Here is a 57,671-nt window from a genome sequence, read left to right as displayed (position 1 = left end):
GCACACTCACACTACAACTAAAGTGAGCAGGGTCGGCAGTTAGGGCCAATGCGGTTAAATCCACATAATCGGCTTTTTTGTCATTATTGGTCTCACAGGCACTACTGACGCCACTAATGACAGTTACACATTTAATGTCACCAATCAGGCCAAAGTACTTTTCAGTCGTGGCTTTACCATTAACTTCTACATTAACCGTGTCATCCAACCGTCCAAGGTAAACTTCGAAAGGAGAAATAGGATTGGTACCCGTAATGCCCGAGCTAAAGGGATAGGCTTTTACCGATACATTGGTCGTGCCATCAGCCAGCGCTTCAAGGCGCCCCCTGCTATAAGTGCCGTATAAATCATTGTCAGGGTCAACAATTGTCTCAATCGGTTCTTCAGTAATGGTTGCGACAACCGCATCCCCCGTATCCCAGCCTGACAAAAGGGTTAAATTGACATCATAAAATGGTGTGATCGCTTTCCAGGTCGCATCACCTGCATTGATTTTCTCGATTATCGCAGCGCGATGCTCATCTGTGATGCGATCCACATATATACCCCGGGCAATCATTTGGTAAGCGCCGGGCGGCACCTGGAAATCTCGATTGGCAGGACGAGTCGGCGCAGTGGAACCCGCAATCCGGCTCTCAACTAATCCTTCGGTGTATGCCCGATAGGCAGTAAAGTTGGCCTCATTAAACAAATAATCCTGTTTAAATGTAATCACATCGACCAAATACCAATCCGCATACAGTTCAAACAATCCATCCACTCGTTTAAATCTGCACGCTTCAATATATTTGTCACCAATTAATGTCGCAGCGGTGTAGGTTATGCCGTCATAATTATAATGGCGATGTGGATTACCCCATTCCTTACGGTAATAATTTTCATCACTTACCATCGCCGCCGTATCGTGATGGTCCCGACAACAGGCAGTGCAGAGTTCAGGCTGGCCATTGCCATCGGGTACACCAGTCGTTTTCGTTACTAATTGACCTCGCTGTACCACCAACTGTCCGTCTACCAATGTCGTTTGAGATGGCGTATAGCCCTGATTCTGTCCCGCCAATGCGCATTTACAATTTACAGTAAGAAAGTCTTCCTGCTCCAACTTCGTCACGTCATCAGGCAACTCGATGTATTTGACTGTTTCAAACTGGACCTGAATGTTATCACCGGTTTTATTCACCTCAGGCACTGGCTTAGAAGTCTCAACCTTTTTACCATCGCCCAGATCATAAGAAATAACATCCGGAGCGACCCCAGGTGTATAATCAACCGTTGGGCCTTTTCTGCTATTGTCTGACTCCTGCAGCGCCTGATGGCTGGCAGTCAGCACAACCGGCGCAATAGTGCCGTCAATCTGCACTTGTTTGGCATCGCCCTGGTAGTCCTGCCAGCTGATTTGTACTGTAACGACTTTCTTGCTCGGCCAAGATGGCAGGTTCGCTGGTAATCCGGGATCTCCTTCATTTAACCAGGTATCCGCCAATCCATCTGCATTGGTATCCACATAGTACTGGTTGGTCACGGTCCAGTTACGGATGAACGTGTGATTCATATCGGCATCGGCATTAACCGCGACATCAATATTGCCTGAGACCAGCGCACCACCGGCATTATTCTGCACATCGTTGTAATCAAACACCCCAGCCGTGGTCTGCAATTGCGTAAAGGTGCGCAAATCATCCATTTTTTCCTGCGCCAGCTTTAATGCCACCGCGCGTAGATTAAGCTGCGCATCCGAGCGCATAAAATTCGATTGCAGTGTTACATACCCCGTCACCCCAATCAGGATAACCAGTGCTGCAATTAGCATTTCGATTAAGGTAAAACCAGCTTGCTTCTTCATGTGGCCTCCTAAAAGTCCCGCCACGAGCCAGGAACTCTGGCTACGCGTAAAAAGGCATCATGCTGTTCAATAGCCGTCAGTACGCTGGCATCATAGACAGCGTTATACGTACCATTTGCATGACCAACAGGGTGATTGGACGCCACCACACCCAAAACATGTGCACCACCCGCCATATCGATTTCAAAATCCGCCACCACACCGGGTTTGCGGAATGAGAACAAGATCCCATGTAACAACGCACCACCATTCATCTTGATGTCACCGTCGGTGACAATCAAAATCACTGGCGACGTTGGTGTCCCAATGACTGTACCGGCATTGATCGTACAATCGCCATCAACCCAGATAAGGCCAACCGATGCCGCGCTGAGGGTCGTACAATCGGCCAGAATCTCTGTGGCATCGGCACGTAAATCTGCCCAGTTGTCATCCGGCACATTAAACAGATATTCCATCAGGTCATCGGGAAACCCCGGGTCATTATCAACAATGTCCAGGCCTTTAAACCCAGCTTCTGAATAGGGTTCGCTCGAGCAATTGCCCTGATTGTATTCATACAATCCACAGGTAGTGCCTGAACCATTGTTTAGGTCAACGGCCTGATCAGTCCAGATGGACAGCGGCACACCCGTCCCACCACCATTGGGGTTCGCTGTCACTTCGAAATTACCACCGACGGCTAACCCGCCCGCGACAATCAAAGGTGCATCCGGTGCGTTAGCCAATAACGAATACTGAATGGCCTGCTCGCTCATATTTACCGTCGCCAGACCATCTGGAGATGTGCCGGTAGATGTCAGGGTTAGCAACGTCAGTTCGCCGGAATCACGCACCACCAACTGACGCACACCCTGTACGGTAAATCCGGCGTTGTTACCCAGCACCTGTGCATCCGGGCCACCGAGCCAATCCGGATCAGCATCCAACATGCCAAAACCGTGCATCAGGCCCGCTTCGGACGCTGCAAACGCCAAACGATAATTCTGTTCGTTGAGTAACACTTTGTGTTCAAGGGATTTGATTTTGCCGGTGTACAGGCTGACCAGTAACACCAGCACCAGCAACAGCACCACAGAAATCAAGATGGCAGCACCGCGCTGTTTGGCTAATTGAGCATTAATCATAAGCGCGCACCAGGAAAGTCTCTGCGTATGTACGGGAGACATTAGGTAGATCGGCCAATGTACCCTGCAATGTTACCGTGACTTCGTAACTATTGACGTTATTGGCCACCGTCTGCACCACGTTAAATGTCAGGCCGGTTACACTCACCACATCATCATCGGTAAGGTCCTGCCACCCTGCCTCAGTGCAGGTCAAACCGCCCTGACGCATTTCCAGACTGTTTTCCCGAAGACGAAAACCGTAGGCTTCGCTCGGTGCAGCATCAATCACGCCATTGCCATTTCCGTCATAGCTATACAGCAAGCAGCTATTGGCCGCTTCACCGGCGAATTCACTCACTACAATGGAGTTGGCAAACGGGTTAGGATTATTGGTGGGATCGGCCACCATCAGATTCGTGTTGGCGAAGTAGCCTGCACGGCGCACATCACGCACAATCAGCGCCATTATCGAGGAGAGTTCTTCTTTGAGTCGGGTTTGCGCCAGCATGCGGCCATTTGATCCGACACCCATGCCGATAACCGAGGACAACACTGACAATGCAGTGATGCCCAGCAACATCGCAATCATCATTTCAATCAATGTGGCCCCGCGTTGCTTATTCATTCAGCAATCCTCATAACTGGTCACTGTGCCAGCGGCCACACATATGCGCGGTCGGCCCAGATTGCTCAACACCAGGCGCAATGTATTGGTGCCGTCGGTAAATTCCAGTTGACCGGCGTTGCCGATGGCCAGTCCTCTGCGGCTATCAATGACACTACGCTGATCCACGAAGGTGACATTCTGCATAGTGACATTACGATAATCGGCAGCTAATACCCGTTGCTCAACTCCATCTACCGTGCAGCTGGCAGCAACGGAACAATCACATACGCCGGCATCACTTATCCCGACACACCAATTTGCCCCATCCTGGAAATCAATGTTGGCATCCACCCCTTTCGAAATCGCCACGCTGCGCGCGTATTGCAACGCGTAATAACTGCCATCTGCGGCGCCTTTCACGGTATTTGACTTTAATGCATCCAGAATCGCAGGTGCGCCCATAGTGACCAGGATCGCCATCACCGCGACAGTCACCAGTAGCTCAATCAGGGTGAAACCTTGTTGTATGTACCTGGTTGCCATTAGCTATACCTAAAAACGTTCGCTTTTATTTTTACCTAAGCACTAGTATATAAACAATTCCTTCAGCATATAGGTATCGGCACAGAATGAAACGTATTAGCGGGTTTACTTTGATTGAAATAATGGTGGCGTTAGCCATCCTCGGCATTATTGTGGTGATTGCGGTACCAACCTTTAACGAGCGCGTAATTGTCGCCAGGCGCGATGATGCCAAACAACAACTACTACGTCTGCAGCTAGCTCAGGAACAATTCAGACTGGAAAATAATGCCTATGCCACCACTGCTGAGCTGGGCGTGCCTGTCAGTGATTTTTATACCTATGCGGTAGCTGCACAATCTGCCACCACCTATAGCCTGACCGCGACGGCAAGAGGTTCACAGACCAGTGATGAAGCAGCCTGCCAGGTATTGTCACTGGATCAATCTATGACAAAATCCCCGGCAGCATGTTGGTAATGAGATTAACTGACTTGCCTAACCTGTAGCTCTTTCGGTACGGCAAATTCGATATTTTCCTCACGGCCCTGAACTTCGGTAACCATGGTGGCGCCTAGTTCACGTAAACGCGCAATGACGCCCTGCACCAGGACCTCCGGTGCAGACGCGCCGGCGGTGACGCCCACATTGGTCACGCCATCAAACCAGGCCGATTCGATACAATCGGCATCATTAATCAGATGCGCACGGGTGCCCATTTTTTCGGCCAGTTCACGTAAGCGATTGGAATTAGAGCTATTTTGCGCACCAACCACCAAGAGTAAATCAACCCTGTCTGCCAGTTCCCGCACCGCATCCTGACGGTTCTGCGTGGCATAACAGATATCATCTTTACGCGGCCCTTCAATCGCAGTGAAACGCGCCTGTAGTGCATCAATCACATCCGCCGTGTCATCTACAGACAAGGTTGTCTGACTACAGAAATACAGCTTTTGCGGATTTTTAACCGTTAAATTTGCTACATCGTCCACTGACTCAACCAGATAAATCCCGCCTTGCGGATTACTGTATTGGCCCATGGTGCCTTCTACTTCCGGGTGACCAGCATGGCCGATCAGAATGCACTCCACACCTTTTTTGCTGGCGCGGGTCACTTCCATATGCACTTTAGTTACCAGCGGACAGGTGGCATCAAACACTTTCAGGCCGCGTCGCTCTGCTTCCTGTCTGACCGCCTGTGATACGCCGTGGGCAGAGAAAATTACGATATTGTCATCCGGCACTTCATGCAGTTCATCAACAAACACTGCGCCACGGGCACGGAGCCCTTCAACCACGAATTTGTTGTGTACCACTTCATGGCGCACATAAATGGGTGGATTAAACATTTCCAGCGCCCGCTCGACGATGGTGATCGCTCGGTCAACACCGGCACAAAATCCACGGGGGTTGGCTAAATGAATCTGCATATCAGGCCACCTCTAAAATTTCGACCGCAAAGATAACGGTTTGCCCGGCTAACGGGTGATTGAAATCCACCGTGACAGAATGCCCGGTCACATCGCGGATAATACCCGGAATTTCAGCGCCATCCGGTTGGGTAAAGGCGATAATCATGCCGACTTCGGCCGGTGCATCCCCGCCAAAACGGCTGCGATCCATATGATGAATATTGTCTGGATTCGGTTGACCAAACGCCTGCTCCGGCGTCAGGGTAAATTCCTTTTTATCACCTTGTTTGAGGCCCAATAGACAGCGTTCAAAGCCCTCAGTCAGGTTACCGTCACCCATGGTTAACTTGGCTGGCTTGTTATGGACGCGGGTACTGTCGGCCGCGGAGCCGTCGGTGAGTTTTAAATCAAAATGCAGCACAACCTGGCTGCCAGGACCGATAACGATATCAGCCATGTGTTACCTCTTGTGGTTTAGTGCGAAACGCATCAAAAATCAGCAACGCACCGCCGATACAGATGGCGGAGTCTGCGATATTAAAGGTCGGGTAATACCAATCCTGATAAAACACCTGAATCATATCCACCACGTAGCCATACATCAGGCGGTCGTACAGGTTGCCCAGCGCCCCACCGATAACTAATGCATATGCGGCGGGTAATAAGCGCTCAGACGCAGGTGATTTACGCATCCATACCAGTAATAGCGCGCTGATGGCCACTGCGATAATCACAAAAAACCAACGCTGCCAGCCTTCGGCATCATGCAAAAAACTGAACGCCGCGCCGTAATTGTGGGCGTGATACAAATTGAAAAACGGCAGTACTGAAATCGTTTCGTACAACGCCATATTGTCCAGCACCCACAGCTTACTGGCCTGATCGACAATCACTACGATCAGGCTCAGCCATAGCCAGCGCAAGCCCGAATCTTTCAGGGCACTAAGCATAGTGACGCACTTCCCCATCACCGTCGACGTTGTCTACGCAACGTAAACACAATTCTGGATGCGCGGTGTCAGCACCCACATCTTCGCGGTGATGCCAGCAACGTACACACTTTTCCCCTGCTGATTTAGCAATGCTAATCCACAGGCCGTCAACTTCAGTAGAACGGGCGTCTGCCGGACGCTCACTGGCCGCAGCCACCGAGGCTTTAGAGGTAATCAGCACGAAACGTAATTCATCCTGTAATTTGTTCAGTGCTTGCATCAGTTCCGTGCCTGCATACAAGGTCACTTCAGCCTGCAGTGAGCCACCAATCAGGTTGTCACGGCGAGCAGCTTCCAGTGCCGCGTTCACTTCGTCTTTGACGGTCAGAATCTCCGCCCAGAAGCTATCGCCTAATTCATCGGTGATATTGAGATTGTTCAAGCCATCATACCAAGTTTCCGTGAACACAAACTCACTGCGCTCACCCGGCAGCGCCTGCCACACTTCCTGAGCGGTAAAGCTCATAATCGGTGCCATCCAGCGCACCAGCCCTTCGGCAATATGATACAGCGCGGTTTGACAGCTACGACGGGCATGGCTGTCCGCCTTGGCGGTGTACTGGCGATCTTTGATGATATCCAGATAGAAACTACCCAGTTCTACCGAACAGAACTGCATCAATTTCTGGCAGATTTGCAGGAAATCGTAATTCTCATAATCGCGCAGAATATCCTGTTGCAAACTGGCCGCACGGGCGACAACCCAACGATCCAGCGCGACCATGTCATCCAGCGCTACTGCATCAGAGGCCGGATTAAAGCCATTTAGGTTCGCCAGCAGGAAACGAGCGGTATTGCGAATACGACGATAGGCGTCGGCCGCACGCTTGAGAATTTCGTCAGATACCGTCATCTCGCCACGATAATCAGTCGAGGCAACCCACAAACGCAGAATATCCGCGCCCAGTTTATTTACCACGTCCTGCGGCGACACCACGTTGCCCAATGACTTAGACATTTTCTTGCCGTGCGCATCCACGGTAAAACCATGGGTCAGTACTTGCTTGTAAGGTGCATGACCGTGCATGGCAACCGAGGTCATCAATGAGGACATAAACCAGCCGCGGTGTTGGTCTGAGCCTTCCAGATACAAATCAGCTGCAGCAGGAATATCATCACGACGATCCACCACAAAATAATGGGTCACGCCTGAGTCAAACCAAACATCCAGCGTATCTGCCACTTTGACATATTGCTGCGCATCCGCGCCCAACAAGGCTTCACTATCCAGATCCCACCAGGCCTGAATACCTTTGCTTTCCACCTCATTAGCAACCGATTCCAGCAAGTTTGCGGTATTCGGATGCAGATCACCGGTGTCTTTGTCGACAAACAGGGCAATCGGTACACCCCAGGTGCGCTGGCGCGAGATACACCAGTCAGGACGGCCTTCCACCATGGCGGAGATACGGCCTTCACCCCATTCAGGGATCCACTGGGTCTTCTTAATTTCGTTCAATGAATCCTGACGCAAGCCGGCTTTGTCCATGCTGACAAACCATTGTGGCGTAGCACGGAAAATAATCGGCGTTTTGTGGCGCCAGCAGTGCGGATAACTGTGCTCAAATGCGTGGTGATGCATCAATGCACCTTTTTCTGCCAGCAGTTCGACGATAGGAGTATTGGCTTTGAATACATGCTGACCGGCAAAAAATGGCGTGTCTTCCAGATAAACACCATTGGCGCCAACCGGGTTTGCCACTTCCAGATTGTAATTGCGGCCCACATTGAAGTCGTCCACACCATGGCCTGGGGCAGTATGCACGGCACCGGTACCTGAGTCAGTGGTGACGTGCTCGCCCAGGATCATCGGCACGACGAAGTCCAGAAACGGGTGACGCATCTGCACATTTTCCAGCTTGCCACCTTTGGCAAAGCCCAGTGCGTGATAATGCTCTACCCCAAAGCGATCCATACAATCTTTGACCAGATCACTGGCGATGATCAAACGCTGCTTAACGCCGTCTTTTTCTACCTGCACCAGGGTGTAATCCACCGCAGGATGCAAACAGATTGCGCGGTTCGCTGGCAACGTCCACGGCGTGGTAGTCCAGATCACCGCTCGCACCGTACCCTCACCGGCATGGCCTTGTGGATGGTCAAATAACGCCGCCACCGCATCGCTGTCTACTGCGTCAAACGCCACATCGATGGCCGGCGAATGCTTGTCTTTATACTCTACTTCCGCTTCCGCTAGCGCAGAGCCGCAATCAGTACACCAGTGCACGGGCTTAAAGCCTTTTTGCAGGTGACCATTTTCAATAATCTTGCCGAGCACACGGATGATGTCCGCCTCAGAGCGAAAATCCATGGTTTTATACGGGTTGTCCCATTCACCCAACACGCCTAAGCGCACGAAGTCCGCTTTCTGGCCAGCGATTTGCGTTTCTGCGTAATCACGGCAATGTTGACGGAATTCGGCCGCTGAGACTTTCTTGCCTGGTTTGCCGACTTTCTTTTCAACCATCAACTCGATAGGCAGGCCGTGACAATCCCAACCGGGCACATAGGGTGCATCGAAATCGGACAGGGTCTTGGACTTAACAATAATGTCTTTAAGGATTTTATTAACCGCATGGCCAATGTGAATGTTGCCGTTGGCATACGGAGGGCCGTCATGCAGCACAAAAGGCTTTTTACCTTTTTTGGCATCACGGATTTTGTAATAGAGCTTCTTGTCGCTCCATTCGCTGAGCATTTGTGGCTCGCGCTGGGCGAGGTTACCGCGCATGGGAAACTCAGTTTCCGGCAAATTCAGGGTAGGTTTGTAATCGCTCATGAATCCTTAAATCCAGTCTTGTATGTACGCTTAAATACTAATCGCCAGATAGTATCATTTTCTGGCAAATGAAACTTAGTTGTGCCGATAAAAATCCCGTGCCTGCTGCACATCAATTTCTATTTGCTTTTTGAGGTGTTCAAACGAGTCAAATTTAAGCTCGTCACGTAACTTTTTGCCCAGCACCACCTCAATTTGCTGGCCATATAAATGTTGGTCGAAATCAAAAATATGCACTTCCAGCAGTGGTTTTACGCCATCTACTGTGGGGCGCGTACCAATGTTCGCCACCCCGAAAAACTGGCCAAAGGCACTGTTAACGGTAACCGCGAATACGCCGCTGACCGGCGAAACACAACGTTTCAATAAAACGTTGGCGGTAGGAAAGCCAATGGTGCGGCCTTTTTTCTGTCCGTGCACGACTTTACCGGCAATGCTATAGGGGCGACCCAGCATCATTTGTGCACTGGCCAGATCTCCCTGTTTGAGCGCGTCGCGCACCGCGGAAGAACTGATACGACAGTCCTCTAGACGGAAACTCTGGGTACTGACCACCTCAAAGCCATATTGTTTGCCGGCGGCGAGCAACATAGCAAAATCGCCCTGTCGGCCCTGACCAAAACGAAAATCGTCACCGACCACCAAAAACTTCACGCCGAGTCGCTCCACCAGCAACTCGCGGATAAACGCCTCTGCTGGCCAACTGGCGAAATGCTGATCAAAGCGCATACACAGCAGGCGGTCGATTCCGATACGGCGCAGTTCATTGTATTTGTCACGCAGGCGGGACAGACGTGCAGGTGCACGCTGGGGTGCAAAAAACTCTTCTGGCTGAGGTTCAAAAACCATCACTGTGGCGGGCAACTGACGTGCTTCCGCTTCTTGGCAAACATTCGCCAATACGGCCTGATGCCCTAAATGCACACCATCAAATTTCCCGATGGTAAGCACACAGCCATGATGTTTACTGCGCAGGTTGTGCAGACCGCGAACCAGCTCCACGAATTCCCCAATTTTGCCGACGTAAAGCGAGGGATTATAACCGACTAAAGGTGTAAAAAAAGGCACATTGGCGGCAAATTGTCCGCCAATGCTGAATTATTGGCTATTTCGCTGCATCAGGGTGCTGACTCGCCCACCCGCCAACAGCCACATCAACCCGAAGGTCACTGCACCACACACGATCAGTGCGACCAGTTGCATGATCCGCTCTGGTTCATTGCTCACACCCAGTACCGGCAACCAGCGCATCAACAATAACAGCACTGCCACCATCACCACACTGGCAATCATCACCTGCAGTATAAACACCAGCGTCTTGCGACTTATTCGGTAGACGCCCAGACGATGCAACTCGCGGTACAACAAGCCCGCATTTAACAGCGCTGAAGCGGCTGTGGCCATAGCCAGCCCCACGTAGCCATAGGGGATGGCAAAAATCACGTTAAACAGCATATTGGCCAGCATCGCTGTGATACCAAAACGTACCGGGGTTTTGGTGTCCTGGCGGGCAAAAAAGCCATTGGCCAGCACTTTAATCAACATAAAGAACAGCAATCCACTGGCGTAAGCCATCAAACTCATGGCGGCCATCTGGGTATCATTGGCACTGAACTCGGCGCGCTCAAACAGCACCGTCAGCATCGGCGCCGCCAACACAATTAACGCGGCTGCGGCGGGAATGCCAAGCAGGCAGACCATACGCACGCCCCAGTCCATGTTGGCCGAAAATTGCGTGTTATCGGTGGCCACATGATTGCGTGACAAAGTAGGTAAAATCACCGTGGCGATGGCGATACCAAACAACCCCAGCGGGAATTCCAGTAAACGATCGCTGTAATACAACCAACTGATGGCGCCATCCTGTAAAAAACTGGCAATAAAGGTATCAAACAGCAGATTAATTTGACTGACCGATACGCCAAATAACGCCGGAATCATCAGGCGGCGTACTTTGGTCACCTTTGGATCAGACCAGCCCCATTGTGGGCGCACCAATACCCCGGCATTGACCAGATAAGGGATCTGAAACACCAGTTGAATAATCCCACCGGCAAAGACGCCCCACGCCAGCCCAACGGCAGGCGTATCCATATAAGGGGCGCGATAAAGGGCCGCGACGATAATCGCCACATTCAGTAAAACCGGCGTAAATGCTGCGACGGCGAACCGATTAAGCGTGTTCAACACCGCGCCAGACAGTGCAGTGAGGGTGATAAAAAACAGATATGGAAAGGTGATTTTCAGCATCAGTGCCGAAAGCAGATACTTCTCGCCATCCGGATTACCGTCCAGATAATCCACAAACCAACCCGTACCAAACAACATAGCCAGAATCGGCGAGCCAATCACGCCCAGTACCGTTACCGCCAGTACCAGCGTGCCTAACGTGCCGGACACCCGCGCCAGAAACAGGCGTAACGCGGCTTTGTCTCCGCCGTGTTCTACTTCGGTCAGAACCGGGATAAACGCCTGGGCAAACGCCCCTTCTGCAAACAGACGGCGCAAAAAGTTAGGAATTTTATTGGCAAAAAAGAACACATCGGCCATGCCACCGGCACCGAGCAATCCGGCCACCACCACATCGCGCACCAGTCCCAACACGCGACTAATCAGCGTCATTACGCTGACAATAATCCCGGACTTTAACAACCTACCTGACACAGCTTTTTCCTTGTAATTTGCGCTGCCATTATGCGTGACACAGATGGCCTATTCCAGTCCCAGAAATCCACCGGTCTGATGGGCCCACAACTTGGCATAAATCCCCCCCTGGGCAAGCAATTCCTGATGCGACCCTTGCTCGACAATGCGTCCTTCGTCCAATACCAGCAATCGATCCATCGCGGCAATGGTTGACAGACGGTGGGCAATCGCCAACACCGTTTTGTTTTGCATGACCTGATTTAAACAGTCCTGAATCGCCACTTCTACCTCAGAGTCCAGTGCCGAGGTGGCTTCATCCAGAATAAGAATCGGTGCATCCTTGAGCATCACCCGGGCAATAGCAATGCGCTGACGCTGACCACCGGAAAGCTTCACGCCGCGCTCCCCTACATGCGCTTCCAGCCCCGTACGCCCATGGCTGTCGGATAATTGCTGAATGAACTGGTAGGCTTCGGCCTGACGCGCGGCCTTATCCACGTCCTCATCGCTGGCGTCCAGTCGCCCATACAGAATATTGTCGCGCACCGAGCGGTGCAGTAACGATGTATCCTGAGTAACCATGCTGATGTGTTCGCGCAAGGACTCCTGCTGAACATTACGAATATCCTGGCCATCGATTTCGATACTGCCGCCCTGCACATCAAAAAAGCGCAACAGCAGATTCACCAGGGTAGATTTACCCGCGCCGGAACGCCCTACCAGACCGACTTTTTCACCTGGCTTGATATGAATATCCAACGCATCAAACACCCGGTTACGCTCATCGTAATTAAACTGAATCTGGTTAAAGCGGATTTCACCCTGGCGGATTGCCAATGGTTTAGCATCTGGCGCATCTTTTACCGCGACCGGTAAGGCCAGCGTGTTCATACCGTCCTGCACTGTACCAATGTTCTCAAACAGGCCCGACACCTCCCACATGATCCACTGACTCATGCCATTGAGGCGCAGGGTTAAACTTACCGCCACGGCAATATCACCGGCACTGGCTTGCCCCTGTAACCATAAATAAATGGCCAGCGCCGAGGTTGAAAATATCAGCAACGCATTGCTGCCCCACACCAGAATGTTCAGCACTGTCACCAGCCGCATCTGCGGATAGACCGTGCCGAGAAAACGCTGCATGGAATTGAGCGCGTAATCTGATTCGCGGCTGCTGTGGGCAAATAATTTTACTGTGGTGATATTGGTATAACTGTCGACGATCCGACCCGTCATCTCTGAGCGGGCATCAGCCTGGCGCTCTGACACGCTTTTCAGGCGCGGCAACATAATGCGCAGAATCGTCACATAGAGCGCCAGCCAAATCAGCAGCGGAATCCCCAAAACCCAATCAATACTGAAAATCAGGGCCACGATGGAGAAAAAATACACCCCCACGTAGACCATCAAATCCAGCACTTTGCGCACGGTTTCACGCACCGCCAGCGCGGTCTGCATCACTTTGGTCGCTACCCGTCCGGCAAATTCATTCTGGAAAAAGCCCACGCTTTGCCCCAACAGATAGCGGTGGGCCTGCCAGCGAATACGCATAGGGTAATTACCCAGAATGGTCTGGTGATTGAGCAGTGAATGTATCAATACTGCCAGCGGCAGAAATACCAGTACCACCGCGCCCATCCACATCAGATTGCGCTGTTCTTGCGCCAGAAAGGTGGCCGGATCACGGCTGGCAAACCAGTCCACCAATTGCCCCATATAGGCGAACAAACTCACCTCCAGCAGGGCAATCAGTGCGGCAAATACCGACAATAAAATCAACGCGCGCTTCATACCAGCGGAATAATGCCAGCAGAATTTCAACAAGCTTTTCGGGGGTTGCTCCGGCGCGCTGGTCGGAAAAGGCTCGACCAGTTTTTCAAAAAATCCAAACATGGAAAACTCTTATGACTTGGTTTGATTCTCTTGTTGCGATTTGGCCTCAAACCACAACTGCATAAAATCCTGCGTAAGCTTCTGCTCGATATCCAGCGCCTGCTCAGTAGGGCAAAAAATAGTGACGGTGGTTACCGTCTGTCCCAGGTAGTTAGTGGTAATCCGCACAGTGGGCTGGGTGCCCGGCAACGACACTTCCAGGCGCTTTTCAATCAGGTTGTTATAGCGGCTGGCCACATCACTGAAGTGCTCACAATATTCGTTGGCCTTATCCAGTAGCGCCTGACGAAAGGCAAACACATCCACGCTGCCATCTCTGACCAAATCAAAATTGTGATTGGCATAACGCTTGAGAAAGTTCAGATTGCGCACAGGATGCAGCAATAACATATTGTTCGGCACAACCAGAGTGCGGCCGGTGAACTCATAACGGCGGATATCCACTTCCTGTAATATCACTTTGAGCCAGTCGGTTTCTGTAACCTCACCCACATCCTCGCCAATTTGCACCCAGTCACCTACACGGAAAATACGGTTAGAGCCCAGATAAATAAAGCCAGTAATGCACTGAATAAATTCACGGGTGGCCAGCACAATTGCCACCGCAAACGCCGCCAGCGACAGGGCAAAATCCTGCATTTCATGGGCCCACAGGATCATCATTAAAATCACTACAGTGAAATTAACGATATTTTTTACCAGATTGACCCGGTGGCGACGATCTTCCTTACTCGACTTATGCCGATGACGAATGAGTTTAATTATGCCCAGGCGCAACAACATAAACAGCACAATAATGCCCAGTGACAGGATTAACTTGTATTCCAGCAGCATAAGTTGAATGATGGCTCCGTGAGGTAGGCAAACTCAGCCACAGTGTAACAAAATTACAGATTTTTCTGCTATCTGATTACGCTGAAACCCCCGCGAATCTGGATGGGAGTCACTGGATGGATAAACGTCGCTATCATCGCGAACTCAAGAAGCTGCAAACTGAATTGTGCTATCTGCAGAGCTGGGTGGTGCAACAAGGTCTGAAAGTAGTGGTGTTGTTTGAAGGTCGCGACGCATCCGGTAAAGGGGGCGCCATCAAAGCCATCACCGCCCGACTCAATCCGCGTATCGTGTCGGTCGTGGCGTTACCCAAACCCTCCGACGTAGAAAAATCCCAGTGGTATTTTCAGCGATATGTGCCGCATTTGCCGTCCGCCGGCCAAATCGTGTTATTTGACCGCAGTTGGTACAACCGCGCCGGGGTCGAAAAAGTCATGGGATTCTGTACGGAACGGGAATATCAGGAATTTCTGCTCACCTGCCCGCAATTCGAACAAATGCTCAGCCGCGATGGCGTCATTCTGATTAAATACTGGTTTTCTGTGTCTGATGAAGAGCAGGAAAAGCGTTTCAACGCCCGTCTGACCAATCCGCTCAAGCGCTGGAAATTCTCCGAGATGGATTTAGCCTCACGCACGAAATGGGCAGATTACTCGCGCGCCAAAGATGCCATGTTCGCCCACACGGATACACGTGATAATCCCTGGTATGTGGTCGATGGAGACAACAAACTCAGCGCGCGGCTCAATTGTATCGCAGATTTGCTCGACAAAATTCCATACCAGCGCATCGACCCACCGCCGCTGACGCTACCGCCGATCAATCACGAGGATTATCAGCGTCCCGCGAAAAGCAGCCAAAATCACGTCAAACAACGTTACTGAGCCTGCCACAAATCAAAGGCTCCATTGGCAAAGGACAAGCGCATACCCTTACGATGGTAAGTGTCCTGCCAGCGTTTTGCCATCAAGACGTATGCACGCTCACCTTTGTACCGTTCAAAAGCCGCCTGCCAGCGTGCCACCAATGCCTTATCTGATTGTTTCGACATCACCACAAAAGACGGGATCACCCGGTAAATATATAACGGTGTAATATCTTGCAGACAGGTGGCGTAGCCTTTGGGGATAAGATCTTCACGGCACAGTAAATCCACCCCGGCGGCGGAAAAAAACACGCCATCGAGCCGCTTCAGCAGTAACGACTCCAGCGCCTGATCCCAACTGTTGAACGCATGCAGGTTGGTTAAGCCAGCATCCACTAATACTTGCTCGCGAAAATCACCCCGCAATACACCGATTTGCTGTAACCGGGCTAAGTCGGCCAGCGTATTAATTTCAAATTGGTTATCTTTATGGCTAAAAAGGGCGTACACGTTGCGACTGATAGGTGTGAGCCAGTGGTATTCCTCACCGCGGTTATCGGTTTTCACCACCGAAAACGCTAACACATTAGGTTCGGTATCCAGGATGTGCTTCGTTCTTGCCCACGGATAGACCTCAATGCTGACTGTTTCACCCAACTGCTGCTGCACTTGTTCGATTAACTCGACCGCATAACCACTGAGCTTGCCACTGTCATCCACAAACACAAACGGCCCATCCAGCGAGGTTACAATCCGCAGCGGCGGCTCGCTTGCCAGCACGTTGTTTGGCCAACCGCAGATCCACCCGAACAGTAATAAAATGATACCTTTGCGCAAACGACTCCCCATATTGATTATCTGCATATCTGCAATAGCCACCCTTTTGCCATTGCCAGTTGGCTCACATCCGGCATAATACTCTCAGATTGTTTAATTACACCAGTGACGCCTTATTGATGAGATGGTTCACCCTGATTCTGGTTTTGTTGTTATCTGCCCTGCAGTATCGCCTGTGGTTTGGCAAGCATAGCATCGTGGAATATCGCCAGATGAAACAAGAGGTGGAACAACAACGGATGCAAAATGCCAATCTCATTCAGCGTAATGCATTACTGAAGGCCGATATTCAGGATCTAAAAATCGGACTCGACGCCATCGAAGAGCGGGCGCGTAACGAGTTAGGCCTGATTAAACGCGGCGAAACCTTTTATCGAATTTTACCTCAGTAGCCATAAGGTTTTTTTGTGCATAAGTTTCCCGTCGTTGTGCCTGCTGCCGGAGTGGGTAAGCGTATGCAGGCAGATCGTCCGAAGCAGTATTTACACCTGCATGGCAAAACCCTGTTAGAGCATACGCTGCATGCGCTGCACGCCCATCCGCGCATCGGACAGATATACCTGGCGCTGCATCCACAAGATCCCTACTTCGGCCATCTGCCCATTGCTGATGCAGATTGGCTCACCCGCGTAGACGGAGGTTTGGAGCGCGCAGACTCAGTCCTCGCCGGACTCAATCAGATTATGGATGCCGACTGGGTATTGGTGCACGACGCTGCCCGTCCCTGTTTGCGCCATCAGGACATTGATGCCCTGCTGTCCCTGGCAGACGGACAACATGGTGGCATTCTGGCCTGCCCGGTGCGTGACAGCATGAAACGAGGAAATGGTGCAGGATTGGTTGCGACGTCTGTGTGCCGCGACGATTTATGGCATGCATTAACGCCGCAGTTTTTCCCGTTGCCAGCCCTGCGTGAAGCACTGCAGCACGCATTAACAGAGGGCCACACCATTACTGATGAGGCCTCGGCGATGGAGTTGGCCGGCCATCCGGTCGCGCTGGTTGAGGGTAGTCCCGATAATATTAAAATTACCCATCCACAAGATTTAGCGCTGGCGGAGCTTTATCTGACCGAGCGCAGCAAGGACTTTTTATGATGATTCGAATTGGTCACGGCTATGACGTGCATAAATTTGGTGGTGCGGGACCAATTACCCTCGGTGGGGTAAAAATAGATTATGAGCAGGGCCTTATCGCCCACTCAGATGGTGATGTCGCCCTGCACGCACTATGCGATGCACTGCTTGGCGCACTGGCGCTTGGCGATATCGGCAAACATTTTCCAGATACCGATAGCGCCTATGCCGGCGCTGACTCGCGCGGACTGCTGCGGCATGTGTATGCGTTGGTGCGGGAAAACGGTTACCAACTGGGCAATGCGGATATCACCATCATCGCGCAAGCGCCGAAAATGGCACCCCACATCGATAAGATGCGTGAGCGCATCGCCGAGGATTTGGCTACGGGCATAGGCCAAGTCAACGTCAAAGCGACCACCACCGAAAAACTCGGTTTCACCGGTCGCAAAGAAGGAATTGCATGTGAGGCAGTGGTTTTGCTGATTGCCGATGGAAAATAACCCGCTACCCAACTGGCACTATTGGCACGGTGAACCCAGCGTAAGCGCGCTGTTTAAAAGTATTCCGGAGGATTTTCAGGTTACCGAGATTCCGCTGACCGAGCCCAGCGGCGACGGTGAACACCATTTAATTTGGCTGGAAAAAGTCAATTTAAATACCGCGTTCGTGGCCGAACAACTAGCCAAATATCTGCAGGTGCCTTTACGTAACGTGAGTTATGCAGGACGCAAAGATAAGTATGCCCTGACCCGCCAGTATTTCAGCGTGCAAATGCCCAAGCGCACTGCGCCGGACTTCAGCCAGTGGAAATTGGCAGGCGCACAGATTCTTAGTTGTACCCGTCATAACCGCAAACTGCGCATCGGTGCATTACGTGGCAATCGTTTTGATATTTGCCTGCGCGAGCTCAGCCAAAGTGATGAATTGGATAACCGCCTCGCGCGTATCCGTGAACAGGGCGTCCCCAATTATTTTGGTCAGCAGCGTTTTGGTAACGGCGGCAGCAATTTATTATTGGGGCTGCGCATGGCCGATGGCGAACCTATCCGCAATCGTAACCGCCGTTCAATGGCCATTTCAGCGCTGAGGGCAAAACTGTTTAACGACTATATCAGCGAACGGCTGCAACAGGGTCGCTTCGAGCAGGCAATATCCGGTGACGTGATGCAATTGGCTGGCAGCCAGAGTTTCTTTGTAGCAGAAACAATCGACAGCGAAATTATCCGGCGCTTAAACGAGCGCGATATTTTTATCACGGGCCCACTGTGGGGTGAAGACAACTCACCTGCACAAAAAGAGTCGGCAGAGCTTGAAAACAGCGTATTTGTTCAGCAACAGTCGGTTTGCCAGGCGTTAAACGGGTTGAGTCTGCAACAAGAGCGACGGGCAATTAAATTACTGCCGCAAAATATGCAGTGGCACTGGCAGGACGACACCCTGCAATTAAGCTTTAGTCTGCCAAGTGGCTGTTTCGCCACCGCAGTGCTGCGCGAACTGGTCAATGTCAACGAAGGAGCTGCTGATGAAAATTCTGCTGAGTAATGACGATGGGGTACACGCCGATGGTCTGCAAGCGTTGTTTGCAGCCCTGCAGCTAGAGCACGACGTCACGGTTATCGCACCTGATCGCAATTGCAGCGGCGCCAGTAACGCCTTGTCCCTGACCAATCCTCTACGGATTGCGCCAATGAAAAACGGCTTTTACGCGGTCAATGGTACACCCTCAGACTGTGTTCATCTGGGCATCAACGGCTTTTTAGATGAAGAACCTGCCATGGTAGTGTCCGGTATCAATCACGGCGCCAATCTGGGTGATGATGTGATTTATTCCGGCACCGTGGCGGCGGCCACCGAAGGGCGTTACATGGGGTTGCCGGCCGTTGCCGTATCCTTATGCAATTATCAGGGAAAATACTTCACCACCGCGGCCAGCGTAGCAGCACAGATTATCCGTCATCTGCAGAAACATCCTCTGCCTGCGGATCAAATTTTAAACATTAATGTACCGGATTTGCCCCTTGAGCAGATAAAGGGTATTAAAGTCACTCGTCAGGGTCGTCGCCATCGGGCAGAATCCATGGCCAGGGCTACCGATCCATGGGGTCGGGAGATATACTGGTACGGCCCGGTAGGACAGGAACAGGATGCCGGTCCGGGCACTGATTTTCACGCCATCGCCACAGGTTATGTGTCAGTCACACCACTTTCGGTAGATATGACGGCCTACAGCAGTATGGATGACTTAACCCAATGGATTACCAAACTATAAAAATTACAACATTATGCAATACACACGCCGTACCACTGCTCGTCTCGGGGATTCACTTGCACTGCTGTTACAGCAGGAAGGAATAAAGCATGCTGATGTGCTGCGTGCTATCGCGGCCATTCCGCGCGATATCTTTTTGCCTGATGCCCTAAAGCACAAAGCTTATCAAAATACTGCTCTGCCGATTGGGCAAGGGCAAACCATTTCGCAGCCGTATATTGTGGCGCGGATGACCGAACTATTGCTGGCCGCGCCCTGCCAGCCGAAGAACGTGCTGGAAATCGGTACGGGCTCCGGCTATCAGACGGCGGTACTGGCACAGTTATTTGGCCATGTTTATTCAGTTGAACGGATCAAATCACTGCAATTTCAGGCCAAGCGCCGCATGAACCAGCTTGATCTGCACAATGTGTCGATGAAACATGGTGACGGTTGGCAAGGTTGGCAAAGCAAGGCACCGTTCGATGCGATCATCGTTACCGCTGCCGCCGCCAGCATGCCGCAGGCGCTGTTGGATCAGCTCAATGACGGTGGGCGTCTGATTATCCCGGTGGGTTCAGACACCCAGCAACTGTACTGTATCACCCGTAACGGCGACGAATTTGAGAGTCAGATTATCGAAGCCGTACGTTTTGTGCCTCTGGTGCCGGGAGCCCTGCTGTGAAGTTATTTCAACGAATGTACGACAGCACCCTGCGCTGGACTAAACATCGCCATGCACCACGCTATCTGGCCGCGATGAGTTTCGCCGAGTCGGTGTTTTTCCCGATTCCGGTCGATGTGATGCTGGCGCCCATGGCGCTGGGTACCCCTTCCAAAGCGTGGCGCTTTGCAATGATTGCTACCATCGCGTCGGTACTAGGTGGCATTGCAGGCTATTTCCTCGGTGAATATGCCTACAGTGGTTTTATTCACCCTCTGGTCGTTGAAGCAGGCTATGAAGCCAAGATGCAACATGCCATTGATTGGTTTAAAGAATACGGTGTGTGGGTAGTATTTCTGGCAGGCTTTTCACCCATCCCCTACAAAGTCTTTACTATCAGTGCCGGCTTTTTGCAGTTAGCCTTCCTGCCGTTTGTGATCGCATCGGTTGTCGGACGCGGCATGCGTTTTTATCTGGTCGCGGGGCTGATGCGCTGGGGAGGACCAAAAATGGAGAACGCCTTACGTCAGCACATAGAAACCATCGGTTGGGCGACGGTGGCACTGGCGGTACTGGCGTACCTGCTGCTCAGGTAAACACCGGCCATGTGCTGCAGGATAGCAACACTTATCATCATTGGCGGCTTAGCGGCCGGTTGTGCCGCTCCCCATGTACCCGCGCCAGTACGCGATCTCAGTTTGCCTGCACAAAACAACAATTTACTCGCGCCGCCTGATACTTATCTGGTTCGCAAAGGCGACACGCTGTTTTCCATTGCGTTTTTATACGATTTAAATTTTCAAACCGTAGCGGCACTCAATGATCTCGCCGCGCCTTATATTCTACAACCGGGGCAATCACTACGCCTGCAGGGCACGCCCAGCAAGGGCAAAAATAAGCAAAAACAACTGACCGCCGGTCAGTCAAATAACGATACCGAATTTACTGGTCAGACCTCAAAAATAAAGGTAAATCAACCTGTTGACCGCCAAAAATCACAGGCGTATGTTGATTCCAAGAGAGCGGCAAATGCCTCCAATGGCACCCCATCCGAAACCTATATAGTCTCTTCATGGGTGTGGCCTGCAGACGGTGAAATTGTCGAGCAGTTTTCTCTCAGGGAACAGGGGAATAAAGGATTAGACATCGCTAACCAGGCCGGCACAACGATTGTAGCCGCTGCAGAGGGTAAAGTGGTGTACACCGGCGATGCATTACGTGGATTCGGCAATCTGATCATTATTAAACATTCTGACGATTACCTAACCGCATATGCTCACACTCAACAAATTCTGGTCAAAGAACAGGATGTTGTGAAAGCCGGTCAAAAAATTGCGCTAATGGGAAAAAGTGGCACTGATCGGGTCAAGCTCCATTTCGAGATCCGCTACAGGGGCAGGTCGGTCGACCCACAACGCTTTCTTCCCAAGCGATGAGACGACCTTCAGACGTCTATGGGTAACGGCTGAACTCATCCACTGACTATAACAATAAATAATTATAACTACGGAGGCCTGTATAGGTTTGTACAATCGATAATTGGAGATTCAGCAATGGGTCAGAACAAATCCGTCGTTACTGAAACTGATATCGCAGATGATATCGATGATATTACCACCGAAGATATGCTAACCGATGAGGATGACAGCAGCGATCCCATCGAAGAAATCCTGGCTGCACAAGATGATTATCCGAAGAATCTCGATGCCACACAGCTCTACCTGGGTGAAATCGGTTATGCCCCTCTGCTGACAGCAGAAGAGGAAGTATTCTTCGCCCGCAAAGCCCTGCGCGGCTGTGAAGCCTCGCGCAAACGCATGATAGTAAGCAACCTGCGTCTGGTGGTTAAAATCGCCCGCCGCTACAACAACCGTGGTTTAGCCTTATTGGATCTTATCGAAGAGGGTAATTTGGGCTTGATCCGCGCTGTCGAGAAATTCGATCCCGAACGTGGTTTCCGTTTCTCCACCTATGCAACCTGGTGGATCCGCCAAACCATTGAACGGGCAATCATGAACCAAACCCGTACAATCCGCTTACCCATCCATGTGGTAAAAGAATTGAACGTGTACCTGCGTACCGCCCGCGAGTTAGCGCAGAAACTGGATCACGAACCGACCGCCGAAGAAATTGCCGAAGAACTGGATAAACCGGTTGAGGATGTCACCAAAATGCTGCGTCTCAATGAACGTATCAGTTCGGTCGATACGCCCATTGGCAGTGACAATGACAAAGCCTTGCTGGATATCATCGCCGACGAGCGGGATATGGGGCCGGAAGACAACCTGCAGGATGACGATATGCGTAACAATATCGTGACCTGGTTGAATGAACTGAACCCCAAACAGCGCGAAGTGCTGGCCCGCCGTTTTGGCCTGATGGGTTATGAACCGTCGACGTTGGAAGATGTTGGTGCAGAGATCGGTTTAACGCGTGAGCGCGTAAGACAAATACAGGTAGAAGCCTTGCGTCGCCTGCGTGATATCCTGTCCCACAACGGGCTAAGCATGGAATCCATTTTTGGTGACGTAACCGTTTAAGTTTAAGCGCTGACACTCTGCTTAAACTAAAGGGCGCCGATTGGCGCCCTTGTTGTTTCTATTCCGCGCGATTGGTGATCCAGACACTCTGATACGGCGCCATTTCGATACTCTGCTGCTCAGCATAAATCAGGTTACCACTGACCAGGTCAACCCAAGAATGGGTACCAATCATATTGATATCCGCCAGAAACAATTGCTGGGGCTCAGCACTGATGTTGCTGACACAAAAGATACTTTGCTGGCGGTCGCTGCTTTGTCGCCAAAAGCCAAACAACTGCTCGCCTAACTGCAGCACAAATTGTGTGGCATTGGGATGAAACGCACGCTGACGAATGCGGATCGCCAGTAATTCGGTTAGCCCCTGCAGCACCCTTTTGTGGCCGGACAACGGATCATGTAGTTGTTGCTGCAGATGCTGCCAACGCCAACGAAGACGATTAATCGCACGGTTATGCCCACTATTTTTAACCCGTTCGTTGTCGTTTTGCGTGCCTAGCAAACTATGGATATACACCCCGGGTATCCCCTCCAGTGCGAACATGATGGCATGGGCGCAGATAAAGCGGGCAATCCCCCATTTGTCCGGCCCAGCGTGAGTACCCTGCAAGGCATCGATCAAGGCAATATTCATTTCATAGGGTAATGGTTGCCCATGGGGGCCGGCACGCCATGAAATCAACCCGCCAAAACTTTGCATGGTTTGCACCAGTTGCGAGACATCTTCATCACTGAGCAACCCTTCGGCCGGGCGTAATCCGATGCCATCATGGGACGCAATAAAATTGAAATAGAAGGTCCCGTTTTGCGCCGGTGGCATCGACATCAACCAATTACGTAACACCCGGCAATTGCCGCTAACCAGGGTATTAACCAGTAGTGGCGGCAGGGAAAAGTTGTATATGCCGTGCGCCTCATTGGCGTTACCGAAGTAGGCCAGATTTTCCTGATTGGGCACGTTGGTTTCGGTGATTATCACCGCATCCGGGCAGGCATGCTCCACCAGCGTGCGGATGAGACGCACAATCTCGTGAGTCTGCGGTAAATTGATACTGGTGCTACCGGCCTGTTTCCAGACAAAGGCCACCGCATCGAGCCGGAAGATACGCACACCTTCATCCAGATAACGCCGGAAAATCCGCATAAACGCACTGAGCACCGCAGGGTTACGGAAGTCAAAATCCACCTGATCATGGCTAAAGGTGCACCACACCCACTGTTCGCCACGCGCGGTATCCACCGCTTTGAGCAGCGGCGATGTACGCGGCCGCACTACTTGTGAGATATCAGCATCCGCTGGCGCCACAAAGAAATAATCGCTGCCGGTGCCCTCACTGCGGATGAAATTTTCAAACCACAGGCTGCGCGCGGAACAGTGATTCAGCACCACATCGGCCATCAGGCGGTAATCTGTGGCGATGGCATTAATCGCTGGCCAGTCACCCAATGCTTCGTTGACCTGGGTGTAATCCATCACCGCAAAGCCATCATCGGAACTGTACGGAAAGAACGGTAAAATATGCACCGTATTTACCAGTCCAGCGCAGTACTCATCGAGAAAGCGTTTGAGCGTCACTAAAGGAAATTCGTCTGCCGACTCGATGGAGTCTCCATATGTGATCAAGGTGACATCCCGCTGTGACCAGCGGTTTTGATGGGGCGCTACATTGCAGCACACCTGTTGCAGCCGCATTTCCTGAATCAACTCATCGGCAACACTCTCAATCGCCATCGGCAAGGGTGTATCTGCATAAATAAAACGTAAATGATGAATAAGGCTCTCTTTCAGGCTGGTAACGACAGACATCCACTCTCCTCCATGGCAATGTCTGCGGCATCATCTTCCACCGCTTGCACCAGGCGTTCAAACACATCCGGCATAGCACTTTGCACCCGGTTCCAGCTGGGAATAAACGGACGCTCCATCGGGTAATTCAAAAAGCTCTGCCCCGCCTTCATAATGTTTTCGGCAAACAGTTCGACGGCTTTTTCTTCGTTATGTACATCCAGTCGCAAGCCATTCATGCGTGCATCGTTGTGATAAGTCTCCACAAAATCCAATGCGATGCGGAAGTAGGTTGCCTTGATAGAACGGAACACTTCGGAGCTAAAGGTATGCCCCTCGGTGGCCAGTTTGCGGAACAGCGCCTTGGTAATATCAATCGACATTCTGGATAAGCCGCCCTGATCATTGCCCACCGATAAATCCTGATGTTTATGATCGTAAATATTGGCAATATCCACCTGCGCCACGCGATTACTGGCATAGTTGCGGTACATTTCAGACAGCACGCCAATTTCCAGGCCCCAGTCACTGGGGATGCGAATATCGTTTAATACATCACGACGAAACGAGAATTCACCCGCCAGTGGGTAGCGGAAGCTATCCATAAATTCCAGATAGTCACAATGTCCCACCACCCGCTGCAATGCTTTTAACAGTGGCGTAACTAACAGGCGCGACACCCGGCCATTTAATTTGCCGTCCGCGACCCGCGCGTAAAACCCCTTACAAAACTCATAGTTAAACTGCGGGTTAGCGACCGGATAGATTAATCTGGCCAATAAATTCCTTTGATAGGTGACGATATCGCAATCATGTAATGCCACCGACTCGGCTTTGCCGGACGCAAGCACATACCCCATGCAATACCAGACATTGCGCCCCTTACCCATTTCTTTAGGCGCCAGGCCGAGCTCGGCCAGTTCAGCATCTAATGCTCGCAAGCGTGGCCCATCGTTCCACAAAATCCGGTGATGCTGCGGTAAGCGCGAGAAAAACTCACTGGCATGACGAAACTGCTCACGATCGGCGCGATCCAGCCCGATCACGATCTGATTGAGATAGGGTACTTCGCACAAATGACGGACGATATTATCCAGCGCCGGTCCCTGCAGTTCGGAATACAGGCTCGGTAAAATAAGCCCCAGCGGCCGTTGTGCGGCAAACTGACACAACTCCGCTTCCATTTGCTCAAGCGGACGGTTGTCCAGATTATGTAACGTAGTGACGATGCCATTTTGATAAAAATCGGCCATAACTTTACTCCTCTGTTGCCAGGATCTGTTGCATACACTCCGCCCAGCCCTGTGGGCCGGTAAAGGTACTGGTCAAAAGATTGGGATGTTCAATGTCGAACAACGGGTTGTGGGGGTTTTTAATCCGCACTGCGATATCAGCCTGTCGCAGCATGGAAATATCATTCTGTCCATCGCCCAGCGCGACGCTGGTAAATTGCTGGTGGGGAAAGGCCGCCTGTATTTGCTGCTGCAGCCACGCCATCGCCTGTCCTTTGCTGTGTTGCCCACCGATTGTCAAAAATCGTCCGCCAAACACGCCTTGAATGCCCTGCACTGCAAGGCAGGCAATAAACTCTTGTGCCTGTGCAGCGCTGCCCAACCACAATAACGGTTCGGTATACTCACGCTGGGCAGCACGTAGCGCCTGTACCGGCGATAAGCCGGTCAGTTTGGCGATTTCAGTCAGAGACATCTGAGAAAATTGCCGGTAAAGGCCATCAAATTCCGCAGCGACAACCTTTAGTTGCTGTAACCAATATTTGCGCGGCTGACAAAAACTGCGGCGCAACAAATGACCGTCCGGTTCAAACTCCGCTGTATTTGCTATTTGCGCGTCATCAAACAGGTAGATGGCGGCACCATTTTCACAGATAAAACCAGCGTGTATGCCGAGATCCGCCATTAATGGTTCGATCTCAAAGCGGGTTTTGCTGCTAGTGGGAATAACGATGGCATCCAGTTGCCTGAGACGATGCAACACCGCCGAGGCGGGCCTGAAATCATAGCTGTCGTGATCCAGCAAAGTGCCATCCAGGTCAGTAAAGATCACCAAACGCGACTTAGCCATTACCACCTCCCGGTAAACAGCGAGTCACCCGGCGCTGTTCGTCGAGCATTAACACCCAGTCACAGCGGGCTGGTAGTGCTGCCAGACTTCGTTCCGTTAAGCGCTGATAGTGTTGAATGAACCTTGCCAGTTGCACATCATTCATCAGGCCATCGCCTGCGCCAGAGGTCGCATCGCGCAGTTTGTGTTCTTGCTCCAGACGCCAGGCAAACACCTGCGCAAAAGACGGGGCGCGCAACATCAGCCACATATCCATAAAGGCATACAAAGGCAGATAATGGCTGGCCAGTTGCTGATTGACATAATGGCGCCAGCGTCCATCGCTATCTTCCTGCGCTTCCAGCGCATTGATTGGCTTGAGCAGCGACGCTTCATCCTGAGCAGGAACTCCCCAGCACCAGCCTTCAAATAACAGAATGTCAACCGGGCCATCGATGGGTTGTGATACGGCGGGATTATCCGTGGCCTTATTAAAGCGCGGCACACTGAACGATGACGCTTGCTGACGAACCTGTTCCAGCACCGCAGCCAGTTCAACGGTATCGTGCGTTCCGGGCACACCGCGTGTTTGCAGTAGTGGATGAATACTGGCAGCCAGATGCTGGCGCCTGGCGTGGCTGAAGTAAAAGTCATCTAAAGACAGGCACAGCACATTGACTGCATGGTTTTGACGTAAGTAGTCGGCGACAAACGCACAAAAGGTCGTTTTACCCGACCCCTGACAACCATTGATACCCACCATCACGGGGCGTTTTGCACGTTTAAAGTGCAGCAGAATACGTTCGGCTAATGGCACGTACCAGGTGGTCGCATCATGAATAAAGCCTTTACCGAGGCGGTGTTGCGATGCAAATTGCAGCAGCATAGTCCTCCCGTTGCATGCGTCGGCGCCCTTTCGCGCAGTGCAGATACAACGAGCAATTCAATCTGCGTGCCAACTGGCCTTAGTCGGCCAGTGTCAGGTCTTCCTCACCATTGATAAGTAACACCAGACCAAGTGCTTTGATTTGGTGCTGCTCTCGACGAAGGTCTGCGGTGATAATAGGTTTGTCCACCAGCCACCCGGACGGAAAACTAAGATTTATTCTTTGTTCGCTGGCGCTGGCCTCGATGTGGGGAACAAAGTCATCCTGACGCTTAATATTGAGCAACACGCCAAGTCGCAGCAGTGCTACCAAATAACGAATATCCTGCCAGCGATAGATATCCCACTCTATGGTCTCTAGCTGCCTGATTTTATTGCGATGCAAGCTCACCAAGGTGGCTAACAGGTGTTGTTGCTCCTGATTAAAGCCGGGCAATTCCACATGTTGCAGTATGTATCCGGAGTGGCGCTGCACCCCGCGACTGTTAATCTGCAAGCCCACCTCGTGCAGCAAGGCGGCCCAGCCGAGTAAATCGCCCAGATCGCCCTTTGATAATTGCCAGTTGGCCGCAACCTGATCAAACAACATGCGGCAGGTCGCCAGTACACGTCTGGCCTGCTCGGTGTCCACGTCATAGCGCGTCGCCAACGACTCGGCGCTGCGCGCCCGCACACTGGTGTGCTGGGTCAGCTCTTCTTCCATCTCGTACAGCACACCCTCTCGCAAGGCTGCCGAACTGTATTCCATCTGGTCAATATCGAGGCGGTTGAATACCGCGGTCAAAATGGCCAGTCCCGCCAGTAACACTTCGCGGCGATCCTGACTAATACCCTCGAGCTGAATATGCTCTACCCGCTCCCACACCAACACCATCGCTGCCAGCTGTTGCAGTGCCTGCGCCGTGATCACCCCGGCACGTGGACTCAGTTGCAGCGCTTTACACGCTTCGGCGATGGCTTTAATCGTACCTGAGGTTCCAAAACACTGACGCCAGCCCAGCTTGCGATAGCGTTTTTCAATATGTTCCAGTTCCTGCTCTGCCGCTGTAACTGCGCGTCGAAACGCTTTTTTACTGATATCACCATTGGCGAAAAAGCGTTGGGTAAAAGACACACAGCCCATGTCGAGACTGCGCAGGAGTAGTGGGTCAAACCCTTCGCCAATGGCAAATTCCGTCGACCCCCCACCGATATCCACCACCAGCGACTGCCCCTGGGCGTGATTGGTATGTGCCACGCCCATAAAAATCAGACGCGCCTCTTCCGTACCGGCAATCACCTCGATGGGGTATGGCAGTACTTCACGAGCCGCCACCAGAAAATCATGGGCATTGACCGCTTTACGCAGTGTATAGGTGGCAACAATACGCACCTTATCCGGTTCAAAACCTTTCAGGCTCTGCGCCACCAGCGCCAGCATATTCAGGCCACGCTGCATCGCCTCCGGGGACAATACATCCGCCTCGTCTAACCCATCGGCCAGACGCACTTTTTGTTTGACCCGGTGCAGGATCTGCACCGAACCGGCGACAATACGCGCCACCACCAGGTGAAAACTGTTAGAGCCTAAGTCCAGCGCAGCAACTTGGCTGGCTTCACGGGTATTGAGGTCGACGAAGGCGTTATCCGGCTGGGTCATGGGGCTCCTGTTCTGCCGCTTGTTCGGTAGCAATGTGGCGCTCTAATTCGGTCAGATAATTATAAATAGCCACCTGAGATTGAATCTTGCGACGATTACCACGCGGCACATAGCGGTTAGATTGCTCCGCATCAATAACCCGCGCTTTCATGGTGTCCTTAAACTGCAGTTCGAGAATATCAATGATGCGTTTTTGCAGCACTGGCTCCAGAATCGGGCAGCCTACTTCAATACGGCCGTCCAGATTCCGGGTCATCCAGTCCGCGGAGGAAATATACACTTTAGGGTCACCGCCGTTCTCAAACACCAGCACCCGCGGGTGTTCCAGATAGCGGTCGACGATGCTGATCACCGAAATATTTTCACTCAAGCCTTTGATGCCGGGACGTAAACAGCAAATGCCACGAATGATCATACGGATCTTCACCCCAGCCTGACTGGCCGCATACAACTCCTCAATCATGGTCGCGTCTTCGAGGTTATTCAGTTTGAGGGTAATCGCCGCTTTGCGTCCGGCCTTGGCGTTCACCACTTCATTACGAATCAATCCCACCAGACGAATGCGGTTATTCAGCGGTGACACATGCAATAAATCAAACCACTGACGTTTGTACGGGTTTTGAATCATATCGAAGACGTTGATGCCTTCCTGTGCCAACGCCTGATTGCAGGTGAATAAACTAAAGTCGGTGTAAATCTTCGCGGTTTTCTCGTTGAAGTTGCCTGTACCGAAGTGAGCGTAGTGACGAATTTCACCCTGCTCTTCGCGACTCACCACACACAGTTTGCTGTGAATTTTCAGCGACTGCGGACCAAGGATAACCCTGACCCCGGCGTCGGTGAGTTTCTTCGACCAGTCGATATTCGCTTCTTCATCAAAGCGCGCACGTAACTCAACCACCACGGTAACCAGTTTGCCGTTGTCTACCGCGTCGATCAGGCTGCTCATAATCCGTGAGCTTTTCGCTACCCGATAAATATTGATGCGAATATGTTTCACCGCCGGGTCAAACGCGGCCTGACGCAAAAACTCGCTAAAGTGCAAAAAGCGATGGAAGGGGTAATACAACAGGATATCCTGCCGACGAATCGCTTCAAAAATGGTATCGCAACGTTCAAACGCATTGGCGGTTAACGCCGGTAACGGATGATTTTCCAGATAGTCACGGCCAACATTGGGAAACCCGATAAAATCACGGAAATTCCGATAAGGACCGCCGGCGATCATACTGTCATAGGACGACATCTTCAGGCGCTTTTTCAGGACCTTCAGCATGTCCTTGGGCATCGCGCCATCATAGTTAACCCGCACCGGCTCAGCGCGCAGGCGCTGTTTCATGCTTTCCGTCATTTTTTCCACATAACTCTCATCAATTTCATCATTGATGGAATATTCAGAGTCACGGGTCATCTTAAATGAGTAGGCTTCCAGCGAATCAAATTCCACAAAGCCGCGGAAAATGCTTGGCAGGCACTGCTTAATAATGTCGTCGAGCAGCATGATATGGCGTTTTTTACGGCTTTTTTCCGGTGGGATCTCGATAAAACGCCCCAGCGCCTGTACTGGTACTTCAATCACCGCATAACGGGTTTCCTGATCGTCTTTATGTATCGCAATCAGCAGATAAGACGTGGTGTCATGCAGGCGTTTTTCTAATTCAATTTTTGAGTGCAGCAATAACGGGGCAACGTGACGCAACACCTTATTTTTAAAGAAGCCCTGCAGCCAGTTCCGCTGATAATCACTGAGGTTGAGCGGATTAACCATCACCACGTTATAACGCGCCAATTTAGCGACAACGTCCTGATAAATGGCTTCGAACTCTACGGACAGATCCTGCACTTTTTGCTGGATCTGTTCGAGCAACTCTTTGGAATAATCGGCACGTTCATCATCACCCGCGTTCATATGGATCATGATTTGGCGTTTCACATCCGCCACCCGCACCCGGAAAAATTCGTCGAGGTTGTTGGAGTAAATACCCAAAAAACGGATACGCTCAATAATAGGGTTATTGCGATCAGCCGCTTCTTGCAGGACGCGTTGATTAAACGCCAGCCAGCTTAGCTCTTTCGGATAGAATTTTTCGGGGTGACTCATGGGGTTCATCGTCGTTATTTTTGTGTTACGGCAGGCGCCGTGATCGTCGCAGACAACTGTTGCAGTTTTGTGACGAATGCGCCCCTCTGCTTAGATTCTATGCACTAAGTATCTGTACTGCCAGCGAAAACTGCGGTTAACCGAGGATTATTGCGTCAGTGATTTTTATCAATCGCGTGCAGACGTTTGGTAAAGTCTTCGAGCGCCTGTTCAGAGGGATAATCAAAGTGATATTTGTTATGGAAAAACACCGTGAGGGTGCTCTGCGCGTCGGATAAGTACAGGGTATAACCATCAAAATCACTGCGTGCGGTAACGCCATCCAGATAATGCCCGTCATCCTTCGCCTCGCCCTGACTGCGAATTTTTTCGAATACCCGCATCACCTGCAAAATATCGATTTCGTTTTTCATCCCCGTCCCCTGTTATCCACGCACTAACTAAAAAACTCACTGTGTAACAGATTGTGCGCCGATAACAACGCACCTTCAACCCGGCCACCTTCGCACCAGTCACCGATAGCAGCTATTCCCTCCGCTGTGTGCTGGATTAACCCCAGCGCCGCCACCGCTGGATTTTGTCTGGCGAAGCGCCAGAAATGCGTGTATTGGTCGTCAATCTGCTTCACACCGACAACCCGCCGCAGCCAGGCTTTAGCATCCCCGGCAACCTGTGCTGCAGCATCACGTCCTTTACTGGCGGAATAATCGGCACTGGCATGCAAAATCCAACAGTCAGTGTCCCGGCCCGGCTTAGTACCATTGCGGCTGACCCAGCTAAATTCATCATCAGAAAAAATACCACATAGCGCTGGGTCGACCTCATCGCTGCTGTGTAAAGCCACCGCCCAACAGGGCAGATGCAAATCGGTGGGAATACGCGTGCCAATTGACGTGTTGGCTAATAACGCTTTGGCCTGATCTGCGGGGATGGCACAAACCACACGGTCGAAGCCAGCGTGCCATTGGCTCAGATGATCCTCTAATTGCCAGCCGCGGCCCTGCCGTTGCAACCCGACAACACAGGTGGTGTAGTGCACCACAATGCCGTCTAACAGGGTTTGCGCGGGCGCGCGCATGCCAGGCATGCCCACATAGCGGGTTTCGTTATCGGGTGAAGGAGCAAGTTGCTGGTTTTTATAGGTGTAGGGAGTAAATATCCAGGGCGCAATCACGTCCTGCTGCAGCCATTGCTGTTTGAGCGCCTCAAAGCGTTGGTCACGCAAAGTGAAATATTGCGCACCCAGATCGGCGGCGGCAAAGTCCAGCATTTTGGTATTCATCCGCCCGCCAATACCGCGGGACTTTTCAAACACCACCACGTCGTGACCTTGCACAACCAATTGGTTGGCCAGATAGGCACCGGCCAGACCGGCGCCGACAATTGCTACCTTCATCACATTCTCCTGTTTGGCAGGATTACGTGCAGGGGCACCTGCCAGGATCAATCGCTGTGCAGTGCCTCAATCGGACTTAGCTGCGAAGCTTTAATGGCCGGGAATACACCGAATCCAACGCCCACCGCCAAACAAATTCCCAGTGACAGGAAAATCGCCAGCATTGACCAGCTTACCGCCCAGCCTGAATAGAAACCAATAATCTCAGATAGCACCAATCCAAAAAACACCCCCAGCAAACCACCCAGTACCGAAATGGTGAAACTCTCGGCGATAAACTGCATCTTGATATTTTGTCGGGTCGCGCCGACTGCACGCAATAAACCGATTTCTTTGGTGCGTTCCAGCACGTTAGCCAACATGATATTCATAATACCAATGCCGCCAACCAACAACGAAATCCCTGCCACGCAGGCCATTACGATGTTAAATATCTGCTGGGTTTGCTTCTGCTGAGCCAGCAATGCGGCGGGGATCACCATCTGATAATCTTCCGCTTCGCCATGGCGCAATTTAAACAGCTGTGCCACGGCTTTGGCCGCCACCATAGGATCAGTATCGTCGGCGATTTTCAGTTTAATCACGTCCAGCTCACTGGCCAGTTCCGGTCCGTTAAGCTTTTTCAGACTGGTGGCCAAAGGCACAAATATGCGCGTGGCATCACCACCGATTTTGACCCCCTGAAATTCATCTTTGCCCAAATAAGGCTCGTCCAGCACCCCCACCACCTGTGCCCACAAATGGTTAATTTTGACAAATTCACCCACCGCATCCTGCCCGGGAAACAACTGGCGCGCGGCGCTGGCACCCAATACGGCAACCTGCGCCAGCTCCGCATTATCCTGCTCGCTGAGCAATCGTCCTGCCTGAGGGCGCATATTCGACAGGGCAAAGTGGCTGGCGGTCACACCCACCACATCCACATCCGCGCTGGCGAAGTCACTGTATACCGATTGGGTTTTAATCTGACGTTCGGCGCTATGGTCCACCACAAAGGGTAACGTTTGCGCCGCGGCATTGACGTCAGCCAGCGTAAGTCCCAACGATTCCTGACGGATCTCTTTGAGTTCCGCATCATCAAACTTCTTGCCTTCCACAATCAGATTGCGCAGCCCCATGGAGTCAATCAGTTTCAGGGCTTCACGCTCGGCGCCTTCGCCGATATTCAGCATGGCAATCACCGCGCCCACGCCAAAAATCATCCCTAACAAGGTCAACAGCGTGCGTAACTTGTGGGAAGCCAGCTCTTGCAAAGCTTCCAGAATTAACGGTCTAAACTGCGTCATTGGTTGTTCTCCGGGACACTCAGGGCGATTTCATCACCAGCATCAAGTCCGGCGGTAATCTCTACAAAATATAAGTTCTTATTGCCTGTGCTGACCGTCTGGCGCACAAATTCGCTGCCATCGCGCACATACACGAAGTTTTCACCACGCTGGTTAAACAGCGCCTGCAACGGGATAACCCGGCTCTCACCGGCAGGTTTGGCGTTGATAGTGGCATTGACTTTGAGCCCCGCCTGCAACAAGGGATCCTGACTGTCGATGGCTACCACAACCTCGAAATATTTGATCGGGTTACCCCGTTTGATGGTGCGGCTAAATCCGGACACCGAACTCACCGTCCCGGCGAAATGTTTGTCTGGATAGGCCTGAACGCGGATGTCCACAGGCTGGCCTTTTTCCAACCCAATCGCATCTTTGTCCAGCACAAAGACCCGCGCCTGCATCTTGTCCAGATTCGGGATTTTTGCCACCGCCGAACCCGGGAAAACCGTCTGGCCTACCGCAGGACGCTCGCCACGCCAGTTTTTTTCATATTGCAGAATACCGTCGTAAGGGGCATAGACTTCCAGCTGAGACAGCGCCTGCTGGTGTTGCTGAAACTTGGCCGCATGGCCCTGTTTCTGGATATTCAGCACATCCAGTGAACTCTGGCTTTGTTGTTCGATACTCTCCTGTTTCCAGTCGATGTATTCATCTTTGGCACCCAGATAATCACGATTCGACAAGGTATCGATGATTTCCAGCTTGGAATACAGGCGTAAATCGTCGATGGCAAAGCGATCAACGAAGGCAAACTCCTTGGCCACATAGGCCTCTTCGGAGTCCAGTTCACTCTCCTGCTTTTCCCGCTCAGCCTGTTTGTTGCGCATATCCTTGTCCAGCAGCAACATGGCTAATTCTTCACGGCGACTATCGAGCAGCAATTGTTCCGCATCAAAACGGGCGACCACGTCGCCTTTTTTCACCGATGTGTTCTCTTCTGCCAGCCATTCAATCATCATCGGGGTTCGCCCGGGCACCAGAATTTTCTGTGCCTCGGCCGCTTCCAACTCACCAAACGCCGGCACGCTAATGGCGAATTCACGCGCCGTTACCTGATATACAGGCACCGTCTGCTCCGGTACATCGGAGCATGCGGTCAATGCCAAAATGGCTAGTCCAAGGGTCAGATACTTCATGATTCGTTACTCAGTTCCACTTTGGCTTTCATGCCAGGACGCATGACCTCCGGGCGTTGCTCGCCCAGCTCAATCAGTGCATCAAAGATGATTTTGCTACTGCTACTGGATTTAGGGTAATAGGCCTGACCAAGGTGGGTAATACGCCCTAAATACGCCATTTCCGGATAGGCTTCGAACACTACCCGCACCGTTTGGCCGGGTTGCAGACGCGAAGTATCCGGCTCTGAAAACTCGGCTTTCAGGGCCACTTCATCTAATGACGGCAGTTCAATCAGGCTACGTCCCAGAAATACGGTTTCGCCCTCAGCTGGCTTTTCACCTTCACCACCGGTTTTGTAAATGACCAGGCCGTCTTTCGGTGCTCTGACGGTTAACTTGGCTATATCGCCTTTAATCTCATCGACTTTGCCCTGCAGCGTTGCCACTTTGCCCTGTGCCACCTGGCGATTGATCACCATTGCTTCGCGATGATGGGCCAGGCGCTGCTTGGCCTGCGCCAGTGCCGCGTTGGCATACTCAAAGTCGGCCTGTTGTTTATCGCGCTCGATGCGTGAACGCGAAGCATCAACAATCTCCGCTTTGCGCTTGGCTTTTTCGAAGTTCATTTCCGCTTCCGCCAACGCCAGAACCAAATCTTGTTCCTTGGCTTCATCATCCAGTTGTTCACTTTCCGCACGCTTTTTCTGCGCGTCCAGATCACTGATGCGGCCAATCAAATCGGTTTTCAGATTCTGTCCATCAAACACCAGCACCACGTCACCGGCTTTTACCTGCGTATTTTCCGGTGCCAGTTTGGCGATTTTAAACTGCCACATGCGACGCACGTTCGGCGGGCCTAGCGTGGCGGATTTGAGTGACACCAGTTCGGCCGGGGCGCTCACCGCCGGTGCCTGATTCTGCGTCACTGTTTGCGCTGACTCACCACAACCGGTTAACACGCCGATGACGGCCAACGCCGCCAGATTAATCATGTGTTTTTTCATGATGATGCTCTTCTTTTAGGGGTCAACATCACCCGCACGCTCATCCCCGGCGATAGCATCACCTCAGGCAATTGTTCAAAACCAATCAGTAACTTGTAATAGGCACTATCGCTCCACTGTGCTCGCGCTTCCGCCTGCTTGCTGGCGTTCATCAGTGTGCCCGGATAGGTTTTGCCCGGATACGCATCCAGCGACAACTGAATATCCATCCCGGCCAGATCGATTCGTGCGGCATCAATTTCGTGGATCCAAGCGGTAACCTGATAGCCAGATTGCGCCTGTACGGTTAACACGCTCCATGCAGCCTGCACATTGGTGCCTGCGGTGATCTTATTATTGCCGTCCCAGGGATGCGGCATATAGGACACAGGCCCTGTCACCAGTGCTTTTACGCTCATTTTTTCCAGCTGCGAACTTTGGTAAGCAATGTCTTCTTCGGTTTGCAGAATATTGATTTTTTGCTTCTGTATGCCCACTAAGCGGGCCTGCTCGGCCAGCTTGAGCGCTTCTTCTGCCTTTAACTGCTCCATCAGCGCTTTTTCGTAAGCGATTTGGTATTTACCCTTATCAAACGCACTGACATCACCATCTTCTACGCTGGCTTCAATTCTGGCTTTGTTAACCGAGATTTTTGCCAGTTCAAGCTTGCCCTGTGCCTCGACCACGGCCTGATTCAGATCCATTTCGATCTTTTTCAGCTCAAGCAACTGCATTTCCAGTTCCTGCTGGTTTTGTTCCAGCTTGGTTTGAATACCGCCGGAGTCGAACACCGTCACCAGTTCGCCTTTTTCAACCACCTGACCTTCGTCAGGCATCCACTGAATCATGACCTGCCAGCGATCGGTTTTAGGTGCCACCACCACCTGACTCTCAGGCGAGCTCACTTCGCCGGTTAACAGCAACGGCTGTGCAGCAATCACAGGGGCGGACAGCATACTTAGCAGACATAACCATTTACGCAGCGCCATGTCGCACCCCCGCAGGTAATTTGTAATCGTTATCGAGGATCTGACCATCACGCATGAGCACAATACGCCCGGCATGTTCCGCGATATCATCTTCATGGGTCACCATCACTATGGTCTGTCCCTGACGATGCAACTCATTGAGTAACGCCATAATTTCCACCGATGTTTTGGTATCCAGGTTACCGGTTGGTTCATCGGCCAGAATCACACTAGGGCGATTTATCAACGCGCGGGCAATCGCGACCCGCTGGCGCTGACCACCGGACATTTCAAACGGGCGGTGATGCATGCGATGCCCGAGTCCCACTTTTTGCAGTAATTCAATCGCACGCTCGGTTGCCTCTTCATCCGTCACATCGGCGTAGCGCAGTGGCAGTTTCACGTTGGCAATGGCATCAAGCTTGGGCAACAGGTGGAAGGTCTGGAAAATAAAGCCGATGTGTTTGTTACGGATGGCAGACAAGGTGTCATCATCCAGTGCCGCTACATCCTGACCATTTAACAGGTACTGCCCGGCGTTGGGAGAGTCCAGACAACCCAATATATTCATCAGGGTCGATTTACCCGAACCTGAGCTTCCCATAAACGCCACGAATTCATTGTCTTTCACGCGCATGGACACGTCTCGCAGGGCATGCACGGTCTCTTCACCGTTGGCAAAACTTTTACATATATTTTTTAGTTCCAGCATTCGTTTGCTTCTTCTCGCAATCTTGATGGGTACGATACTGGGCTTCATACGTAACAACAATTCAGTTAGGCGTAAATTGTGTCTGACTAATCGCAACAATTTGTTTCACAGAGCGTTGCAAAATTCGGGAAATTTTTCAGGCACTTGCGCAAATCAGCCAAGTTCCGCAGACTAGGCTCACTTTACCCCGCCCTAATGGGCGCAAAAAATTAAGGATGCAACATGCCGTTAGGTCTTTACGCTGGTTTACTGACGTTGCTTTATATCGCGCTGACCTTTCGCACCATTGGTGCCCGTCGTCGAGCGCAACAAGCGTTGGGTGATGGAGGCGATCGTCTGTTGCAGCGCGCGATGCGTGCCCATGGCAACTTTATGGAATATGTGCCGCTGGCACTGATTCTGCTGTTTATGTTGCAGCAACAAGGTGCCGCGTCCTGGCTGATTCATCTGCTTGGTAGCGCATTGTTTCTGGGGCGGGCGATTCATGCCGTTGGGATTAGTCAGCAACCAGAACCACTCAAGTTACGCGTCACCGGCATGTTACTGACCCTGTTGACTCTGTTCAGCAGTGCGCTGTTGTTGATCATCAACGCAGTGTTCTGAAACCTCAGAAACGGCCGCAAGGTCAGGCTGGACCATAGGTCCAGCCGTTTTATATCCTGTCGTTATTCTGGTAAGGCGAATGCCCTAAACTCCCAGTTAGAGGTATCCGCCGGGTCAAAGCCAACCGCTTTGTAACCCGACCCCCAAAATACTTTGCCATCTACAATCGCCGCCCCGGAGTTGCACGTCCCTCCAGAGGCAAAGCTCCATTGCACCGCACCGGTGGCTGCATTCATCGCATACATATGCCCTTCCCCATCCATTGAACAAGCGAAGACGATGCCATTGGCCACTGACGCAGCCCCTCCAGCCTTGAAATTAGCCGGATTGGCGGTTTGCCACAAAATCTCGCCCGTCGCGGGATTCAGCGCTGACCAAATTCCGGCGTTAGTTTGGCTACCATCGGGTAACGTCCAAGCACGAGATTCGACGTTGGCACTGGAGGTATAAATTCGCTCACCATCAAATGCCGAGCCCCATTGCAAACCACCCGCAACACCACCAGGGCTGACTCTTGTGGTCCAGCGAATGGAGCCATCATCCGCGTTTAGCGCCCAAAATATACCGCTTTTCTGTCCGGCCCCAACCAGGTCGATATGCTTATTCTGTTCGGGAATTTTAACTTTCATCAACATCGGCGCCTGACCAAAATCAAAGTCGGGCCCCGCTGGGTCCGGGCAATCGGGCAAGCCAAACAAACAGGACACCGTCCACACGTCAAAAGGAATCACGACATTAGCCCAGTTGATCGCACCGGTATCCATATTCAGTGCCAGGATCGTATCGAAATAATTGTCTGCTGGCACACAGGCGCGTTGCGCCGTTTCATCATTGCCAGCAGCGGCAACGCAATCCAAAAATGCCTGCGGCGCGGAGTAATTGTTACCTGTCGCGATGTAAATCTGTTTACGGTTTTTATCGATACTCGGTGCACTTCCCCATATTGCGTTGCCGGAGAAGCCGGCTGGCGCCGTATAGGTGCGCCATTTAATGGCGCCGGTGTTAACATCCAGGGCCAACATACTGCCGCGGAATGAGCAACAAGGATAGCCGGGAACAAACGCTGCAAACGCTTCTTCCAATGACGCCACACCCACATAGACGGTGTCCTGATATACGGTTGCAGATTGGGTAATTATCGCTGCTGGATGCGCGTCGACCTGAGTTGACCAAACTAAATCTCCGGTGTGTTTGTTCACCGCGACGATATTGGCGTTACCGAACACACCGGGTATAAAGGAGCTTCGCCCGCCCTGATCGCCGATAATCACCAACTCTTTGTAAACAGCTGGCGTGGCGCGAGCCAGATTGCCCGGCAATCCAGTGTATTCAGTAAAGGAGCGCTGCCAGATGATGGCGCCTGTTTGTGCATCCATCTTGGTTAAATAGCCAGCCCAATCCGGTACATAAACAAACTTTCCTTCTACTGCGGGGGTTGCTGAGACATCACTGTTTAACGTGGTTGACCACAAGACCTGCAAATTAGCGACATTGGCTGGGTCCAGGGTAGTTTCATTTTTTTGATGGCGGGTATTGTTGATATCGGCGCCAGACATGGGCCAGTCCGATTCAGCCTGGACATCACTGATAAAAAGCCAGGAAAACAATAACGCCCCCGCAGCAAACACCGTGCGGGATTTAGTAGATATATGGCACATAACATGCCTCCAGTTATTAAGGTTAATTGCGTAAGAGTGTTAAGAAGTAACAGCGGGACAATCAACGGCATGGATGCGTTGGTCTCAACACAAACATTTACGGACAAACAACTGGACAGCAGAGGAGACGAAGGCATCGTGATATCGGCAAGACAGCTAACCTGCCAGTTCCAATTCACGCTTCTTGCGGCAAACAGTAGCACAGCAAATCACTGTGCTACTGGTATAACAGATTCCTTTTTCGCAGATATCAGATTTCTAAGGCTTTTTAACATAGTCACAGGGTAAAGAAGTGCTTACATTCGCGCTCTGTTTACTCCGGATAACCGGTAATTTCACGAATTTTCTGATACAGCGGCTGCAATTTGGGGTACATCTGCACATACACCTCTCGGTATAGCCGCTGGTATTGGCGGTGATTAAGCATATTGGGTTCGAAGCGCTTACCCACCCTCGTCATGGCGATGGCCGCCTGCTGCATATCGGCGTACCAGCCCAACGCCGCCGCACTGGCTATGGCAGAGCCCAGACCGGACGTTTCATTGGTATGTGGCCGCTCGGCTGGTAATCCAAAGATATCTGCGGCGATTTGCATGGCCGCATCCGACTGGCTGCCGCCACCGGATATACGCAATAAGGTTGGCTTTACCTTGCAACGATGTTGAATCTTATCCAGCCCCTCTTTCAGGCCGAAATTAATGCCTTCCAAAATCGCGCGGTACAGGTGTTCGCGCTTGTGAATATCGCCAAAGCCAATAATTGCACCTTTGGCTTCCGGCCCCGGCTCGCGAATTCCCGCCCCCCAGTAGGGTTGTAACATCAGCCCCATGGCGCCGGGCGGCACTTTATCCACCAACTCGTCAAACAAGGCCTCGACAGGCATATCCGCATCATCAGCCCGTAATGTCTCTGCCAGACCAAACTGCTCTTTAAACCAGCTAACCATCCAGAAGCCGCGATTAAGCATCACTTCATAACAAAATTGCGGACTCAGAATCGCCGGATAAGCCGGCATATGCCGGATGGCCTCACGATACTGGGGATGGCATACATTGACACTGGCGCTGGTACCAAAACTTAAGCAAGCGACATCCGGCGTAATACCGCCACTGCCCAACACTTCACAGGCCTTATCTGCGCCACTGGCAACCACCGGTAACCCGACGGGTAAGCCCAGTAATGTCGCAGAAGACTCTGACAATTCCCCCAGCACTTCGCCACTGTTAACTAAGCGCGGCATTTGCTCACGACGCATGGAAAGCGCAGACCATTTCCAGCTAAGGCGATTTGCCCAGCGCTGGGTGGCATAGTCAAACGGTACATATCCTACCTGCGCGGCGCGGCTATCGGCATAGGTACCGGTCAGTTTGAAATTAAGATAGCCGGATAAAAACAGCCATTTATGCACTTTATCGTGCAGCACCGGATCATGGGAGTGCAGCCAGTTACTGATGGCTTTGCGGCGAAAACCCTGTACAGCCTGGGTAACGCCACGCAGGGCAAAAGCCAGGCGCCATAGCATGTTCATTCTGGGTAAACGCTCGGCCAGACGCTGATCCATCCACAACCAGGCGGGCATCAGAGGTTTCCCGTCGCCATCCAGCGGTACCAACGAACCACGCTGCGCGGTGACCGATATTGCCGCCACCTGCGCGGGTAAAAAGCCCTGTTGCCATAACGCCGCGCAGGCTTGTTGCACACTTCGCCAGTACAGGTCGGCATCATGCACACAATAGCCCGGCTGAGGCTGGGTGTAAGGCGGATAATGCTGTTGCGCTTTACCCTGTAAGTTACCTTCACGATCGAACAGCATGGCACGCAGGCTCTGGGTGCCTACATCGATACTGAGTAGAAGATCTGCGCCAGTGTTACTCACCTAGCGGGTCACCCGGGCATGACGCAGATGCTGGCGAACAAAATCACGCACCGCATCCAGTTGTGTTGCCGGAAACATCAAGCCCACCTTGCCACCCAGGTTCGCAGGCAGGCTAAGCAATGCATGTTGGTCGTTAATCTTATCCAACGCGACATGTTTAATACTTTGTGGATCAAGCGGATGGTCGGCAATCAACAACAATGGCTGTTCCATTTTAAGTTTGCTGAACACATCGTCCACCAAAGGAAAGGGACGATATTGCTCTTCCATCCGGCGAGCATTAAACGGCCATAGCCAGACGTTAATCACTAACAGCAGGAGCAAAAAACCGTTATCCGACAGGTGACTATGCCAGGTATCGCCGGCATTTTTTGATGCGACCACAAATCCAATCAATGCCACAGTGGCAATCAACGGGAGGATATAATTATTAGTGTGCCAGTTATTACGGAATTTCATACTGCATCCTTGCTTAGGGGAATGTCTGTAGTAAACCTCAGACCCGCGGTTCATTCAATATCGGCCACTCAGAACAAGCCCAACTGATCCGACACAATCTGTTCAAAATCCCGTCCGATAAACGGCAGGATCCCTTCTGCGATGGGGCGCAGTTGTTTTTCGACATAATGCTCGTAATCCAGCGGGCTATGCACATATTCCAGCGGCTCCGGGCCATTTTGCGTAATCACATATTTCACCCAACCGCGGCGCTGATATTGCAGTGGTTTACCTGACTTGCGGTTATGCTCGTCGGCCAGACGCGCGGCTTTGACATGGGGCGGCACATTTTTTACATAGGCATCAAGACTCTGGCGCAGGCGCTTTTTATATACCAACTTGTCGTCCAGACGTCCTTCACGGGTATCGGCCACCATAGTGCGGATATACTCTTCTACCGCATTTCCGGCAAACACTTTCTTATACAGGGTCTGTTGAAACTCGCGCGCCAGCGCGGTCCAGTCTGAGCGCACCGTTTCCAGCCCTTTAAACACCAATTTGTCGCCGTCTGCGCTGTGTTTAAGCCCGGCATAGCGCTTCTTACTGCCTAACTCAGAACCGCGAATGGTTGGCATCAGAAACTGACTAAAGTGAGTTTCAAATTCGATTTCCAGATGCGACGTTAGCTGCATTTCATCGGCTAATTTTTGCTGCCAACGCTGGTTAATCAGATCCTGTAACGTCTTACCAATTTGCCGCGCCGCCTCAGCGCTGTATTCACCGTTTAGCCACACAAAAGTTGAGTCGGTATCGCCATAAATGACTTCATACCCTTGCTCGCGGATCCACGCCGCGGTGGTTTGCATAATCTCATGGCCACGCAGGGTAATCGAGCTGGCCAACCGGGTATCGTAAAACCGGCAGCCGCCGGAGCCCAACACACCGTAAAACGAATTCATCAGGATTTTAATTGCCTGCGAGCGCGCCGCATCCTGTTGTTTTTTCGCCTCGTCGCGCTGTTGCCAGAGGGAGGTAATAATTTCAGGCAAGAAATGCTGCTGGCGATGAAATTTGGCACCCTTAAACCCATCAATCGCGTCATCAGGCTGGGCCAGCCCTTGCACCAATCCTAACGGATCGATTTTGAATGTACGGATAATCGACGGATACAGGCTCTTGTAATCCAGCACCAGCACATGGGTATACAGGCCGGGGCGCGACTCCATGACATAGCCGCCCGGACTGGCCAGTCCGCCGTCCAGTGGGCGGTTAGGCGCCACGTAACCAGCGCGATGAAATTTGGGTAAATATTGATGGGTAAAGGCCGCGACCGAACCGCCGATGCGATCCAATTCCAGCCCGGTTAACTGACTGCGCAACACCAAAAAATCCAGCATGCGCGTATGGGCAAAAATCTCCAATACCAGGACGCAGTCCATCAGGTTATAGCGCGCCAACTTGACCTTATTATGGCGAAAATCATGGTTAATAATCGCCATGCGATTGGCCACATCTTCGGTATCCTTACCTTTACCGAGCAGCGCCTGCGCAACAAATTCCAGACTAAAACTATCAAACTGATAAGTCGCCGTTTTCAGCGCATCGATGCCATCGATCACCACCCGCCCGGCAATATCCACAAAGCCCAGATTGCTGTCACTACGGCTATCCCGCCATTGCGCCGCGCTACCATCGCGCCCGATGTTTAATGGCACATTCTGTACGGACGCTCGGCGCAGCAATAATTTAAAGTCAAAGCTGATCACCGCCCAGCCTATCACCACGTCTGCATCGAACAGATTGAATTCGCTGACAAAGGCGCGCAGCAATGCCACCTCGTCCGTCACCCAGCGGATAAAGTCCGGAGCGTCCGCCTGCGCAGTGCCAATCATCAGCACGCACTGGTAGCCGTCAGCTGCCATGCCAATGGAATACAGCTCGCCCTTTTCACTGCATTCAATATCCAGTGACAACACCTTAAGTTCTGGCTGGTAATCCGCCGGTTTCAGTGCCGCCTCATTCACATCGGCATAACCATCCTGCAGATTACTTTGCCCGGCATACGCCGCACTGCCGTTGATAAAGCGTTCCATCAGATAGCGATCGACCAGGCGGATATCATCCTCAAAGGTCACTATTCCGGCGCGATTGAGCGCTTCGCGTGCAGCAAAGTGTTGACGGGTGGTGGATGCATAGACCCCGCAGGCCGGGCGTTGATCGGTCAGTTTCATTTGCAGCGGGCGTACTTCGGCATCCACACGCTGCTGATTCAGGTGATGTTGGGCACGCCTGGCATCCTCGCTGGCGATAAAAAATACCTGAGATTGCGGCGGCGTAACCAGCCTCACCGGCCCCCGTTTGGTGGCCAGCCAGAATTCACAGCAGGTTTTGCCCTGCACGTCGAGCGGACGGCGGGTGAGGATAAAACCTTGGGGATGAACTGAATGCATGGCACAACAACTGTATAAACACACAGTTAATTTATCATGAGTATTAACAATTTCCTAACGCGAAACGCTACACCTACAGAAAAACTGTGTCAGAATCAGCCTATTACGCGCATTTGCTACAGGGAAAATCATGCTTCGGGTACTTACACTCTTCACCGGTTTAGTATTAGTTAGCGCTTGTCAGGAGCCCCCTGCTCCACAGCAGAAAGTCATCCGCCCTATCGCCTGGATGCAGGTGCAGGCTGAAGAAATGCAGCAAATGCGCCGCTTAAGCGGAATATTAGCGCCCGTTGAAACCGCGCGGCTAAGCTTCGAAGTGCCGGGTAAAATAGCCAGCGTTTCCGCCACGTTGGGCGAAAAAGTCAGTAAAGGACAGGAACTGGCGCGTCTCGATCAGCGTACCTTCCATTTGAGTGTGCAATCGGCCGAAGGGCAGTTGGATAAAGCCAATGCCGCACTGGTTGAAGCGCGCAATACCTATCAACGCTACACCGAACTGCTCGCCAGCGGCGGAATTTCTCAGTCTGGTTATGACAATGCACGTGCCGCGTTTGAGTCGGCGCAAAGCGCCAGCAAAGTGGCGCAGACCCAATTAGATATCGCGCGCAAAAATCTGCAGGATTCCATATTAAGTGCGCCTTATGACGGCGTGATCACCCAGCGCTTAATCGAACCATCCCAACAGATCGCGGCCGGCCAGCCTGGCTTTGAAATCGAAGGTGAGGACGGTCTGGAAGTCCACGTGTTGGTGCCGGAAAATCTGATTCAATTGTTACGCCGTGACCAGGCTTTGGATGTGCACTTCCCGGTGGCACCGGACATGGTATTGCAAGGTCAGATAACAGAACTGGGCACCCGCGCGCAAAACGCTAATACCTTCCCGGTCACAGTACTGCTTAACGACACGCATCCCAACTTGCGCGCCGGCATGACCGCTGAGGTGGATTTTCTAGTGGATGCGGTTGGCCGCACGGGCTTCAGTGGCCCGGGAATCCGCATACCGGTCAGTGCTATCTCTCCGGATATGGGTCAGGGTGCATTTGTGTTTGTGTACGACGAGGCCAGCGGTACCGTGCGTAAGCGTACCGTACAAACCGAAGCAATATTTAACAATACGGTGTATTTGTCCTCCGGCCTGAACAACGGCGAAATTATTGCCGTAGCCGGGGTGGCACATATGCACGACGGGCAGCAGGTCACGCTGCAGGACAATATGGTGCAGGTGTTTAACTAAGGCGGCCCCATGCAACATATTACCCAAATCGCATTTACCTATCGTAAACCGGTCTTTCTGATCCTGTTGTTACTGCTGGTCAACGGCATCATCGCCTACTTTACCCTGCCAGCGCGGGAAGACCCATCAATTACTATTCGTGAAGCGATAGTCAGTACTCGCTTTCCAGGCATGGCACCGGAGCGGGTAGAACAACTGATTACCCGTAAGCTGGAGCAGGAAATTCGTAAAATCCCTGAAGTGACCCGCTTACGCAGCACCTCTTCCACCGGGCTATCCATCATCCACGTTAAAATTTACGACCGTTACTTTAATCTGGATAACATCTGGCAGGATCTGCGCAATAAAGTGGAACAGGCGCAGTCACAGCTACCCAGTGGCACCCTCCCACCCAACATCAATGATGACTTTGGCGATGTATCTGTGGTGACGCTGGCGCTAACTGCCGATGGCTTTGACTTAGCCCAGATGTATGACAAGGCCAAGCACATCCGCGACAGCCTGTATGCGGTGGAAGGCACCAAAAAGGTCGAGATTTTAGGGGTACAGTCGGAACGGGTGTATCTGGAAGTCAGTAACGCCAGACTGGCGCAATTGGGGATCTCGCCAGCGTCGCTGATTCGGGATTTACAGACCCAGAATATCATCGCCTCGGGTGGCGAAATAGATACTGGTGAGCGCTCGTTTATCATCGAGCCGACCGGAAACTTTAATCAGCTCAATGATATCGAAACTGCTTATATCAGCATTCCCGGCAGCGAAGATTTTATTGCCCTGAAAGATATAGCCAATATCCGCCGCGGCTTTATCGACCCGCCCCATCAGCCCGCGTACTTCAATGGCAAGCCCGCCTTAATGCTGGCGATTTCCATGTTAGAGGGCTTTAACGTGCTGGACTTTGGCCCGGCCATGCTGAGCAAAATCGAGCAAATTCAGGGTTCACTGCCACTGGGTTTTAATCTGGATATTTCCACCTATCAGGCTGAGCAGGTCGAGAAAACTGTCAATGGCGTATCCATCAATGTGATCCAGACGCTGGCTATAGTGTTGGTGGTCGTGGTGATCTTTTTGGGCGTACGCACCGGGCTGATTGTCGGCAGTATTGTGCCATTTGTGATGTTGGCAACACTGGCGATTATGCAGCTCAGTGGCATGGATTTGCAGCGCATGAGCTTGGCGACCCTGATTATCGCGCTGGGGTTATTAGTCGATAACGGCATTGTGATCGCCGAGGATTTCAAATCCCGTCTGGAACAGGGCAAAGATCGTATGACGGCGCTGACGGAAGGCGGTGCTGAACTGGCGATGCCACTGCTGAGTTCGTCGATTACCACCGTACTGTTTTTCTTACCCCTGATGCTGGCGCAACATGTGGCCGGCGAATATACCCGCTCGATTTCACTGGTGATCCTGATCACCCTGATGACCAGCTGGGTGATGGCGCTGTGTATCACGCCTGTGCTTTGTTACTACTTTATCGGCCACCCTAAAACCGATAAAACCTCGCTGTTGGAACGTCTCTACGATAAATACACCGGCCTTTTACATGGCGTACTGACCACCCGTACGTTGCTGCTGGCAGGCATTTTTATTCTGTTGATTGGCTCAGTGCTGGCGATGAAGCTGGTACCCAAGCAGTTTTTCCCGGACTCGGATCGCCAACAGATCCTGATGTATATCGACTTGCCTCAGGGCAGCTCCGCCAGCACCACAGACCGCCAGATGCGCGATATCTTCGCGTGGCTGCAACAGTCGGAGTATGCCGGCGTGATTGATAACTTCACCGGCTATGTGGGCTTTAACGGGCCACGCTTCGTGCTGTCGCTTAACCCGGAAGATCCGCAGGACAACAAAGGCTTTATCGTAATGAACGTCAAGCCGGGTACCGATCTGAAGGCGCTGCTCACCAATCTGGATCGGGATTTGGAGCAGCGTTACCCGGATGTAGCAGCGCGGGTGCGCAAGATGTTCTTAGGCCCATCGGACTCGTCGGTATTGCAGATTCAGGTCAAAGGCCCGGATAAAGATGTCATCTACCGTAAGTCCCAGCAGGTAATGCAGGTACTGCGCGATGTACCCGGCACTTATGATATTCGCAATAACTGGGAAAACCGTATTGTGAAGGTCGAGGTGCAGGTTGATCAGCACCGGGCGCGTCGCTCAGGCATTACCTCCAAAGACGTGGCCACCTCGTTGCAGACCTTTTTCAGTGGTGCCCAAATCACTGATTACCGGGAAGGCGATGACATTATTCCGGTAGTGTTGCGCGCCGGTGATGCCGAGCGACACAATATCGACCGCCTGCGGACGCTTAGCGTGTATTCACAAACCACGGGGGTATCGGTGCCCTTGTTGCAGGTAGCCGACTTTGCGCCCGTGAATCAATACGGCGTGATCCAGCGGGAAAACCTGTTCCGCACGGTTACTATCGAAGGGCGCAATAATCTGATGGCCGCGGAAGATTTGAAAACCCGCGTCGATGCACAGATTCAGCAGCTGGCGGATGATCTGCCACTCAATCACTGGATTGAATACGATGGCGTAGTGGTGGAGTCTGCCGCAGCGCAAAAAGCGCTGAGTGCCAGTATGCCGCTGGTGATGGGCTTTATCGTGTTGTTACTGGTTGCTCAGTTCAACTCATTCCGCCGTGCGCTGATTATTATGCTGACCATACCGCTGAGTTTTATCGGTGCGGTGCTGGGTTTACTGGTAATGGGCGCGCCGTTTGGCTTTATGGTGTCGCTGGGGCTCTACAGTCTGGCTGGGATAATTATCAACAACGCGATCGTGCTGATTGACCGGATTGATTTGGAGCGCCGCGATGGCAAAAGCGACTACGATGCCATTGTCAGTGCCTGTCGCAGCCGTTTGCGACCAATTACCATGACAACCATTACCACAGTAATGGGCTTATTGCCGCTGATCCTCGGCCACGATGCCTTGTTCTATGGTATGGCCTGCGTCATCGCCTTTGGCTTGGGGGTTGGTACTATCCTCACCCTGGGCGTCGTGCCGGTACTGTACAGCGTATTCTTCAAGGTAAAGCGGGAGAGTTAAGACTCTCCCGCCACGCTGCGTAATACGGATAACTTTTCGCGATATCGCTGACGAGACTCAGTATCAAATGCCTCGCTGACTGCCCGCTCCATTGCCTTAACGGCTTGTTCAGGACTGTCCTCAAGGTAATAACTTTGCGCGATGCCGAAATGCGCTTCGGCTAAATAAGGCGCATGACGCAAAGCCACTTTAAAATAATGCCGCGCCTTAGATGCATCTTTTTGAGACAACGCGTCAAAGCCCAATTTTACCCACGCATAGGGATTGGGATCGTCCGCTTCCTCGAGGATACTGTCTAACTTCACTGCGGTTTCCGCATCACCATTTAACCGCGCGTATAACGCATAATTGTTGATCAAATTAATCGATGCCAGATTATGCTCTGTGGCAAAGCGAAATATCTCCCCAGCCTGCTGATTAGCGCCCATGCGTCGATAGGTAACTGCGAGCAAGTTTAGTGTTTCGGGATTAGTCGGATCGAGTTGATAGGCGCGCTGCGCGTTGGCAATCGCCAGGGTGTAATCATTAGCGAGTAATGCTTCCACCGCATGATTCTGATAGAAAAACGCCAGCATTTGCTCAAAGTTAACGCGTTTTCCTTTAACATCTCCACCGTCGGGATAATAGTCAATCACGACCCCACTAAAGCCAAATCCTTCAAACAATTCATACTTCTTGGGACGATGCGCCATTACATTGACGTGACTGGAAAGCAACAGGGTATTGCCCTTTTGCCAATACACAGGTGTGGTGAATATGACATTGTATTCAATGTCGATGCCGGCCAGTTTAGCTAATGCGGTGGTCAAGATTGCCAGCGACATGCAATTGCCACCATTGTTGGTCAGCGACTCAGCGGCGGTATAAGTATCCCCTCTGTAATCGAAACCAAACAAACGTCTCTCGAGATATTCAACCAGCCGTTTATGTTCTTCTATATGGGCATAAGCTGGAGCATTAAAAAACGTCAGAAAGTCTTCTCTTTGCGCGTCGGTGAGGCTGAAAATCTGCTCAGTGCTTAGCACCTGTGGGTGGGTGACAGGCTGCAAAGAAATAATCGCTTGTGCTTCGACGACGGGCTGCGGCGCAACAGAGGATGTCTGACATCCCGTCAACATCATGGCAGCAACCACGCCACTCATTACCAGCCTCATGGGCAACTCCTTTTACATGGCAATGCGTCACTATAACTTTCTGGCAATCACTTTAATACCTTTCAGGCGATTTTCACGCAGTTGTTGCAGGGTACGTTTTACGCTGCGCTGTTTAATCGCCAGATAGGTATCTAACTGCGTAAGCTGAATATCAACGATATCATCCGACGGCACTTTATCGTCGCGGGTCAGTAAGCCAACAATGTCGCCTTTGCGGATTTTCTGCTTTTTACCAGCCTGGATCAGCACCGTTTGCACCACAGGTTGCAAGATACGGTTGGCATGAAACACCAGGTTCTGCACCCCAACAGATTTAATCGCGCCAAAACGCTCAATCAGTAACTCGTAAGGGCGCGTATCGTCATCGCTGATCAGGGTAACGGCCAGCCCTTCCCGCCCAGCGCGGCCAGTGCGGCCAATTCGGTGTACATGGGTTTCCACATCGTGAGCCGGTTGCAGGTTCACCACCATGGCCACATCCGGAATATCCAGACCACGCGCCGCCACATCGGTCGCAATCAGGTACAAACAGCTACCGTTGGCAAACTGCGCCAGCACCTGATTACGCTCACGCTGCTCTAAGTCACCATGAATGGCCAGCGCCGCAAAGCCCTGCTGTTTCAGTACCTCGGCTAATTCGGCGGCTTCACGCTTAGTGTTGGTGAAGATCATCGCCGACGCCGGTTGATGATGGCTGAGAATACGCGCTACCGCGTCGTAGCGTTTCACGCTGCCAAGACGATAAAACTGTTGGGTAATACTGGCGACTTTAGTCGCGACTTCGACCTTTTGCGCCGTGGGCAGCCAGGTCTCACACATGCGGTTGATTTCATCGGTATAGGTGGCGGAGAACAACATGGTCTGATGCCCAGGCGCCATGGCATGGAAGATCACATCCAGATCGTCAGCAAAGCCCACGTCTAACATACGGTCGGCTTCATCCAGCACCAGTTGACTGACCGTGCGTAAATCCACCCGACGCTTTTCCACATGCTCTACTAAACGTCCCGGCGTGGCCACAATAACCTGTGGCGCATGGCGTAACGATTGAATTTGTGGCCCCATGGGCTGACCGCCACACAAGGTTTGTACTTTAATATTCGGCACAACGCGCAACACGGTACGAATGGTGTCAGCCACTTGCTCGGCAAGTTCACGGGTGGGGCATAGCACCAATGCCTGGGTGGCGATATCGGACGTCACTTTTAACGCAATCGGTAATGCAAAGGTCAGGGTTTTGCCGCTGCCCGTGGCTGCTTGCGCAATCAAATCATCACCGGCTAACAATGCAGGTAATGCCGCCTGCTGGATTTCGGTCGGGTTTTGAATACCCATCGAGTCCAGATTAGCTAACAGTGAATCAGGTAAGGAAAATTGCGAAAATGCCGACATAACAGCCCCCTAGTTTTTGCGAGGGGCTCTTTTACCGACTTATGCGTCGATATGCAACTTGTGCCCCGCATATGCCAGCAAATAACCCTGCGCGTGATGAGTTCAACCATAGCAACTTATCGTCGCCGTGCATGGATTTTACCCAAAGCACCTGTCACTTCGCGGTGCTATGCAGGCTAACTATCGCATCGCTATCCCCGTCACAACAAAATGCGGTAAGCTTGCGCACAAATAAAAACGAAAATGGATGTGCGCTGTGTCTGACTGGTTATCGATTATCCCTCCCTTGTTGGCCATTATCGTGGTGTTCTGGCGAAAAGAAGTTATCGGCGCGTTGTTGATCGCGTTGTTTAGCTCAGAGTTACTGTTGATGTTCACCCCACAAACAGAGGGTAATGCACTGTTTGGTGGTTTTATTGGTACATTGGAACGTATCGTCGAAGTGTTCTCCTCAGCCGGTAACACCCGGATTCTTATTTTCTCACTGTTGGTTGGTGCCCTGTTGGCTTATATGCGTCACAGCGGCGGTGTCACGGCACTGGTCAACAAACTGGTCAACGCTAATGTGGCCAGCAACGGCAAGCGCGCCAGCCTGATGGCGTTTATTACCGGCGTAGTGGTGTTTATCGAGTCGAACCTCAGCGTGCTGACTGCGGGCATCGTCTCCCGTGGCCTGTTTGATAAGTTCAAGCTGTCCCGTGCGCGCCTGGCCTACATTATCGACTCCACCAGTGCGCCAATTTGTATTCTGATCCTGCTCAATGGCTGGGGCGCTTATGTGCTTGGTTTGCTGGATAATTACGAATTGCCGGATACGTCCGTGTCGGTGCTAATCGGTACGATTCCCCTTAACTTCTACGCCCTGTTCACCCTGGCCATCGTGCTGTTTACCATATTCAGCAACAAGACCTTCGGCCCCATGGCTAAAGCCGATGCCGAGGCATTAACCATGCACCATAGTGAAGAGTTGCAGACTCATGAACACGGCAAAGCACGCTTTATGTTGCTGCCGCTGGCCACCATGGTCATTGGTATGATTGGTTTTATGCTGTGGACCGGCAACGGTGAACTGACCCAGGGCAGCGGCTCAAAATCAGTGCTGTACGCGACGGCGCTGGCCTGCTTACTGGCTTACTTTATGATGCTGTTTTCCGGGCGTTACCAACACAAAGATCTGGTGAAGATCGGTTTCGATGGCATGAGTGAATTATTGCCACTGGTATGCATCGTGTTGTTATCGCTGGCATTGGGTAGCAGCCTGAAGTTACTGGGCACCGGTGTATTTATTTCCGGTCTGGTGGCGGACAACCTGCCGCTGTTCAGTATCCCCGCTATTCTGTTTTTGGCCGGTGGCTTGATTAGTTTTACCACCGGTACCAGCTGGGGCACATTTGCCATTTTGATCCCCATCGGTATGCCTTTGGTGATTAATCTGGGCTTACCACCAGAATTAGTGCTGGCGGCGATTCTCGGCGGCGGTGTATTTGGCGATCACTGCTCACCTATTTCCGATACCACCGCAGTAAGTTCGCTTGCCTCCGGCTGTGATTTACTGGAGCACGTACAAACGCAAATTCCTTATGCGCTATTTGCCGGCAGCCTGACGTTACTGGCGTATTTGCTGGCCGGCTTGTTAACTATCGGTTAATACAGCCAATATCGTACAAAATGCGACAACTTTATGTGCCTTTTTTAGGCACATTCTGTTAGACTCTGCAGCCCTCTGAATGTGGTCAGGCCAGATGCCGGATAACACGCACAGAGGGCACCATTTCCCTCTTTGCATTTCCCCGTCTACCTTTAGCTGACCAGCTGTTTAGATCACTGATTTTTTCAGTACACTCAACAATTTAATCTCAATAATTCTGGTGACACTATATGAAGACACTGAATAAAGCAGCACTGGCACTGTGTGTGCAAGCCGCGCTTTTCAGCAACTATACCAACGCACAGGATTCTGCCAGCGCAGAACCTAAAAATGCGCTGGAGCAAATTACCGTAACTGCGCAAAAACGTACGCAATCTATCCAGGAAGTACCAATCAGTATCGCAACCCTGCACGGCGATCGCTTTGACGCGATTTTCTCCGGTGGTGACGATATTCTGGCTCTGGCAACCCGCGTTCCGGGCCTGTATGCCGAATCTTCCAACGGTCGTGTTGCACCGCGTTTCTATATGCGTGGTTTAGGTAACACCGATTTTGACTTAGCCGCTTCACAACCAGTGTCTATCGTGATGGATGATGTTGTGATGGAAAACGTGGTGCTGAAAAGCTTCCCACTGTTTGACGTTGAGCGTGTTGAAGTAATCCGTGGTCCACAAGGCACCCTGTTTGGTCGTAACACCACTGCTGGTATCGTAAAATTCGATACGGTTAAGCCTTCTGAAGATTTAGAAGGTTATGCCAAAGTAGGCTTAGGCAATTACGGCACCCGTAATATCGAAGGTGCGGTTGGTGCAGGCCTGACTGACGGCCTGTCTGCACGTATCTCTGTGTTGTCGCAAAACCGTGATGACTACATCGATAACGCCTACACCGATCAAAACGACATCATGGGTGGTTTTGAAGAGCAGGCTTACCGTGTACAGGTTCTGTGGGAACCTTCTGACGAATTCAAAGCCCTGTTAAATGTACATGGCCGCGATCTGGACGGTACTGCGTCTATGTTCCGTGCCAACATCCTGACAACAGGCAGCAACAAACTGAACGACAACTATGTTGTTGACAAAGTTTGGTACAACGGCGACATCGACGGTAACGGCGCAGACAACAACCCGCAGGCATACAAGTCTAACGGTATCAGCCTGAAGCTGGAATACGAGATGGACGGCATGACCCTGACCTCGATCACAGCCAATGAAAAGGCCGACGGCCGTTCATTAGGTGATATCGATGGTGGTGTAGCGTTATTTGCCCCGGAAGATATCGATCACGATGGCGACGTGGAAACCACCTACCCTGGTTTCATCCCGTTTGACGCGGTAACGGAAGACCAGTTGCATGACCTGAAACAGTTCACGCAGGAAATCCGTTTAGCCAGCGCCAATAATCAAGACGTTACCTGGCAAGTGGGTGCGTTCTACTACGACTCTTCGTTCAGCGTAGTGAGCGTCGACGGCTTCTTCGGTGCGTCTGAAGTGTTCCATGAAAACACCACTTGGGCTGTGTTCGGTCAGTCTTCTTATCAAATCGATGAGAACCTGAACATCACCACAGGTGTTCGTTATACCCATGACGAAAAGAGCCTGCACGTAGGTGATCAGAACGTAAATGGTTTTGCACTGGTTATTGGTGCTGCGTCTGTTCAGGACTACGAAGACATCAATGTTAGCGACGGTCGCTGGAGTTACGAAGTATCGGCTAACTACAAGCTGGATCGTAACAGCAGCCTGTTCGCTCGTTATGCCAACGGTTTCCGTGCCCAGACTATTCAGGGCCGTGACGTAGCATTCGAAGGTGCACCATCTGTTGCTGATGCTGAAACCATCAACAGCTTCGAAGTGGGCATGAAATCTGACCTGCTGGACAAAACCCTGCGTCTGAACACCGCGGTGTTCTACTACCAGATCGATGACATTCAATTGTCAGCCATCGGTGGTGACGGCAACAACACGTCACTGATCAACGCTGACAAAGGCGTTGGTTACGGTTTTGAAGTGGATGCCGAGTGGGCAGCAACGGATAACCTGACCCTGACTGCCGGTTTCAGCCTGAACAAGACTGAACTGCAAGACAGCAACCTGGCAGTGGCACCATGTGGTTCTGGCCAGTGTACCCCACTGGATCAACTGAACGACAAAGGTCAGGCACTGGTTGACGGCAACCCGTTCCCGAATGCACCTGAGACGACATTAAGCGTAACAGCACGCTACGCGATTCCAGTTGGTAACGATGGCGAGTTCTACGTTTACACTGACTGGGCAGTACAGGGCAAAACTAACGTATTCCTGTATGAGTCAGCTGAGTACCGCTCAAGCGGTAACTTCGAAGGCGGCCTGCGCATCGGTTACGAAAACTTCGAGCGCGATTACTCTGTTGCCCTGTTTGGTCGCAACATCACCAATGAGCACAACCTCAAAGGTGGTATCGACTTCAACAACAACACAGGTATCGTAAACGAACCGCGTATCTGGGGTATTGAAGGCGAAATTCGCTTCTAAGCACCCGCTTTACGAACAAAAGCCCCGCCAAGTGCGGGGCTTTTTTATGCTTGTCGTTTGGCTGACATTAGATTCTCTTCATCTTCACGGGTACAGTGGGCTGACAAATATACATTGCGAGCGCCACATGAGATGTAATCTTACTACCGACAGCATCGTGCTTACGCCGACTCAAGCCGCGCACACTGAATCTGCCGACAGCGGCTTATACGAACGAATTGAACGGTTGTATGCAGGCTTTCGCGACCATCAACTTATTTCATATCACACATTTAGCGCCGACTGGCAGCAGTGGGAACGGCACCCTCATGGCGACGAAATCGCTGTATTGTTGTCGGGCAGCATTACCTTTATGCTGGCAACCACAAAGGGTGAACAATGCGTGGAACTGTCCAGCCATCTGGATTACGTAGTGATTCCACGTAACACCTGGCACACTGCCAGGGTAACAGACACGGCCAGTATGCTGTTTATTACGCCTGGTGAGGGCACCGAACACAAAGCATGTAAAGGTTGAGCCCGCCAACATCAAACAATAAAGGGAATTCATGACACTCGCAGCACTACAACAGAATATGCGACAGGCCTACTTAAATGGCGCCAGTGGCGCGTTGGCATCAGGCTTAATTTGGGGCGTGGCGGCACTAGCAGCCAATTTGTTTTCCCCAATTGCGAGTATGCTCACTTTGTTTTTTGGCGGGATGTTAATTTTCCCGCTGTCTGTTGTGATTTCAAAGTTGGGAAATGCCAGCGGCAAACATGATCCCAGCAATATGCTTAAGCACCTTGCCGTTGAAAATCTTGGATTTTTATTTGCTGGCCTGATGATTGCCTTTGTCGTTGCTCAGCAAGACCACATGTTGTTTTACCCAATTATGCTGCTCGCGATCGGTGCACGTTATCTCACCTTTCAAACGATATACGGCGTAAAAACATATTGGCTGTTTGGCGGGTCACTGATGATTGCCGGTGCCCTGTGTATGGTGATGCGCCCTGGCATGATGACGGTAGCCCTGCTTGGAAGCGTTATTGAGCTGATATTCTCCTTAGTGTTGTGGCAACAGCATAAAGCAACAAATGACGCTACTATCTAACAAATAACCACGCTCGTAAGCAGTGAGCGGAATACATACAAGGAATTTGTTATGAAGTGCATTGCTTATAAAGGTGGCTACAAATATCAGCTGCAAACCGAATACACCGACACGATTGGCATTACCCCTGAGCGTGACCTCGCCTCCCCCGGCGAATATGTCACCCTGTCCACCCTTGGCTTTATTACCATCAAAAAAGGTTACGCCTGGGATGGCCCCTCTGGCCCGACAATAGATACCAAAAACTTTATGCGCGGTTCACTGGTACACGACGCACTCTACCAATTAATGCGCGAGGACGAGCTGGATCGTAAACGTTACCGCGACCCGGCCGACAGAATATTAACGGCCATGTGCCGCGCGGATGGCATGAGTTGGTTGCGTGCACAGTGGGTGTATTTAGGGGTGAAATGGTTTGCCGCTGATGCCGCTGCATCGAAGAATCGCAAGAAAATTGTACATGCCCCCGATGGATGCCCGTAGCGCTTTTCAAAGGACAAGCCTTTTAAAAATGCGGTTATAGTGAACCTGTATTTACCTGTTTATCCATACATACAAATACATATTGCTCCCATATTCAGCAAAACGACCCATTGGGTCGTTTTTATCCCGTTGCGATTGTGCGACACCGATACAAATACTTTGTATAGCAATCACTTACGAGAACTGTTAAAAATGCTAAAGGAGAAAAACGAGCGATGCGC

At 51.7% G+C, this 57,671-nt stretch carries 51 protein-coding genes (1 of these 51 running past the window's edge); 19 read left to right on the top strand and 32 right to left on the bottom strand.

Translation table 11 applies throughout. The features are described 5' to 3' along the window. The 4 genes in view from TK45_RS13055 to TK45_RS13040 are tightly spaced (at most 8 nt apart) and all read right to left on the bottom strand, a layout consistent with a single transcriptional unit that may run on beyond the window. Positions 1-1,843, bottom strand: the 5' portion of a protein-coding gene (locus TK45_RS13055) for a prepilin-type N-terminal cleavage/methylation domain-containing protein (RefSeq protein ID WP_131259284.1). The gene continues 218 nt to the left of window position 1, outside the view; 1,843 of the gene's 2,061 nt are visible here — the first part of the coding sequence; it begins with the start codon at positions 1,841-1,843; its stop codon lies off the left edge, out of view. An 8-nt stretch (positions 1,844-1,851) separates the two neighbouring features. Then, positions 1,852-2,970: a hypothetical protein gene (locus tag TK45_RS13050; protein WP_131259283.1), complete on the bottom strand. Its 1,119-nt coding sequence runs from the start codon at positions 2,968-2,970 to the stop codon at positions 1,852-1,854. Further along, positions 2,963-3,577 carry a prepilin-type N-terminal cleavage/methylation domain-containing protein gene (locus TK45_RS13045; RefSeq protein ID WP_131259282.1) on the bottom strand — a complete coding sequence of 205 codons (615 nt, stop codon included), beginning with the start codon at positions 3,575-3,577 and terminating at the stop codon, positions 2,963-2,965. Before TK45_RS13045 ends, TK45_RS13050 begins: the two co-directional genes overlap by 8 nt. Further along, a complete protein-coding gene (locus TK45_RS13040) occupies positions 3,578-4,102 on the bottom strand; it encodes a GspH/FimT family pseudopilin (RefSeq protein WP_131259281.1) in 525 nt (174 codons plus the stop codon). A gap of 86 nt (positions 4,103-4,188) precedes the next feature. Here TK45_RS13040 and TK45_RS13035 point away from each other — a divergent pair, with 86 nt between their 5' ends. Beyond that, on the top strand, positions 4,189-4,560 hold the full coding sequence (locus tag TK45_RS13035) for a type IV pilin protein (RefSeq protein WP_131259280.1): 372 nt from the start codon (positions 4,189-4,191) through the stop codon (positions 4,558-4,560). Between the two features lie 5 nt (positions 4,561-4,565). Here the strand turns inward: TK45_RS13035 and ispH are convergent, their stop codons facing one another. From ispH to TK45_RS12995, 8 genes are all read right to left on the bottom strand, one after another. Beyond that, a complete protein-coding gene (ispH, locus tag TK45_RS13030; RefSeq protein WP_131259279.1) occupies positions 4,566-5,510 on the bottom strand; it encodes a 4-hydroxy-3-methylbut-2-enyl diphosphate reductase in 945 nt (314 codons plus the stop codon). A 1-nt stretch (position 5,511) separates the two neighbouring features. After that, the gene (fkpB, locus tag TK45_RS13025) at positions 5,512-5,949 is read right to left on the bottom strand and encodes an FKBP-type peptidyl-prolyl cis-trans isomerase (protein WP_131259278.1); all 438 of its coding nucleotides are present in this window, start codon (positions 5,947-5,949) and stop codon (positions 5,512-5,514) included. After that, complete coding sequence (gene lspA / locus TK45_RS13020) at positions 5,942-6,442, bottom strand: signal peptidase II (protein ID WP_131259277.1); 501 nt, start codon at positions 6,440-6,442, stop codon at positions 5,942-5,944. Before lspA ends, fkpB begins: the two co-directional genes overlap by 8 nt. Then, on the bottom strand, positions 6,435-9,263 hold the full coding sequence (ileS, locus tag TK45_RS13015) for an isoleucine--tRNA ligase (protein WP_131259276.1): 2,829 nt from the start codon (positions 9,261-9,263) through the stop codon (positions 6,435-6,437). The genes lspA and ileS overlap by 8 nt, the downstream gene beginning before the upstream one ends. Positions 9,264-9,338: 75 nt before the next feature. After that, positions 9,339-10,265 carry a bifunctional riboflavin kinase/FAD synthetase gene (gene ribF, locus TK45_RS13010; protein ID WP_131259275.1) on the bottom strand — a complete coding sequence of 309 codons (927 nt, stop codon included), beginning with the start codon at positions 10,263-10,265 and terminating at the stop codon, positions 9,339-9,341. A 96-nt stretch (positions 10,266-10,361) separates the two neighbouring features. Beyond that, positions 10,362-11,927, bottom strand: coding sequence for a murein biosynthesis integral membrane protein MurJ (gene murJ / locus TK45_RS13005; RefSeq protein WP_131259274.1), 1,566 nt, complete (start codon positions 11,925-11,927; stop codon positions 10,362-10,364). A gap of 48 nt (positions 11,928-11,975) precedes the next feature. Further along, positions 11,976-13,805, bottom strand: a complete 1,830-nt coding sequence (locus TK45_RS13000; RefSeq protein WP_131259273.1) for an ABC transporter ATP-binding protein — start codon at positions 13,803-13,805, stop codon at positions 11,976-11,978. Between the two features lie 9 nt (positions 13,806-13,814). Further along, positions 13,815-14,639, bottom strand: coding sequence for a mechanosensitive ion channel family protein (locus TK45_RS12995; RefSeq protein WP_131259272.1), 825 nt, complete (start codon positions 14,637-14,639; stop codon positions 13,815-13,817). Positions 14,640-14,755: 116 nt separating this feature from the next. Between TK45_RS12995 and ppk2 the strand changes: the two genes are divergently transcribed. After that, the gene (gene ppk2, locus TK45_RS12990; RefSeq protein ID WP_131259271.1) at positions 14,756-15,523 is read left to right on the top strand and encodes a polyphosphate kinase 2; all 768 of its coding nucleotides are present in this window, start codon (positions 14,756-14,758) and stop codon (positions 15,521-15,523) included. Here ppk2 and TK45_RS12985 read toward each other — a convergent pair. Further along, the gene (locus TK45_RS12985; RefSeq protein WP_131259270.1) at positions 15,517-16,368 is read right to left on the bottom strand and encodes an ABC transporter substrate-binding protein; all 852 of its coding nucleotides are present in this window, start codon (positions 16,366-16,368) and stop codon (positions 15,517-15,519) included. The two genes, ppk2 and TK45_RS12985, sit on opposite strands and share 7 nt — an antisense overlap. Positions 16,369-16,460: 92 nt before the next feature. Between TK45_RS12985 and ftsB the strand changes: the two genes are divergently transcribed. From ftsB to rpoS, 9 genes are all read left to right on the top strand, one after another. Beyond that, on the top strand, positions 16,461-16,733 hold the full coding sequence (gene ftsB / locus TK45_RS12980; protein WP_131259269.1) for a cell division protein FtsB: 273 nt from the start codon (positions 16,461-16,463) through the stop codon (positions 16,731-16,733). Between the two features lie 15 nt (positions 16,734-16,748). After that, positions 16,749-17,438: a 2-C-methyl-D-erythritol 4-phosphate cytidylyltransferase gene (gene ispD / locus TK45_RS12975; RefSeq protein WP_256372538.1), complete on the top strand. Its 690-nt coding sequence runs from the start codon at positions 16,749-16,751 to the stop codon at positions 17,436-17,438. After that, positions 17,435-17,920 carry a 2-C-methyl-D-erythritol 2,4-cyclodiphosphate synthase gene (gene ispF, locus TK45_RS12970; RefSeq protein ID WP_131259268.1) on the top strand — a complete coding sequence of 162 codons (486 nt, stop codon included), beginning with the start codon at positions 17,435-17,437 and terminating at the stop codon, positions 17,918-17,920. Before ispD ends, ispF begins: the two co-directional genes overlap by 4 nt. Next, positions 17,910-18,962, top strand: a complete 1,053-nt coding sequence (gene truD / locus TK45_RS12965; protein WP_131259267.1) for a tRNA pseudouridine(13) synthase TruD — start codon at positions 17,910-17,912, stop codon at positions 18,960-18,962. The genes ispF and truD overlap by 11 nt, the downstream gene beginning before the upstream one ends. Next, entirely contained in the window at positions 18,943-19,689 is a 747-nt protein-coding gene (surE, locus tag TK45_RS12960; RefSeq protein WP_131259266.1) for a 5'/3'-nucleotidase SurE, read from the top strand. The genes truD and surE overlap by 20 nt, the downstream gene beginning before the upstream one ends. A 13-nt stretch (positions 19,690-19,702) precedes the next feature. Then, a complete protein-coding gene (locus TK45_RS12955) occupies positions 19,703-20,353 on the top strand; it encodes a protein-L-isoaspartate(D-aspartate) O-methyltransferase (protein WP_131259265.1) in 651 nt (216 codons plus the stop codon). Further along, the gene (locus tag TK45_RS12950; RefSeq protein ID WP_131259264.1) at positions 20,350-20,928 is read left to right on the top strand and encodes a YqaA family protein; all 579 of its coding nucleotides are present in this window, start codon (positions 20,350-20,352) and stop codon (positions 20,926-20,928) included. The genes TK45_RS12955 and TK45_RS12950 overlap by 4 nt, the downstream gene beginning before the upstream one ends. Before the next feature lie 9 nt (positions 20,929-20,937). After that, positions 20,938-21,768 carry a peptidoglycan DD-metalloendopeptidase family protein gene (locus TK45_RS12945; RefSeq protein ID WP_131259263.1) on the top strand — a complete coding sequence of 277 codons (831 nt, stop codon included), beginning with the start codon at positions 20,938-20,940 and terminating at the stop codon, positions 21,766-21,768. 117 nt (positions 21,769-21,885) lie between these two features. After that, a complete protein-coding gene (gene rpoS / locus TK45_RS12940; protein ID WP_131259262.1) occupies positions 21,886-22,872 on the top strand; it encodes an RNA polymerase sigma factor RpoS in 987 nt (328 codons plus the stop codon). Between the two features lie 58 nt (positions 22,873-22,930). On the opposite strand, the gene TK45_RS12935 is transcribed toward rpoS, so the two are convergent. The 13 genes from TK45_RS12935 to TK45_RS12875 form a co-directional block, all read right to left on the bottom strand. After that, positions 22,931-24,679, bottom strand: coding sequence for a sugar phosphorylase (locus TK45_RS12935; RefSeq protein ID WP_131259261.1), 1,749 nt, complete (start codon positions 24,677-24,679; stop codon positions 22,931-22,933). After that, entirely contained in the window at positions 24,658-25,911 is a 1,254-nt protein-coding gene (locus TK45_RS12930) for a glycosyl transferase (RefSeq protein WP_131259260.1), read from the bottom strand. The genes TK45_RS12935 and TK45_RS12930 overlap by 22 nt, the downstream gene beginning before the upstream one ends. A 4-nt stretch (positions 25,912-25,915) precedes the next feature. Continuing rightward, complete coding sequence (locus TK45_RS12925; RefSeq protein WP_131259259.1) at positions 25,916-26,740, bottom strand: mannosyl-3-phosphoglycerate phosphatase; 825 nt, start codon at positions 26,738-26,740, stop codon at positions 25,916-25,918. Further along, the gene (locus tag TK45_RS12920) at positions 26,733-27,605 is read right to left on the bottom strand and encodes a P-loop NTPase fold protein (RefSeq protein ID WP_131259258.1); all 873 of its coding nucleotides are present in this window, start codon (positions 27,603-27,605) and stop codon (positions 26,733-26,735) included. Before TK45_RS12920 ends, TK45_RS12925 begins: the two co-directional genes overlap by 8 nt. A 79-nt stretch (positions 27,606-27,684) precedes the next feature. Further along, on the bottom strand, positions 27,685-29,244 hold the full coding sequence (gene ppx, locus TK45_RS12915; protein ID WP_131259257.1) for an exopolyphosphatase: 1,560 nt from the start codon (positions 29,242-29,244) through the stop codon (positions 27,685-27,687). After that, positions 29,228-31,345, bottom strand: coding sequence for a polyphosphate kinase 1 (gene ppk1 / locus TK45_RS12910; RefSeq protein WP_131259256.1), 2,118 nt, complete (start codon positions 31,343-31,345; stop codon positions 29,228-29,230). The genes ppx and ppk1 overlap by 17 nt, the downstream gene beginning before the upstream one ends. Before the next feature lie 155 nt (positions 31,346-31,500). Further along, positions 31,501-31,758, bottom strand: a complete 258-nt coding sequence (locus tag TK45_RS12905; RefSeq protein WP_131259255.1) for a DUF3081 domain-containing protein — start codon at positions 31,756-31,758, stop codon at positions 31,501-31,503. 23 nt (positions 31,759-31,781) lie between these two features. Continuing rightward, a complete protein-coding gene (locus tag TK45_RS12900) occupies positions 31,782-32,741 on the bottom strand; it encodes an NAD(P)/FAD-dependent oxidoreductase (RefSeq protein WP_131259254.1) in 960 nt (319 codons plus the stop codon). Between the two features lie 47 nt (positions 32,742-32,788). Beyond that, complete coding sequence (locus tag TK45_RS12895; protein WP_131259253.1) at positions 32,789-34,027, bottom strand: ABC transporter permease; 1,239 nt, start codon at positions 34,025-34,027, stop codon at positions 32,789-32,791. Then, the gene (locus tag TK45_RS12890) at positions 34,024-35,205 is read right to left on the bottom strand and encodes an efflux RND transporter periplasmic adaptor subunit (RefSeq protein ID WP_254426618.1); all 1,182 of its coding nucleotides are present in this window, start codon (positions 35,203-35,205) and stop codon (positions 34,024-34,026) included. Before TK45_RS12890 ends, TK45_RS12895 begins: the two co-directional genes overlap by 4 nt. Further along, positions 35,202-36,191 carry an HlyD family secretion protein gene (locus TK45_RS12885; RefSeq protein ID WP_131259251.1) on the bottom strand — a complete coding sequence of 330 codons (990 nt, stop codon included), beginning with the start codon at positions 36,189-36,191 and terminating at the stop codon, positions 35,202-35,204. Before TK45_RS12885 ends, TK45_RS12890 begins: the two co-directional genes overlap by 4 nt. Beyond that, positions 36,188-37,159, bottom strand: a complete 972-nt coding sequence (locus TK45_RS12880; protein WP_165490787.1) for an HlyD family secretion protein — start codon at positions 37,157-37,159, stop codon at positions 36,188-36,190. Before TK45_RS12880 ends, TK45_RS12885 begins: the two co-directional genes overlap by 4 nt. Then, positions 37,146-37,850 carry an ABC transporter ATP-binding protein gene (locus TK45_RS12875; RefSeq protein ID WP_131259249.1) on the bottom strand — a complete coding sequence of 235 codons (705 nt, stop codon included), beginning with the start codon at positions 37,848-37,850 and terminating at the stop codon, positions 37,146-37,148. Before TK45_RS12875 ends, TK45_RS12880 begins: the two co-directional genes overlap by 14 nt. 222 nt (positions 37,851-38,072) lie before the next feature. Between TK45_RS12875 and TK45_RS12870 the strand changes: the two genes are divergently transcribed. After that, on the top strand, positions 38,073-38,453 hold the full coding sequence (locus tag TK45_RS12870; protein ID WP_131259248.1) for an MAPEG family protein: 381 nt from the start codon (positions 38,073-38,075) through the stop codon (positions 38,451-38,453). Positions 38,454-38,515: 62 nt separating this feature from the next. On the opposite strand, the gene TK45_RS12865 is transcribed toward TK45_RS12870, so the two are convergent. The 4 genes from TK45_RS12865 to TK45_RS12850 all read right to left on the bottom strand — a co-directional run bounded on the left by TK45_RS12865 (position 38,516) and on the right by TK45_RS12850 (position 44,875). Next, a complete protein-coding gene (locus TK45_RS12865) occupies positions 38,516-40,111 on the bottom strand; it encodes a PQQ-binding-like beta-propeller repeat protein (protein ID WP_131259247.1) in 1,596 nt (531 codons plus the stop codon). Positions 40,112-40,424: 313 nt separating this feature from the next. Next, positions 40,425-41,987, bottom strand: a complete 1,563-nt coding sequence (locus TK45_RS12860) for an FGGY-family carbohydrate kinase (RefSeq protein WP_131259246.1) — start codon at positions 41,985-41,987, stop codon at positions 40,425-40,427. After that, a complete protein-coding gene (locus TK45_RS12855) occupies positions 41,988-42,446 on the bottom strand; it encodes a hypothetical protein (RefSeq protein ID WP_131259245.1) in 459 nt (152 codons plus the stop codon). A gap of 68 nt (positions 42,447-42,514) precedes the next feature. Beyond that, positions 42,515-44,875: a DNA polymerase II gene (locus TK45_RS12850; RefSeq protein ID WP_131259244.1), complete on the bottom strand. Its 2,361-nt coding sequence runs from the start codon at positions 44,873-44,875 to the stop codon at positions 42,515-42,517. Between the two features lie 130 nt (positions 44,876-45,005). On the opposite strand from TK45_RS12850, the gene TK45_RS12845 reads away from it, so the two are divergent. Together TK45_RS12845 and TK45_RS12840 are read left to right on the top strand one after the other, a co-directional pair. After that, on the top strand, positions 45,006-46,109 hold the full coding sequence (locus TK45_RS12845; RefSeq protein ID WP_131259243.1) for an efflux RND transporter periplasmic adaptor subunit: 1,104 nt from the start codon (positions 45,006-45,008) through the stop codon (positions 46,107-46,109). A 9-nt stretch (positions 46,110-46,118) separates the two neighbouring features. After that, the gene (locus TK45_RS12840) at positions 46,119-49,166 is read left to right on the top strand and encodes an efflux RND transporter permease subunit (RefSeq protein WP_131259242.1); all 3,048 of its coding nucleotides are present in this window, start codon (positions 46,119-46,121) and stop codon (positions 49,164-49,166) included. Here TK45_RS12840 and TK45_RS12835 read toward each other — a convergent pair. Together TK45_RS12835 and dbpA are read right to left on the bottom strand one after the other, a co-directional pair. Continuing rightward, on the bottom strand, positions 49,163-50,320 hold the full coding sequence (locus TK45_RS12835) for a lipopolysaccharide assembly protein LapB (RefSeq protein ID WP_131259241.1): 1,158 nt from the start codon (positions 50,318-50,320) through the stop codon (positions 49,163-49,165). The two genes, TK45_RS12840 and TK45_RS12835, sit on opposite strands and share 4 nt — an antisense overlap. Positions 50,321-50,350: 30 nt before the next feature. Further along, positions 50,351-51,712: an ATP-dependent RNA helicase DbpA gene (gene dbpA, locus TK45_RS12830; RefSeq protein ID WP_131259240.1), complete on the bottom strand. Its 1,362-nt coding sequence runs from the start codon at positions 51,710-51,712 to the stop codon at positions 50,351-50,353. A gap of 256 nt (positions 51,713-51,968) precedes the next feature. On the opposite strand from dbpA, the gene TK45_RS12825 reads away from it, so the two are divergent. The 5 genes from TK45_RS12825 (at position 51,969) to TK45_RS12805 (ending at position 57,450) form a co-directional block, all read left to right on the top strand. Further along, positions 51,969-53,360 (top strand): Na+/H+ antiporter NhaC family protein, encoded by a 1,392-nt coding sequence (locus TK45_RS12825; protein WP_254426617.1) that lies wholly within the window; start codon positions 51,969-51,971, stop codon positions 53,358-53,360. A 230-nt stretch (positions 53,361-53,590) separates the two neighbouring features. Continuing rightward, the gene (locus TK45_RS12820) at positions 53,591-55,873 is read left to right on the top strand and encodes a TonB-dependent receptor (RefSeq protein ID WP_131259238.1); all 2,283 of its coding nucleotides are present in this window, start codon (positions 53,591-53,593) and stop codon (positions 55,871-55,873) included. A 127-nt stretch (positions 55,874-56,000) separates the two neighbouring features. After that, positions 56,001-56,390 carry a cupin domain-containing protein gene (locus TK45_RS12815; protein ID WP_131259237.1) on the top strand — a complete coding sequence of 130 codons (390 nt, stop codon included), beginning with the start codon at positions 56,001-56,003 and terminating at the stop codon, positions 56,388-56,390. Positions 56,391-56,421: 31 nt separating this feature from the next. After that, positions 56,422-56,967 (top strand): hypothetical protein, encoded by a 546-nt coding sequence (locus TK45_RS12810; protein WP_131259236.1) that lies wholly within the window; start codon positions 56,422-56,424, stop codon positions 56,965-56,967. 51 nt (positions 56,968-57,018) lie between these two features. Beyond that, positions 57,019-57,450 carry a DUF1353 domain-containing protein gene (locus TK45_RS12805; RefSeq protein ID WP_131259235.1) on the top strand — a complete coding sequence of 144 codons (432 nt, stop codon included), beginning with the start codon at positions 57,019-57,021 and terminating at the stop codon, positions 57,448-57,450. Positions 57,451-57,671: the final 221 nt, after the last annotated feature.

It is taken from the genome of Bowmanella sp. JS7-9, from assembly GCF_004329715.1.
GTDB lineage: Bacteria > Pseudomonadota > Gammaproteobacteria > Enterobacterales > Alteromonadaceae > Pseudobowmanella > Pseudobowmanella zhangzhouensis.
The sequence above is the reverse complement of the archived record's forward strand: the minus strand, read 5'-3'. Positions and strand labels throughout refer to the sequence as shown.

Excerpts from the sequence above, each read along its gene's own strand:
- TK45_RS13050 (WP_131259283.1), bottom strand. The coding sequence starts at position 2,970 with ATGATTAATGCTCAATTAGCCAAACAGCGCGGTGCTGCCATCTTGATT.
- TK45_RS13045 (WP_131259282.1), bottom strand. The coding sequence starts at position 3,577 with ATGAATAAGCAACGCGGGGCCACATTGATTGAAATGATGATTGCGATG.
- TK45_RS13040 (WP_131259281.1), bottom strand. The coding sequence starts at position 4,102 with ATGGCAACCAGGTACATACAACAAGGTTTCACCCTGATTGAGCTACTG.
- TK45_RS13035 (WP_131259280.1), top strand. The coding sequence starts at position 4,189 with ATGAAACGTATTAGCGGGTTTACTTTGATTGAAATAATGGTGGCGTTA.
- ispH (WP_131259279.1), bottom strand. The coding sequence starts at position 5,510 with ATGCAGATTCATTTAGCCAACCCCCGTGGATTTTGTGCCGGTGTTGAC.
- fkpB (WP_131259278.1), bottom strand. The coding sequence starts at position 5,949 with ATGGCTGATATCGTTATCGGTCCTGGCAGCCAGGTTGTGCTGCATTTT.
- lspA (WP_131259277.1), bottom strand. The coding sequence starts at position 6,442 with ATGCTTAGTGCCCTGAAAGATTCGGGCTTGCGCTGGCTATGGCTGAGC.
- ileS (WP_131259276.1), bottom strand. The coding sequence starts at position 9,263 with ATGAGCGATTACAAACCTACCCTGAATTTGCCGGAAACTGAGTTTCCC.
- TK45_RS13000 (WP_131259273.1), bottom strand. The coding sequence starts at position 13,805 with ATGTTTGGATTTTTTGAAAAACTGGTCGAGCCTTTTCCGACCAGCGCG.
- TK45_RS12995 (WP_131259272.1), bottom strand. The coding sequence starts at position 14,639 with ATGCTGCTGGAATACAAGTTAATCCTGTCACTGGGCATTATTGTGCTG.
- ppk2 (WP_131259271.1), top strand. The coding sequence starts at position 14,756 with ATGGATAAACGTCGCTATCATCGCGAACTCAAGAAGCTGCAAACTGAA.
- TK45_RS12985 (WP_131259270.1), bottom strand. The coding sequence starts at position 16,368 with ATGCAGATAATCAATATGGGGAGTCGTTTGCGCAAAGGTATCATTTTA.
- ftsB (WP_131259269.1), top strand. The coding sequence starts at position 16,461 with ATGAGATGGTTCACCCTGATTCTGGTTTTGTTGTTATCTGCCCTGCAG.
- ispF (WP_131259268.1), top strand. The coding sequence starts at position 17,435 with ATGATGATTCGAATTGGTCACGGCTATGACGTGCATAAATTTGGTGGT.
- truD (WP_131259267.1), top strand. The coding sequence starts at position 17,910 with ATGGAAAATAACCCGCTACCCAACTGGCACTATTGGCACGGTGAACCC.
- surE (WP_131259266.1), top strand. The coding sequence starts at position 18,943 with ATGAAAATTCTGCTGAGTAATGACGATGGGGTACACGCCGATGGTCTG.
- TK45_RS12955 (WP_131259265.1), top strand. The coding sequence starts at position 19,703 with ATGCAATACACACGCCGTACCACTGCTCGTCTCGGGGATTCACTTGCA.
- TK45_RS12945 (WP_131259263.1), top strand. The coding sequence starts at position 20,938 with ATGTGCTGCAGGATAGCAACACTTATCATCATTGGCGGCTTAGCGGCC.
- rpoS (WP_131259262.1), top strand. The coding sequence starts at position 21,886 with ATGGGTCAGAACAAATCCGTCGTTACTGAAACTGATATCGCAGATGAT.
- TK45_RS12935 (WP_131259261.1), bottom strand. The coding sequence starts at position 24,679 with ATGTCTGTCGTTACCAGCCTGAAAGAGAGCCTTATTCATCATTTACGT.
- TK45_RS12930 (WP_131259260.1), bottom strand. The coding sequence starts at position 25,911 with ATGGCCGATTTTTATCAAAATGGCATCGTCACTACGTTACATAATCTG.
- TK45_RS12925 (WP_131259259.1), bottom strand. The coding sequence starts at position 26,740 with ATGGCTAAGTCGCGTTTGGTGATCTTTACTGACCTGGATGGCACTTTG.
- TK45_RS12920 (WP_131259258.1), bottom strand. The coding sequence starts at position 27,605 with ATGCTGCTGCAATTTGCATCGCAACACCGCCTCGGTAAAGGCTTTATT.
- ppx (WP_131259257.1), bottom strand. The coding sequence starts at position 29,244 with ATGACCCAGCCGGATAACGCCTTCGTCGACCTCAATACCCGTGAAGCC.
- ppk1 (WP_131259256.1), bottom strand. The coding sequence starts at position 31,345 with ATGAGTCACCCCGAAAAATTCTATCCGAAAGAGCTAAGCTGGCTGGCG.
- TK45_RS12905 (WP_131259255.1), bottom strand. The coding sequence starts at position 31,758 with ATGAAAAACGAAATCGATATTTTGCAGGTGATGCGGGTATTCGAAAAA.
- TK45_RS12900 (WP_131259254.1), bottom strand. The coding sequence starts at position 32,741 with ATGAAGGTAGCAATTGTCGGCGCCGGTCTGGCCGGTGCCTATCTGGCC.
- TK45_RS12895 (WP_131259253.1), bottom strand. The coding sequence starts at position 34,027 with ATGACGCAGTTTAGACCGTTAATTCTGGAAGCTTTGCAAGAGCTGGCT.
- TK45_RS12890 (WP_254426618.1), bottom strand. The coding sequence starts at position 35,205 with ATGAAGTATCTGACCCTTGGACTAGCCATTTTGGCATTGACCGCATGC.
- TK45_RS12885 (WP_131259251.1), bottom strand. The coding sequence starts at position 36,191 with ATGAAAAAACACATGATTAATCTGGCGGCGTTGGCCGTCATCGGCGTG.
- TK45_RS12880 (WP_165490787.1), bottom strand. The coding sequence starts at position 37,159 with ATGGCGCTGCGTAAATGGTTATGTCTGCTAAGTATGCTGTCCGCCCCT.
- TK45_RS12875 (WP_131259249.1), bottom strand. The coding sequence starts at position 37,850 with ATGCTGGAACTAAAAAATATATGTAAAAGTTTTGCCAACGGTGAAGAG.
- TK45_RS12870 (WP_131259248.1), top strand. The coding sequence starts at position 38,073 with ATGCCGTTAGGTCTTTACGCTGGTTTACTGACGTTGCTTTATATCGCG.
- TK45_RS12865 (WP_131259247.1), bottom strand. The coding sequence starts at position 40,111 with ATGTGCCATATATCTACTAAATCCCGCACGGTGTTTGCTGCGGGGGCG.
- TK45_RS12855 (WP_131259245.1), bottom strand. The coding sequence starts at position 42,446 with ATGAAATTCCGTAATAACTGGCACACTAATAATTATATCCTCCCGTTG.
- TK45_RS12850 (WP_131259244.1), bottom strand. The coding sequence starts at position 44,875 with ATGCATTCAGTTCATCCCCAAGGTTTTATCCTCACCCGCCGTCCGCTC.
- TK45_RS12845 (WP_131259243.1), top strand. The coding sequence starts at position 45,006 with ATGCTTCGGGTACTTACACTCTTCACCGGTTTAGTATTAGTTAGCGCT.
- TK45_RS12840 (WP_131259242.1), top strand. The coding sequence starts at position 46,119 with ATGCAACATATTACCCAAATCGCATTTACCTATCGTAAACCGGTCTTT.
- TK45_RS12835 (WP_131259241.1), bottom strand. The coding sequence starts at position 50,320 with ATGAGGCTGGTAATGAGTGGCGTGGTTGCTGCCATGATGTTGACGGGA.
- dbpA (WP_131259240.1), bottom strand. The coding sequence starts at position 51,712 with ATGTCGGCATTTTCGCAATTTTCCTTACCTGATTCACTGTTAGCTAAT.
- TK45_RS12820 (WP_131259238.1), top strand. The coding sequence starts at position 53,591 with ATGAAGACACTGAATAAAGCAGCACTGGCACTGTGTGTGCAAGCCGCG.
- TK45_RS12815 (WP_131259237.1), top strand. The coding sequence starts at position 56,001 with ATGAGATGTAATCTTACTACCGACAGCATCGTGCTTACGCCGACTCAA.
- TK45_RS12810 (WP_131259236.1), top strand. The coding sequence starts at position 56,422 with ATGACACTCGCAGCACTACAACAGAATATGCGACAGGCCTACTTAAAT.
- TK45_RS12805 (WP_131259235.1), top strand. The coding sequence starts at position 57,019 with ATGAAGTGCATTGCTTATAAAGGTGGCTACAAATATCAGCTGCAAACC.